Genomic DNA, 56,249 nt, shown 5'->3' on the forward strand with positions numbered 1-56,249 from the left:
AAGGAATGGGCGGCCATTCTGGCCTTCACTGAGGATGGCGAACTGATCGTCATTCGCGAATACCGCCATGGCTGCCAGTCCATCACGTTGGGCCTGCCTGCTGGCAGCGCCGAAGAAGGCGAGACGGATTACCTCTCAGTCGCGCAGCGTGAACTGCTGGAAGAAACCGGCTACGAAGCCGCTGAATGGGTAAAAACCGGACAGGCTTACTCCAACTGGGCGACCCAGAACAATCAGGTGCACTTCTTCCTCGCATTCGGCGCGAAAAAGGTCGCCGAGCAAAACCTTGATGCGACCGAAGAGATCGAAGTCCTCACTATGAAATACGAGGATTATCTGAATTTTGAGGGCATTACGCCTAACCAGTGCCACCACGCAGCGGCGCTTCATTATGCAGAACGTTATTTTGCGAAATATCCTGAGAAAAGGCCCGTGAGCGCATGAATCGCACCTGGTATTTCGTTCGCCATGGCGAGACAGACTGGAACGCTGAAAAGCGTATGCAGGGCCAGTGGGAGTCCAATCTCAACGAGAATGGCAAAGGCCATGCAGACGTAAACGGCAGCTGGCTCGCCACGCTGCCTATCGAGCATATCTGGGCGTCCCCCCAGGTGCGTGTGCGCCAGACTGCGGAGATCATCTCAAAGCATGTACCACTCGCGGCCAACCCAAATTTCGATGACCGGCTGAAAGAGTGGAGCTCCGGCGACTGGTCCGGAATGCTCTATGCGGACATCGCCAAAGAACGCCCTGACGAATGGGCCAAATGGGTTGAAGACCGGTATAATTACCGCCCACCAAACGGTGAGAACTTCGTCGATCTTGAAGTCCGCGCGGATAGCTTCTTCGAGGACGCATCAAAGGTGACCGCCGAGACCGTCGCTGTGCTTGCACACGGCTTCATCATTCGCGTCATGGTCAGCCGCCTTGCAGGCCTGTCTCAGGCGGATGTTCTGGCCGTGAAGCAGACCAATGATACAGTTATTCGCGTGCGTCAGTCGGGCGGCGAAACGGTCATAGATCATTTCGTAGGCGGCATTGGCCCGAAGGCTGGTTTGCCTCTTGGCGAACAGGGCGTAGCCTGAACCAAAGAAAAAGCCCGGCTCAATCGCCGGGCTTTACTTTATCCGTTACGCAACCAGCTCTTCTTCGAAAATCCGATCGACCGGTTTATCGCCGGATTGCAGTTCGAACAGCGTGTTCTTTGCCTCGGGACGCTCGACCGCAGCCTGTAGCACATGGGCGACGTCGGCGCGCGGAATCTCACCGCCATTGTGGTTGATGTCCTCAACCTTAACCTTGCCGGTCGGAGATTCATTCGTGAGGGCTACCGGACGCACAATGGCATAGTCCAGCCCTGACTTTTTGAGATACGCATCTGCCTCACCCTTTGCCCGCAGATAGTCCTGCAGATATTCGGGGCCAGCTTCCGGTGTGTCAGCGAGCATGGAGCTCAGCATCACAAAACGGTCGACACCTGTCGTTTTGGCTGCATCGGTGAGGCTGATCGCGCCGTCACGGTCCACCGCTTCTACGGCTTTACCGCCGGAGCCTGCCGCAAAGACGACGACATCTATGCCTTCCAGATTTTGAGGGAAAGTTTCTGGCTGTGTCAGGTCCATCATCACCGGCTCCGCGCCCATATCTCTGATCGTGCTGACCTGTTCGGGTTTGCGTACTGCGCCTTTCACAGCGTGACCATGTTGCACGAGGCGTTCTGTCAGCAGCTGGCCAGTTGTTCCGTGTGCGCCTGCGATCAGAATATTCATGAGTCTGTCCTTTCTTTCTTGTTCTGCCAGACCAACGGGTGCGGTCTCTGCATGTTCCTGAAAACTGCAGGACTGAGACAAACTGCCTATTCCCATCCACTCGTATTTCGTATTATTAGAATGTATGAATATTCCTGCGCTTCTTGATCAGATCCCGATCGGCTTCGTTGCCCTTACCTGCCTGACGCTTGGGCTCGCGCCCTTTGTGCCTGAGCCTCACCTTTGGGAAAAACTAAAAATGCTGGGCGCGGGTACGCTCACCAAACCCATCGATATTTTCGATCTGTTCTGGCACGCCTGGCCATGGCTTCTGCTGGTGGCGAAACTCGCGCGGATCGCGCTGAGCCGTCAGGCCTGATTAACCGGCGCAACCAGCAGGTCTTCGAGAAAAAACGCAGACAGTTCGGCGCGACCGGATACGCTGGCCTTGCGATAGATCGCCCGTGCCTGATCACGCGCGGTACGCTCGCTCGTGCCACGCACTTTCGCGACCTCATCCATGCTGAGCCCTTTCAGGAGCAAATAACCGATCTCCTGCTCCGCCGGTGATAAACCCCACTGGACGAACTGCTTTCCAATCGCCTCGGAAAGGCCCCGCAGCAGCTCGCGGTTTTCGCTCTGCCAGCGGTCGGCCTCAGCGCGCGCGAGGGTTAGCTGGCTCGTCGTCCGGCGAAGTGTGCGCAGAGTGAGAATGGCACCTATAAGAGCTGCAATCAGCGCAGCGCCTTCAATGGCGAGGTGAACAAGCCCTGCCCCTTCTCCCTGATCGGTGGCAAGGTCCAGCGCGATCAGAAGAGCGATCCCAACGAAGACAATCACTGTGAAAACGCTCAGACGATTACGCATGTTAAATCCACATATCACACTGTAAAAAAGGCATTTTTATAGCTTACGTCATTTGACGAATAGCTATTTGAGCCCGCATTGCCATTCTGTTCGGGTAAATACTGGAGACAGACATGACAGAACACAATGAGCCAAAAAGCCTCAAAGTCTGGGACCCGATTGTACGCATAGGCCATTGGGCCATCGTGATCGGCGTTCTCACCGCATACTTCTCGGGCGATGAATCCCGAAGCGTCCACACGACAGCCGGATATGTGGTTGCCGGTGTTGTTCTCTTTCGTTTGCTCTGGGGCGTAATTGGAACCAGACATGCACGCTTTTCAGATTTTGTGCGCGGCCCCGGCGCAGTGATCGGCTATCTGAAAGATATCGCCTCCGGCAAAGGAAAACGCTTCATCGGCCACAATCCTGCTGGCGGCGCGATGATCCTCGCGCTCCTGTTCTCCATGCTGGTGACCACCGGTTCCGGCATGGCCCTGTACGCCATGGATGAAGGTAAAGGTCCGCTCGCACCCGTCATCGCCATGCAGGTTGACGCCAATGGCACAGCAGCGCCTGCCACCACGTCAGGCTATGAGAGCCACGAAGAAGATGATGACGATCACGAAAGCGAAGAGCATGAAGGCCACGCGTCCGGTCCTCTCGGCACGCTCTACAATATCCATAAGATTTTCACCTATCTCACGCTCGGCCTTGCCGGTCTCCACGTGATCGGCGTGATTGTTTCCAGCCGCGCGCATGGTGAGAATCTCGCGAAAGCCATGGTTACAGGTCGCAAGCGAGAGCAGCTGTAACTCTGGCCGCAGGCTGGTCGTTGCATGGTCGACCAGCCTGCCCCTTCTTCGCTCATCAAAGGCTATCTACGATCCTTGTCGGTATAGTGAACACCGTATAATCTCCTCCCCGATGGATGAGCCGCACGACAGAGGCGCTCACCACAAGGGAGGACATTTTGAAGAGATCATTTTCCGCGGCGCTCGCGGCACTTTCCATTTTCGCCTTTGCGCCCGCCGTCATGGCACAAGCCACTGCAACCCAATCAGAAAGCTACACCGCGCCTGAAGGCGCGATCGAAGTTTTCACACCCATGCGCGACGAGACCGTACTGGCGGGCAACCTTTATCTGCCGGAAGGTGAAGGCCCGTGGCCATGCATCGTCACGCGCACGCCCTATCTGAAAGATGCTCGCTATGGCCAGCCTGGCGCAGGTGATCGCTACACTGATGCAGGCTTTGCCTTCCTCGTTCAGGATGTGCGCGGCAAGGGCCGCTCTGAAGGCTTTTACCGCGCTTTTATCGATGACGGTCCGGACGGTTATGACACGATTGAATGGATGGCCGAGCAGGACTGGTGTAATGGGCGCGTCGGCATTACCGGCGGCTCTGCCATGGGCATCACCTCCAACCTCGCGGCGACCTATGATCCGCCCCACCTTGATGCAGCTTATGTGATTGTTGCGCCGTCCACCCGACTTACCGGCTCGTACATTGGCGGCGCATTCAAAGAGCAGGACTCCGGCGGCTGGTCCCGCCGTCAGGGCATTTCCGAAGAGGTGATTGCAAACACCGCCCGCAACTATCCGGACAGCGCCTACTGGTCGAACACAGAGATTGGCGACAACCGACGCTTCATCGATATTCCGATGTATAATTATGGCGGCTGGTACGACATCTTCAACGAAGGCAATGTCCGCAATTTCCAATATCTGCAGAATGAAGGCCGCGACGGCGCGCGCGGCAATCAACGCCTCACCATGGGCCCGTTCGGGCATGGCCCGCTCTCGGGCGACCTCGCCTATCCGAATGGCGGCGGCCTTGGCGTTCTGACGATTGACGGCGTCGATCAGGAAATCCGCTGGTTCGATTACTGGCTCAAAGACATCAACAATGGCATCATGGATGAAGCACCTGTGCAGGCCTATATGATGGCGTCGGCGCGGACGGATGAACTCTCTGACAAGAACCGCTGGATGAGCTTTGGCAACTGGCCGCCAGCGCCGAACTATAGCGAGTTCTATCTCCACCCGAATGGCAGCCTCTCTACGCGTGCTCCAACAGGCGACGAAATGGTGAGCTATGAGTTTGATCCGGAAAATCCGGTGCCAACTTTTGGCGGTGCGAACCTGACCTTCGAGCGTGGCCCTATGGACCAGCGCCAGATTGGTGAGCGCGGTGACTATCTGCGCTTCGAGACAGACGTTCTGACAGAAGACGTTATGGTGGCTGGCCCTGTGACCATGCAGCTATATGCAGCGACCGACGGGCCGGATACCGACTTCATGGTCAAGCTCATCGACGTTTATCCTGACGGTTATGAAGCCATCATCCTCGATAGCGCCATCCGTACGCGTTACCGGAACGGCCGCGAGCCTGACCAGATAGAGATGATGACGCCAAACGCACCGGTCGAACTCACCATCGACCTCTGGGACACGGCAATCACCTTTGAAGAAGGTCACCGCATCGCGGTTCACGTCACATCGTCGAACTATCCGCGCTTTGATGTGAACCCGAATACAGGTGAGCACCCGTCGGACGCAGAGACAACGCGTGTTGCAGAGAATACGATTTATATGACGGAAAACCGCCCGAGCGCGATCATCCTTCCGATCATTTACGATCCGAACTAAGCTCGATGAAACGCGCCGGGCATCAGTCTGGCGCGCCTTTCTACCGATACGAGATCTGCCATGCCCGCCTTCCAGCCGACCGCCGACCAGTTCCGTGCCTTTCGCGACTTCGACCATGATGGCCCTGTCGCGCAGGTAAACCTTCTGAAATTCAAGGATAAGGCTATTTACCAGCCAGAAGACCCGGAATTTGAAGACGGTTCAACCGGAGAAGAAGCGTATATGCGATATGCAGATGCGTTTGAGGTCATGGCGGAAGATGCTGGCGGCAAATGCGTCTTCAAAGGCAAGGCAGAACGCTTCTTCATTGGAGACGGCGATTGGGACATGGTCTGGATCAACCAGTTCCCGAACCGGAAAGCCTTCATCGCAACGCTCAACCATGCCGGCTATAAAGATGCTGCACGGCACCGTGAAGCAGGCCTTTTGCATCAGGATCTGGTCGTGACTCACCCCGTTCTTGCGGAAAAGTGATCAAGTCAAACGCCGTTACGCAGCAAGCATTGCTGCAATGCAGCATGATGTAAAACTATAATACAAACAGTCAAACAGGCTGTTTCTTTACAGTTTCTTGCCGCGTTACAGCATTATCACTATCCGGAATTACTGTAATATCGCTTTACGGAGCATGCTCCATCGTGCATAAGGCGCTCAGGACTTCGCACACGCGAAAGCAGTGAGACCCTTACCTAGCGTCAACCTCGTCCTTATATATAAGAAACGGGGAAGCTAATCCCCTGATATCAGTGGTGTTCTGGAGACTCGAATATGCTTCTGACGATGATGAAAGCGAAACTTCACAGCGCGGCAGTCACTCAATGTGACCTGCACTATGAGGGTTCTGTTTCCATTGACCAGGATCTTCTCGACGAGGCTGGCATTCTTCCGCACGAGCAGGTGTATATCTGGAACGTGACGGCAGGTTCCCGCATCATGACCTATGCTATCGAAGCCCCACGTGGCTCGAAAACCATTGGCGTTAACGGCGCAGCCGCACGTCATTTTCAGGTGGGTGATCGCGTCATTATCTGCACATTCGGTCAGGTCGAATCGGAAAAAGCACGCAATTATTCTCCGAATGTTGTCCTGCTGAACGAAAAGAACGACGTCGTTCGCCCGAACTAGGCGTTAAGCCTTTTCTTCAAGTTCCCGCAATAGCGCAGCCTTGTCCTCTCCGGTCAGGGCGCGCCAATCCATGCCCCGCAGTCCGGCCTCTAATGCCCAGAGCAAATTGAGGCTCGCATAGCGCGGAAACTGAAACTTCACACGTCTATATGCTTCAACGGCGCCGAGCTCTCTCAGCGCCGTTTGCGTTTCTATACCGACTTCTCGCAGAACCCAGGCAGATTTCGGGCCGAGATTTCGAACGTCTTCCAGTCTGTCCGACACCCCGGCCCCCATCTTCCTAGTCTTCCAGTTCGAAGACGACATTCACTGTCGCAGAAAAGCTGAGCTCACCACCTGAAATCTGGGTGGGTGCAGCCTCCATCGCCGCGGCACGCATCATGACCGGTTGCGGCGATGGTGCTGATTGTGTGTTCTCCGAGATCGTCACGATACGCGCGACGCTGAGACCGGACACATCGGCAAACAGGTTAGCGCGTGACATGGCATCACGCATAGCATCGCGGCGTGCTTCATCCAGAAGCTCGCTCGGGTCTTCCACGCCGAATTGCACGCCGGAGAATGTGTTGCCGCCCTGCGCAACCATGGCATCAATCACGCCGCCAACTTTATCCATATCGCGCACGGTCACGCGCAGCTGGTTAGAGGCCGTGTAACCAACAAGAACACGCTCTGAATTTTGCGGATAGTTATAGCGCGGGTTTAGCGAGAAGTTTGACGTTTGAATGTTCGCTTCCTCAAGGCCAGCACGCTCAAGAGCAGCGTAAACGCCTGCCATGTCGGCTGCGTTCTGACGGATCGCCTCTGCAGCGGTACGCGCCTCTGTTGTCACGCCGCCGGAAAGATAGGCGATGTCTGGCGCCGCGCTGACGGATGATGTCGCAGAGATATTCAGCGTTGTTTCGGGCTGAATGGAATTGTGGTTCATGTGTTGCATGCTCTGAGCCGTTGCAGGGATAGCGGTAAAGGCCAGCGCGATGGCGGCAACGCTGGCGAGCGGTTTGACGATAGTCATATTGAGTCTCCTTTTCTGTCCCTTTGACTAGATACTAATCCGGGCAGGAGAATGACGGTTCCATTCATTCTCGGCTCATCTGAAAATTGCGGGCTTTACCTCTCGACGGATGAAAAAAAACAGGTAAGTTCCCCGTCTCACTGCGTCGGGCCTGTAGCTCAGTTGGTTAGAGCGGACCGCTCATAACGGTCTGGTCGGGGGTTCAAGTCCCTCCGGGCCCACCAGTGTCGCTATCTATCGCCGAGCACATCAAAGATCTTAGCCGTTCACGCATCGGATGCCATCGCATCGCAACATGGCTGCGACATTTGTGTCCGCATTTCACGACGAAATTACTGGAATTATTTACGAAAACCACATGACTTTCAGGCATGTTCGTACGCAAAGGAAACACAATGCGTACTTACATACTGTTTTCTATACTTTTTTCGTTACTGCCGGTTTTGGCGCTAAATCTCAGCCCGAAAGCGGGAGAGGACATACTCGCCATTTTTGGCGAGGATGATGCGCTTGAAAACGTGGAGGCTGAGGCGCGCCGTCTTGGTCTTGAGGTCGTTTCGTTCAATCCGGACTTCCGGCACCTGATCGTCAACGACCCAACGGGCAACACGTCCAGAGCACTCTATGCCCTCGGTGCGGATTACGTATTAGACGCCAGCTACGCGCAAATGTGTCAGCCATAAAAACGGGTAATACTGGGTGAACAATTATGAGCGGTACTAAAGACATTTCCAAACTTAGCAGCGACGATTTCAAAATCGACGCGGTTCGACGCCCTGTGGCGCAGGGGATCCTCGTTCTAACCTGGCTGACTGCTGCCGTGATTAGCGCAATTGCGATGTTTAACGGTCAGGGTCACGCGACATTTGTAACACTGGTCTCTATTGGTCTTGCAGCATTGCCAACAATAGCGTTCTTCTCAAAGCCGCTTTACGGCGCAATGCCGGTCAGCACTGGTGTCAGCGTTGCGGGCATCCTTGCCCTGCTCGTCTATAACTTCCAATGGAATGGCGAAGGCATCGCATATCAAATCGACATGCACATGACCTTTTTTGCGGGCCTAGCGATCCTGACAGGTCTGATGGACTGGAAAGCACTTGTCGCGTACACGCTCGCGGTTGCCGCACACCACCTTGGTGCGTCGCTGTTCGTTCCGACGCTTGCATTCCCGGATGGCGCGCCTCTCGTTCGGGTTCTGCTTCACGGCGGCATTCTGATCATTGAGTGCGGCGCACTGATCTTCCTGTCCACGAAAATCACCAGCCTTCTGTCTGCTGTTCGCGGCGCACTTGAAACGGCTGAAAGCGCAGTTCACACAGCCGAAGAAGCTGAGGCCGAAGCGAACCGCCTGAAGACTGACGCCGAAGCGAAAGCCGTCAGCGAGCGTCTGCGTTACAATGCACTTCAGGAATCTGCCACCGAGTTCGAATCCGAAGTCAAAGGTCTGCTGGATGCACTCGCAACCGATATGGACTCTCTGAACAACACAGCAACAACGCTTGAGCGTTCAGCTGATGGGTCCCGGTCTCAAGCTCAAAGCATGGACACAGCGACGTCCAGCGCGTTTGAAAGCGTAGGTTCTGCGGCAAGCGCTGCGCAGGAACTCGCGTCCAGCATCAATGAGATCGTCAACCAGATTAACCACTCTACCGAGCTGGTTGAGAAGGCGACGGGCTCCACACACGCCTCCCGTCAGAAAGTCACCGAACTTGCGACAAGCGCTCAGGCGATAGGCGACGTTGTAAACCTTATCAGCGATATTGCGGCTCAGACAAACCTCCTCGCCCTCAACGCAACGATTGAAGCGGCGCGTGCAGGCGAAAGCGGCAAAGGCTTTGCGGTTGTTGCCTCTGAAGTGAAGGGCCTCGCCGATCAGACGGCAAATGCGATCCAGACGATTTCTGATCAGGTTCAGCAAATTCAGTCTGTCACGAAAGAAACAACGGATATGATTGCTGCGATCACAGAGCAAATGGACGGGATCAGCTCGTTCACTCTGCAAGTCTCAGCCGCAATCGACCAGCAAGGCGTTGCAACGGACGAGATTGCCCGCAACGTCGCAACAGCGTCTGACAGCACACGCCGTGCGGCAGACGAGGTCAGCACGGCTGCACGCACAGCGAAAGAAACATCCGACGCCGCAAAAACCATTCTCGGCGTCTCTGATGAAGTTCGCGAAGCAGGCAAGCGCATCACGGCACGTGTCGAAGACTTCCTCAAAAAGGCTGTTGCCTGATCCGCAATCGCCCTTGTTACCCAGACAGAAAGCCCGGCACATGCCGGGCTTTTTTGTTGATAGACTGATGATTTTCAATGCGTTGTCACACGGCGGAAGTAGAGTGCGCGCCATGATACGCATCCTGTCCTCTCTCGCATGTTCGGCAGCCCTGCTGCTTTCAGCCTGCGAAACCACTTCGCCGCAAGTCTCCGACGCTGCGCCCAGCGCAACCGAAAGCCAACTGACTATCCTCATTTCCATTGACGGCTTTCGCCCGGATTATCTCGAAAGCGGCGTCACGCCGGTTCTGAACGGATTGGCTGAAACGGGTGCGACTGGCCGCATGCAGCCCTCCTTCCCCTCTAAGACCTTCCCTAATCACTACACGCTGATCACAGGTCTGCGTCCTGACCATAACGGAATGGTCAATAACACGATGGAAGACCCGGCCATTCCTGGTGACACCTTCATGCTCTCCGATCCGAACGTCACTTCGAATGCGGCATGGTGGGAACAAGGCACACCGCTCTGGGTAAGCGCCGAACAACAAGGTATTCGCACAGCAACCCTGTTCTGGCCGGGCAGCGATTTTGAAATCCATGGCGAGCGTCCGTCGGACTTCATGCCGTTCGATCAGCGCCTTCCGGATTTTGCACGTGTCGATCAACTGCTGCGCTGGCTGGACGTAGCGGAAAGCGAACGTCCTGAGTTTGCGACCCTCTATTTTGATATCGTGGATACAGCAGGCCACATCTACGGACCGGATGATCCGCGCACGGTTTCTGCCACGGCTCAGGTCGATGCCAGCATTGGCCGTCTCATCGAGGGCCTTGAAGCACTCGGCATTCGGGACACGACAAACCTCATCGTGGTGTCAGACCATGGCATGGCGCCCGTTTCAGACGAGCAGATTTTCTCGATGGACACGCTGATTGATCCATCGCTCGTTCATTATGTCTGGAATGGAGAATTTGTCGGTCTTTCACCTCTGGAAGGACATGAGGCTGAAGTCGAAGCGGCGCTGATCGGTCGTCACGATCATGGCGAGTGCTGGCTGAAGGAAAACCTTCCTGCCCGCTTCGAATATGGTTCCAATCCGCGCGTGCCTGCGATCGTGTGCCTGTCGGACATCGGATGGCGCTGGGAAACGGCGGACATGCAGGTCTGGCGCAATAGCGGCGGCAGCCATGGCTACGATCCTGAACACCCGCTTATGCACGCACTCTTCATTGCTAACGGCCCGGCTATCGCGAACGGCGTCACAGTGGATCTGTTCGACAATGTTTCAGTCTACCCGCTGCTTGCACAGCTGACCGGCATTGAACCGGTCGCCAATGATGGCGACCTGACCCAGCTGGAAGACGTACTCAACTGACCGGCGACACGGCGTAGCCGGCAACGGACCGGCTATGCCGACGCCATGGACACGCGTGTCGGCTTCACACCATTAGGGCCGTACAGATTGACCTTTAGGCTGGAAATCGCGTGGACCAGCGCATTTGGCGCGATCTTCTGTTTGCCCGTCCAGTGAATGTTCGGGAAACGGTCGAATATCTGCTCATAGGCGATGCGCAGCTGCATCTGCGCCACGCGGAAGCCCATACATTTATGGACGCCATGGCCGAAGGCGAGGTGCTTATCGACATTCTCACGCGTCATATCCATCCGGTCAGGATCAGGGAAGACGCTCGGGTCACGATTGGCTGCGCCATACCAGAGGACAACTTTCTCATCCTTGGCGATCTTCTGTCCATTAAGCTCGGTGTCTTCAAGCGCCGTACGGCGCATATGCACCACGGGCGACACGAGACGCAGCGCTTCCTGAGACATGGCCGGTATCATTGAACGGTCTGATAGCACCATCTCGCGCTGGTCCGGAAACTGCGTCAGAAGCCGCAGCGTGCCCGAAACAGAATTTCGCGTCGTGTCATTGCCTGCGAAGATGATGAGCAGCCATGAGCCGTCCAGAAACTCCTGTGGCAGCTCTTCTCCGTCCAGCCTGGCGTTCGCAATCGCAGAGAGCAGATCATTGCGCGGGTTCGCGCGGCGGTCTGCCATGACCTGCTTCCCGTAAGCGAACATCTCATCGACATTCTTGAAGAATTTCATCGGGAAGAGCGGCTCGCTCATAATGACTTTCCACGGGTTCGCCGTGTACTGAGCCGCAAGCTCCAGATAGTGCATCCATTTGATGATCTTCGGGCGATCAGCCTCATCCACGCCCAGCATCTCGCACAGAGTAAAGAGCGGCAGCTCCTGAGAGAACAGCTTCACAAAGTCGACTTCCGGCCCATTCGCTTCGACATTATCCAGAAGTTCGGAGACCTTTTTCTCAACCTTCTCCTTCAGCTCGGCGACATAGCGCGGAATGAAAAAATCCAGCTGCTGCATACGCATTTCCATATGGCGCGGCGCATCCAGATTGATCAGCGAGTTCATCGCCGCTTCCATCAGAATGGCTGGTTTCCAGTTCTCGCGCGGCTGGATGGCCATATTGATGCTGCCACGTTCGGAAGAAAATACGGCAGGGTTCAGCTCAACCGATTTGAGATCTTCATAGCGCGTCACAGACCAGAATCCTGAACCACGCTTGCCCATTTCAGACCACATGACAGGCGCTTCCTCGCGCATGCGTGCGTAAAACTGATGAGGGTGACCATTCGTCCAGGATGACGGATCCCAGAGCTTATACCCCTCAAGCCTTGGATAAACCGCCTCAAACTTCGGGTCCGGTTTGAAGCTGTCTGTCAGAATTTTCTCGCTGACGAGCTGCATGTCTTTCCTCCCGTTCGCGCCATCTGTCGGGCGCGATTTCCGTCGATATAAACATGATCAAGCATGGTGTACGTAAGGGCAGTCAAGCGCCTCGGGAAACGAATACGGTCAGGGGACTTGTCGTTACGGTAGTTACAGTCATATCTGAAAGATAGCGATTGCTGGCAGCCCTGCTTCCAGTACAGGATAACTGAACCGGAGGTGCGTGTGTCGGAATTTGATACCGAAGCTATTGTCGTTGGAGCTGGCGCTATCGGGCTGGCGATTGGCTACGCGCTCGCACAGCGCGGCATTGCGCCAATCGTTATCGAACGCGCCAACCTGATCGGCAGCGGTGTCTCCTCACGTAATTCCGAAGTTGTTCACGCAGGCCTCTACTATCCGACAGGCTCTCTTAAAGCCCGCCTCTGCGTCGAAGGTGCAGATGCCATCTACGCGTTCTGTGACGCCCACAAGGTCGATTACGACCGCTGCGGTAAGCTCGTCGTCGCCTGTGAGGAAGACGAGCTGGAGCGGATGGACGCGATTCTGGAACAGGCCAACATTAATGGCGTGCCTGGCATGGAAGTGCTGAGCGCCGCCCAAGCCAAAGCGCTGGAGCCTGAGCTTCGCACCGTTGGCGCCCTGCTCTCTCCGAATAGCGGCACGTTTGACAGCCACGGCTATATGACGGCTCTGGAAGGCCGTATCGAAGATGTTGGCGGCAGTGTTGTCCTCTCAACGCCGTTCGAACATGCAGAGCCTCTGCCCGGTGGCGGCTTCCTTGTCCGCACGGGCGGCGCTGACCCGATGGAGCTTACCACAGAACGCCTGTTTCTTGCTGCGGGCCTTAGCTGTGCAGACGTGGCTAAGCGCGTTGAAGGCTTCCCCAAGGAACTCATCCCGACAATCCATTTCGGCAAGGGCAATTACTTCTCGCTTCAGGGCAAAGCCCCGTTCCGCAAGCTGATCTACCCGATGCCAATCAAAGGCGCGCTCGGCACGCACTATCGCCGCGACCTTGGCGGTCAGGCGCGTTTCGGACCGGACCTGCACTTCGTCGAAACCGAGAATTATGACGTCGAGCTCGACCGTGAACCGCTCTTCTATCAGACGATCCGCCGCTTCTGGCCGGGCCTGAAGGATGGCACTCTCATGCCAGATTACACAGGCATCAGGCCAAAGCTTCACGGCCCGAACGAAAAACAACCGGACTTCCGCATTGAAGGGCCATCCGTGCACGGCATTGAAGGGCTCGTCGCGCTGTTCGGTATTGAAAGCCCGGGCCTGACCTCATCTCTGGCGGTTGGCGCAGAAGCAGTTGCACGCCAGTAAAGTTCGTCGCCCGCATATCGACAAATCAGGCAATCTGCGCCCTAATCCCCTGAAACGACACAGATCGTCTCGGGAGGACATCCAATGAAACGCGCACTACTCGGCCTTATCGCCGGGCTTTTACTCATTCTTGGCGGCAGTTTCTTCGCTTCGCATGTTCAGACCTCTGATGGCGTCACCGTAGAGGATGTCCGTATCCCTCTTCAGGATGGCAGCGAGCTATCTGCCTATCTCTACACGCCAGAAAACGCCACTGCAGCTAACCCTGCTCCGGGCATTCTGGCGGTGCATGGCTATATCAACTCGCGTGAAACGCAGAGTTCGTTCGCTATCGAGTTTGCGCGGCGCGGATTCGTCGTGCTTGCGCTCGATCAGAGCGGTCATGGCTACTCCACGAACACCGCCTTTGCAGCAGGTTTTGGCGGCCCTGCGGGCCTTGCCTACCTGCGAGGCCTTCCGAACGTAGACACGAGCCGTATAGGCCTTGAAGGGCACTCCATGGGCGGCTGGACAAGCCTCGCTGCGGCTATGGCCATGCCGGACGCCTATAACAGCGTCGCGCTAGTCGGCTCCTCTACAGGCGCCCCGTTTGCCGCGCCGGGCACGGCAGACTGGCCGCGCAATCTGGCCGTTATCTTCAGCCGCTTTGACGAGTTCTCCACCCTGATGTGGGAAGTTGAGCAGGCTGCTGATGTAGCAGACAGCGCCAAGCTCCAGAGCGTGTTCGGTACAGACGACACAATCGTTCCTCGCCAGCTCTATGGCGATATTGAAGCCGGTACAGCGCGCTGGCTGACACAGCCGAACACCACCCACCCGGGCGACCATCTCTCGTTTGAGGCCACTGCCGACGCGGTGACATGGATGGATATGACGCTCGGCGCACCAATCATGCTCGCAGTAGATAATCAGGTCTGGCATCTGAAGGAGGCTGGCACGCTGATCGCCCTGATCGGTGCAGCGATGTTCGCAATCTCGCTTTTCTCAGCTCTCAATCGGGTTATCGCCTTTGCGCCATCGGGCTCTGTTGAGCAGAGCGGTAACGGCCTTGTTGTTCTGGTTGCTGTACTGGTAGGCGCGGCTCTGCCTGCAGTGCTCTTCTTCCCGCTGACCTCACTTGGCGAGCATATCCCGAACCTTGGCATTTTCCGTCAGAACATCACCACGCAGATCATGGCGTGGGCGCTGGGCAATGGCCTTATCGCGGGTCTCGGCCTGCTGATTTCCCGCCAGTTCGGTTTCAGGCTTTCTCCGGGTGGGCTGATCTCGGCCCTGATCACGTTCGGCGTTCTGTTCGGCATTTCAGCGGCGATCAGTAATCACCTGCTGGTCGACTTCCGCTTCTTCGTTGTCGCGCTGAAACCGATGGGCAGCCATCACTGGCCGATCTTTGCAGCCTATCTCCTGCCCTTCTTCATGTTCTTCTATCTGTCGAATGCAGCCGCAACGAACCTGTTCAAAGGGTATAAGAGCTTCCTCACCCAGTTCTCCGTGGCGTGGCTCCTCTCCGCTGCGGGCATAACCGTGCTGATGGCGGGCATTTACGGCTATCTGTTCGCGAATGGAAAGCTGCCCGCGTTCGCTGATCCCCTGTTCAGCATTGTCGGCATGCAGTTTGTTCCGGTTCTGACTTTCACCGCGCTTGTTACTGTCGCGTCGTGGCGGTCAGCCAGAGCGGTGCTGCCGGGTGCGCTACTTTCGGCCCTGATCATCACCTGGTACATCGTGGCGGGACAGGCCACACACATTTAGGCAATAAAAAAGCGGGCCGACTGGCCCGCTTTTTCAATTCAGCTTATCACTGACAGCTTAAAGAATTTCACTCTGGCTCGTGACGATCTTGCTTACGAGGCCATAAGCGACAGCTTCTTCAGCCGTCATCCAGTGGTCACGCTCAGTGTCTTTCTTGATCTGCTCAAGAGACTTACCAGTCGCATTCGCGAAGATCTTGTTCAGACGCTCACGCATTTTGATGATTTCACGCGCCTGAATTTCAACGTCAGACGCCTGACCACCAACACCGCCTCGTGGTTCATGAAGCAGGAAGCGGGTGTTCGGCAGGCAGAAACGGTTCTCAGGTTTCGCAGATGCGTAGATCAGCGCGCCAGCAGAGGCGACCCAACCTGTACCAAGGATTTTCACCGGCGCAGGCACGAACTTCACCATGTCGTGGATCATGTCACCGGATTCTACGTGGCCACCCGGAGATGACACAACCAGCAGGATCGGGTCCTGGCTTTCAGCAGACAGGGCAAGAAGGCGTTCGCACACACGGCGCGCCAGCTTGTCGTCAACACCACCTGTCAGCAGGATCGTACGAGCTTTAAAAAGCGCCTGCTCAAGAAAGCTGTTCGGTTCGGCAATCGGTGTGGATTCTTCTTCTTCGTCGAGGCGATACATGCAAACTCCAGATTTTTTTTATAGGTGTGACGTTGAACCCTCTACGTCAATGCCCTTCAAAAGCCATTAACGCCTGAACTTCACAATTCAGGGCACGAATCCGGTCCGCACCACCCAGTTCAGGCAAATCAATTACAAAAGCAGCCGCTACAATTTCAGCTCCGGCACGACGAAGCAGCTTGATCGCCGCCTCTGCAGTACCGCCCGTCGCGATGAGGTCATCAACCAGAAGCACACGCTCGCCGGGCTGGATGGCATCTTCATGGATTTCCATTTCATCCACGCCGTATTCCAGCTCATAGCTCTCTGTCATGGTTTTCCATGGCAGCTTGCCCTTCTTACGGAGCGGAACGAAGCCCGCTGACAACTGGTGAGCCGCTGCACCGCCCAGAATAAAGCCGCGCGCCTCAATACCCGCAACCTTGTCGATGCGCGTACCAGCATAAGGCTGAACCATCTCGTCCACAGCACGGCGGAATGCGCGCGGCTGGCCAAGCAGGGTCGTCACGTCACGAAACATGATGCCCGGTTTCGGATAGTCCGGAATGGTGCGGATAGTGTCTTTCAGGTTCATTAGCGTGGTTTCACCAGTTTAGAATTTCGGGTCAGTATATCGGCCCTGCCTAGCATTGAAAGTGGACAGAGTCCCCCATTCAGGGGAAGTCACAAATTTCCATTTGTGGCAGACCTTCGGTCAATGGAGGGCTTAATGTCGAAATGTCTGAAATCAGGCGCTATCATTGCATTCATGATCGCGGCAGCCGCTGTATCCGCGCAGGGACAGGAGCAAGAAACGCCTGCGCCTCTGGACTATTTCTCTGAATATCCTGGCGTCTATTCGGGCAGTTATATCTGCGCCAGTGGCGAGAACGGCATGACGATATCCTTCGATACGATTGAAGATATTCATGCGGCAAACATGCCGCCATCTGCAGGTGTTGAAGCAAGGCTGTGGTTTTATGATCTTGCCAGCAATCCCGGTCATCCATCAGGCGCGTTCACATTGAGCGGAATCTACAGGTATGACCGACTCGAAGCCGAACCGACCGGCTGGCTACAAGAGCCTGAAACGAGCTGGGGGTCTGCAGGTATTGAGGGCGAATTCAAACGCGATCGAACAGGGCGTATGACCTTTTCCGGGCGACCAACAGGCCGCGGCACATCTGCTTGCGAAACCTTCACGCTCTATCGTCTGGAAGGCTTATAGCGCAAATCACAGCTACAAAGAATCTTAATCCTACTGCATTCCTCCACAAGAGTATCTGCTGAAAATCTTGCTTTTGTTCTTTATTTGTTCTTTTTTGTTTCCGCGATTAGCGGAGCCTTGCCATGCAAGAGATCGGGCTGCGCCAACCTGAACAAGTTGAGCGCCTTTATATTGATTTTGACAGCTTTTTTGCGAGCGTTGAGCAACAACTACGTCCAGAATTGCGCGGTCGGCCCGTAGGCGTCCTTCCGCTTAATTCCAGACATACCTGTGTGATTGCTGCGAGCTATGAAGCCAAAAATCTTGGCATAAAGACAGGCACGTCCGTCACCGAAGCTAAAGAGCGCTGCCCTGATATCGCCTTCCCTATTGCCCGACATGATGAATATGTCCGTCAACATCAGAAGATTTTGGAAGTCGTTGGCGATCACCTTCCTATCCTGAAAGTCTGGTCGATTGATGAAGTCGAGTGCGAACTTATCGGCCGCGAGCGGGTCAACTGCCTACAGATTGCCAGAGATATCCGGACTGACCTCGCTGAAAGAGTCGGTCGCTACATCACGCCTTCTATCGGCATTGCTTCCAACCAGTTTCTCGCCAAAGTCGCCGCCGAAATGGAAAAACCCCAAGGGCTCGTCATACTTACCCCAGACGATTTGCCCGGGCGGCTGTTTGATCTGGCGCTGGATGATTTACCCGGCATTGCGCAAAATATGCTCGCACGGTTAGAACGCTCTGGTATCTCCAGCGTGGAAGCACTCTGGAATCTCTCTCCCAAACAGGCCCGCGCTATCTGGCATAGCGTAGAGGGCGAACGGCTATGGGCACAATTGCATGGATTTGCCGTCTCTCGTGAAGAGACAGTCCGGCGCATGTTCGGGCATGGGCGTATGCTGTCCTCAGACTGGCGTACAGCAGACAAGGCTTTGAGTTGCGCACGGCTTCTTACTGTGAAAGCAGCCCGCCGCATGCGCAAAGAAGGTTATGCAGCATCCATATTTTCTCTCTCACTCATGACGACGCAAGGCAATAGATGGCATAGCAATTGCGCTCTGCCCCCGAGCATAGATGATCAGACATTTATTGAAGCGCTAAACCGAATGTTTGCGTTGGGCCTAAACCAAACTGATCGTAAACCATTCAAAAGGGTTGCCATCACGCTACATGGGCTGGTGCCTCAGACGGCACGGATCAACGATCTGTTTGAGAGCGCCTCCGCACGCCTTAAGCGCGAACGCCGGGAGATTCTTATGGCGGCGATGGACAAGCTCAATGCACGCTATCAATCCCATGTCTTGGGCATTGGTATTCGTCAGGAGCCTCCCGGCGGTTATGCTGGCGCTAAAATTGCCTTTGGCCGCATCCCCGATCTGGAGGATTTTTAAACTTAATCAATATCTTGGGGCATCCAATCTTCAACTTCGATAGTTCGCTGTAAATATCCGCGAAACCTGCAAGCATCAGCACCTGTCTGCGAAGAACAGTATCAGCCGGACAGAGCTACAGAACAGGGCATATGACGTTTTCCGGGCGCCCGACAGGCCGTGGCACATCCGCGTGCGAAACCTTTACGCTCTATCGTCTCGAAGGCCTCTGATCAGGCCTCGTCCGGCGGAAGATAGTCCTCAATCACCCAGTCTTCATCCGCTGCCATGACTTCCCATTTCAGAAATTCCGGCTGGGCGAGCAGAAGATCGCAATAGTCCTGAAATTCCGGCTCAAGCTCGATCGCAAATGTACGGAACCGGCTGGCAACCGGCGTATAGAACGCGTCCGCAATGGACCAGTCGCCAAAAAGGAATGGCCCGCCGGACCGGTGAAGCGCCATGCCCCACCCAATCTTCATGCGGGCAATCTCTGCATACACCTCATCAGAGAGCGCTTTGCGAGGCTTGTGATCACGGCCGAGATCCATTGGAAGTTCGCGCCGGATCGGCTGGAAGCCTGCATGCATCTGACCGGCCAGCATACGCGCCATACCGCGCGCGACCTCATCCTTTGGCCAGAGCGATGGCACTTGTTCTGCGGCCCATTCGCTGATCGCCAGACTGTCTGAAATAGACTCGTCGCCCAGCATAAGCGCAGGCACGAGGCCAAACGGAGAGACTTTCCTCACCTCTTCGCGGAATTTGTCCGTCCGCAGCGGATGGAACTCCGCTGTGTACTCGATACCAGCACGTTCCAGCACCAGATAAGGGCGCATAGACCAGCTGGAGTAACGGGCATTACCGAGAATCAGGTGAGGCTTCGTCATCTTAGAGCACCCGCCCGGCAACAGCATCCAGCTTCGCCATAAGCTCAGGGTTACGAACGTCAGCAGGCGTCATGATCGCAAAGTCGAGGCAGCTCTCAATGCCCTGCGTACCGTTCGTACGCGGTGTACCCTGAAGGCCAGCGCAGAGCGTCTTTATCAGCTCTTTCGCGTTGGACGAGTTCGCCGCCATAATTTTGAGAACGTTCTCTACAGAAACATCGTCTTCTTCTTCGTGCCAACAGTCATAGTCGGTCACCATGGCGACAGTCGCGTACGGGATTTCTGCTTCGCGTGCGAGCTTGGCTTCCGGCATGTTGGTCATACCGATCACATCACAACCCCAGCTGCGATAGAGCTGGCTTTCGGCGTAGGTCGAAAACTGCGGGCCTTCCATGACGATATATGTGCCGCCTTTATGGCAGGTCGCGCCCACAGCCTGACCTGCCTCGTAAGCAAGCTGCGACAGGCGTTCGCAAATCGGGTGCGCCATGGAGACGTGCGCCACACAGCCGTCACCGAAGAAGCTCTTCTCACGCGCAAAGGTGCGATCAATGAATTGATCGATGAAGACGAAATGGCCCGGCGCATATTGCTGCTGAAGCGAGCCAACCGCCGAAATAGACAGGATGTCTGTCACACCTGCGCGCTTCAGAACATCAATATTGGCCTGATAGTTCACATGGGTTGGCGACAGGCGGTGGCCTTTGCCATGACGTGGCATGAAGACGAGTTCGACATCGCCCATATTGCCGCGCATCACGCTGCCGGACGGTTCGCCCCACGGGCTGGAAATCTGCTCTTCGCGCGCATTCTCAAGGCCGTCAATTTCATAAAGGCCGGAACCACCCAGAACGCCCAGAACCCATTTCGACATATCGTCATCCCACGCTTTTATTGCTTTAAGTCCGTCCTATTCCCTGCACCGGAATGAATGGAAGGTCCAGACACCTCACAGAGAGATTGATAATTTTGCGACGTCGGTCAGAGCGTTGCGGCGTGACGGGCCAGCCCTTTGGCGACGGCGCTGAAACGGTCATTGTCCAGCATGGTCGCGTGCGCGAACTGGCTCACAAAATGACGCTCTACAGCCGGAATAAGCGTCGAGCCGCCGACCATCAGAATGTCCGTCACCTGATGATGCGTGACGCCAGCGCTTTTGAGGCACTCCTGCGCGGCAACATCCATGGCTTCGATCGTCTCGGCGATCAGCGCATTGAATGCTAGCTGCGCGACAGTATGGCTGAGATCAGCCCTTGCAGCCCTGTACTTGAACTCAGCCGTATCTGCGGAGCTGAGGTCAATCTTCATCTGCTCGACCTTGCTGGCATAGAGCCCGCCTTCAAAATTGCGGATGAGATTATCAAAGGCGCGAAGGCCCGGGCTTTGCGGACTATGCTTGACCAGCCAGTCAATCTCGCGGCGCATATTCGGCAGATAGAGCATGTTATGGCTCTTCCAGTCCGACAGGGTCACGTAAGGTGCGACAGGGACTGGCAGCCCATTTTCCGAGAGCGTTTCCAAGCGCCCGAATAGCGGTGTCAGCTCGAAATAACTGAGGATGCGGTCAAAGTCGTTGCCGCCCAGATAGACGCCGGAACTCGCCAACACATCAAAGCCTTCATTGTCGTCGCTGACGCGCACAACGGAGAAATCCGACGTACCGCCACCGATATCTACGACAAAAGCGAGGTTTTCACGCCCGAGCGGAAAATCGACCGAATGCGCAGCAGCAACCGGCTCCGGCATGAACGAAACATCTTTCACGCCGATTTCCTTCAGGCAGGTTTCGAGCACATCCTGTGCGCGTTTATCCCTCGCGGGGTCTGTATCGTTGAAGGAAACAGGACGTCCCTGCACGACCAGATCAATGCTGTCTTGCGCAGTCTTCTCAATCTGATGAATCGAGCGAGCAAGGAAGTCGGAGATAACCTTCTGGAACGGGATGCGACGGCCATCCAGCTGTGTCGTGTCTTCAATCAGCTCAGTGCCGAGGATTGACTTGATAGACCGCATCAGGCGGCCCTCTTCTCCCTCGGAGTAAATCTCAAGCGCTGCGTTACCGATGGTGAAGCTGCGCGTTCCGGCTTCGTAGAAAATAGCTGTCGGGATAGAGGTTTCGCCCGGCTCAATCTCGGTCAGACGAATATCTTTACCATGCACGGCAGCGATCGCTGTGTTGGATGTTCCAAAGTCAATGCCTGCGCGCATATCCGCCTCCCTGAACAACCAGCCTAGCCGTAAAAAACCGCCCGTAAACAAAGAAGGCTGCGATCACTCGCAGCCTTCTGAGATTTCTTATTGCTGGAGCAGCCTAGTGCTCAACATTCCGCCAGATTGCCTTGTAGGAGAAGTATACAAGGATCGCGAGGAAGAAGAGATAAATCATCACGACGAGGCCGAGAGACTTACGGTTTTCCATTTTCGGCTCTGACGCCCAAGCGAGGAACTGAGAAATGTCGTAAGCGATCTGCTCCTGAGTAGCTTCTGTGCCGTCCATATAGTCAACGCGGCCGTCTGAAAGTTGCGGAGGCATAGCGAGGTAGCCACCAGCCGGTGCGTGGCGAGGGTCACCATCCCAGTTACCAGACGTGTCGCCCGGGAAGTATGGGTTGTAGTACAGGCCAGCAGGCTGCGTCAGAACACCGTGAGAGTGGTCGTCATTGAAGTGTAGCTCATCGCCATACTCACCCTGGAACTCTTCATAAGAAGGGTAACCTGTCATGAGACGGTAGATATAGTCTGCGCCACCTGGACGCGCTTTCACGATAACCGAGAAATCCGGAGGGATCGCGCCGCCGTTAGCTGCAGCAGCAGCCTGAACGTTCGGATACGGGCTCGGGAAACGGTCAGCCGGACGACGCGGGCGAGCAACTTCATCACCGTAATCGTCGATTTCAGTGATTTCGTACTGGCGCGCGAATTCAGCTACAGCAGCTTCAGTCGCTTCCGGGTCGTCAGCATTGTAGAACGGACCGCCTGGCTCACCGAGGTTACGGTAAGACAGAAGTTCCATTGAGTGACACGCCGCACAGACTTCGGTGTAAACCTGGAAGCCACGCTGGACAGATGCCTGGTCGAATTTGCCGAACACACCTTCAAACGGCCAGTCCGGCAGCGGAGCATCGCCTTCAGACAGTGGCATGGTGCCGCCGGCGGCCATAGCGGCTGGAGAAAGCCCGAGAAGGGCAAGACCAGCGAGGCAGGCTTTAAACGCTTTCATAAAGGCCTCTCCTTATTCAGCTGCTACGGCGTCAGCAGAGCCGTTAGATTTGTGGATAGAGTCTGCGATGGACTCTGGTTCATCCTTCGGACGCTCAATCAGACCAAGCAGCGGAATGATGATCAGGAAGTATGCGAAGTAGAGGAATGTCAGAAGCTGAGCGACTGGCAGCCAAGTCAGACCGTGGTGCTTCACAGTTGCCTCAGCCGTTGTGCCGGACGCTTCTGCAAATTCCACTGCATCTTCATAGTGTGCGAAGTCGACAATCACACGCTCTGAATTGCTGGACACGATCTTACCGTGGTGAGCTTCTGCAACAGCAAGTGCTTCAGGAGCTTCTTCCAGAGACACTTCATAACGGAGTGTGTCTTCGCCAGTCTTGATCACGATGTCGTCCGGGTTAGACGCACCAGCAACACCCAGAAGCAGGCAGACAGCTACGAAGCCAAGGAAGAACTGACGAGCCAGCGGACGGTAACGCAGAGAGCGTACCTTGGACGTGTCGAGCCATGGCAGAACGAAGAGAACTGCAATCGCACCAAACATCGCGATAACACCACCGAGTTTCGCAGGGATCGGACCGATGTCGAACGTGATCGCACGCAGGATCGCGTAGAATGGAAGCAGGTACCACTCCGGAACGATATGCGCAGGTGTCTTCAGCGGGTTGCCTTCAATGTAGTTGTCAGCATGGCCAAGAACGTTCGGCGCATAGAAGACGAAGCCAGCGAAGATCATCAGGAAGACGATGATCGCGAAGCCGTCTTTCACCGTGTAGTACGGGTGGAACGGAACTGTGTCTTTCTTCTCGTCTTTGACGTCTACGCCAGTCGGGTTGTTGTTGCCCGTTGTGTGGAACGCCCAGATGTGAAGGATCACAACACCTGCGATCATGAATGGAAGCAGGTAGTGGAGAGAGAAGAAGCGGTTCAGCGTAGCGTTACCGATAGATGGTGCACCCTGCAGCCAGATTTTGATCTGCTCACCGACCAGTGGAATAGCACCGATCAGGTTTGTGATAACGGACGCGCCGTGCAGAGACATCTGACCCCATGGGAGAACGTAGCCCATGAAGGCTGTACCCATCATGAGAAGGTAGATGATAACACCGAGGATCCAGCTGATCTCGCGCGGAGCTTTGTAAGATCCGTAATAGAGGCCGCGGAACATGTGGATGTACACCGCAAGGAAGAACATGGAAGCGCCGTTCGCGTGGATGTAACGGATCAGCCAGCCATATTCGACGTCACGCATAATGCGCTCAACGCTCGCAAACGCCATGTCGACGTGTGGAACGTAGTGCATTGCGAGAACGATACCGGTGATGATCTGTGTGACGAGGCAGACCGCGAGGATCGCACCAAACGTCCACCAGTAGTTCAGGTTTTTCGCTACCGGAAAACCTACAAAAGAATCATGGACCAGACGCACGATCGGAAGACGCGCATCGATCCATTTCTCAATGCCGGTACCCGGCTTGTATGTGGATTCATGTCCGCTCATAGGAGCTCCCCATTCGTGCGGTTAGAGTGAGATCGTGACGGCAGAGCCGTCCGCATTGTACTCGTACGTCGGAACCGGAAGGTTCGTCGGCGCAGGACCTTTGCGAATACGACCTGATGTATCGTAGTGTGAACCGTGGCACGGGCAATACCAGCCACCGAACTCACCAGTGTTGGAGCCTGGGCCAACCGGTACGCAGCCAAGGTGTGTACAAGAACCGGAAACGACCAGAATGGCCGGGTTCAGTGTACCGTCAGCGCGCGCAACCAGACGTTCTTCGTCAGTTTGCGGGTCAGGCAGGTCGCCAGCTTCTACGGATTCTGCGGCTGCAATTTCTGCCGCTGTACGGTGGCGGATGAAGAATGGCTTACCACCAATCAGCACACGAATCTCGCCGCCCTCAGGGATATCCGTAATCGGAACCTCAAGGCTTGAAGCTGCGCGTGTGTCCAGCGCCGGAAGCATTTGAGCGATGAATGGCCACGCCAGTGCGCCCGCTCCCCCGGCTACTGCTGCACCAGCAGCGATGTGGATGAAATCGCGGCGGTCTTCATCAACCGTCTCTGTATATGTCTCGTCAGTCACGTTGCCATGCCCTCACAAATCGGCTTTCTGGTGGATGCCATAGCATAACCATTTTCCGTTAAAAGACTTTGCGGCGCAAAGTCGCGCAGAAATTCCATGGAATCCCAGCCCAAGATGAGAGAAGCCGATACATTGCGCCTGACTTTCTATCAACCTGATATTCCGCAGAATCTTGGAACAACTATAAGATTGTCCGCATGTTTTGGTATAAAAATGGATATAATTGAACCCTGTGGGTTCCCTTTAACGGCAAAAGCCTTAAAGCGCGCCACCCTGGACTACGGCAATTTGGCGCAGGTGAATCGCATCGATTCTGCCGAAATTTTCTTCGACGACGCAAAAAAGGCCGGTGATCGGGTGGTTCTTTTCACGACAAAGGGCGCCGTTCCCCTACAGGATTTCAAATTCCATCCCGGCGACCGGCTTTTATTCGGCAGAGAGAGCGCAGGCGTTCCCGATGACGTGCACGAACGCTGCGATGCCCGCGTTTATATTCCGCTTCAGGAGGGTACGCGGTCTATAAATGTCGCGACGGCAGCCGCAATTGGTACTTTTGAGGCTTTGAAACAGCTCGGCTCTCTGCCAGAACCTCTTCCGAACACATAATTTGCCCCGCGCAGGACATTTGAATGACTGACCAAACGCTCGAAACCCGCAAAGACCTTGCTCGCACATGGTTCTCCGCTCTGCAGAAAGATATCATTGCGGAACTGGAATCGCTTGAGGATGAGGTCATGCCTCCTCTCTTTCACGGTGAGCCTGGCCGGTTCGAAATGACGCCATGGGCGCGGGCTAAAGGCCCTAACGGCGAAGATCAGGGTGGCGGCGTGATGGGCCTCCTCAAAGGCCGCCTGTTCGAGAAAGCCGGTGTCCACTTCTCTGAAGTCTACGGAAAATTCTCTGAAGCCTTCGCGGCGCAGATTCCGGGCGCGGACAAATCAGACGGCATGTTTTGGGCGAGCGGCATCTCACTGATTGTTCACCCGCGCAGCCCGAAAGTGCCTGCCGTTCACATGAACACCCGCATGCTGGTCACATCAGACAGCTGGTTTGGCGGCGGCGCCGACCTGACACCGGTGCTGGAAATACAGCGTGATCAGGATCACCCGCTTGCACAGCAGTTCCACGTAGGGATGAAAGACGCGTGCGACAAGCACAATCCGGACTATTATCCGAAATTCAAGCAATGGTGCGACGAGTATTTCCATCTCCCACACCGCGACGAGCCGCGCGGTATTGGCGGCATTTTCTATGACCGTCACAATTCCGGAAACTGGGAAGCCGATTTCGCCTTCACCAAAGATGTCGGCCTGTCCTTCAAGAAAACGTATGCCGAAATTGTGCGCCAGACCTACGAACAAAGCTGGGCTGAAGCAGAGCGCGAAGAGCAACTCGTGCGCCGCGGTCGCTATGTGGAATTCAATCTTCTTTATGACCGTGGAACGACGTTTGGCCTGAAAACCGGCGGCAATGTGAATTCAATTCTGTCGTCTATGCCGCCTGTCGCGAAATGGGTTTAGTGCCTGCTCTCTTTCCACGGCAAAAAATCGTCTTTCCACTCGCGAAATAAGGGAAATTACTTGTTTGGTAATGGAACCATGCGACATTCCGCACATATTATTTCGAAGTTTCAATAATGTGAGCGGCAGACGTGACCACACAGGCTGTAAAACCACGCAATAATAAACACGGTTGGCTGAGCGATTTCGTTATCGTTCTCGCGGTTGTGATCATTGCGGGTGCTGGTGCGCTGGTCAGCGGCGGCGAAGCAGACCCGTGGTATCAGGCGCTGAACAAGCCTCCGTTTAACCCGCCGGGTTATCTGTTCGGCATTGTCTGGCCTGTGCTTTATTTTCTGATGGCCGTTTCCGCGATCATCGTTCGCCGTCAGGTGAGCTATATTGAATACGCGCCGACGACCTTCGGAATTTTCTATCTCCAGCTCTGCTTTAATGGCGCGTGGAGCTTCCTGTTCTTCTTCTTCCATCGTCCGCTCTGGGCACTGATTGACCTGACCGGGCTCTGGTTCATCATCATCGCCATGATGTTCCACTTCGGAAAATATTCGAAGTTCGCAGCGTTCCTTCTGCTGCCATATCTCGGCTGGGTGACGTTCGCCGCTTACCTGAACGGCATGATCGTCTGGCTGAACTAGTCAGACAAACCGTCCATTGAAAATCCGTTTGCGATCCAGCGCGCTTCAAGCTCGCGCAGGCGTTCACCCATGGCTGGTCCGGGCTGCACACCCTGCTTGATGAGATCGCCGCCCGTTACGGGAAAAACAGGTCGCTCCCAGCTCTCTGCCGTTTCAAGGATGGATGCCCAGCGGCCGTCCTGATCACCCGACCAGCGCCAGATGATCTCATCACGCGCTGTCATCCGTCCCATAGTGTAGAGCACGGCTTTAAGGTCATGGCCTGTGAGGTCCGCGGAAAGCTTTCCGGCGTTTTTGGCGAATTCGACAATACGGTCTTGCTCCAACCGCGACATGCGCAGGCGCGATGCTACCGCTTTCACAGTGTCCCGATCAGGCTGCAGAAAACAGAGGAAGCGTTCAAACCCTGAGAGCTTAAGCCCTGCCCCCGCTTCAATGCGAGCCGCACCGCTCAAACGCTCAATGCCCTCGGTCTCTGGCAAAATCTGCGCGAGCACCCCTGCCCCATCCATCGCTTCTACGGCGGCGTAAGGCGATGGCGCCTCCATCAAGCGCAAAAACTCTTTCCAGATTCGCTCTGCCGCGATTTGCTGAAGACCGTCTTTCAGGCGCGCACAGGCTGCTAACCCGTCTGGATCAATTCCGCCCGCATACCAGGCCGAAAACCGAAAGAACCGCAGATTGCGAAGATGGTCCTCACGCAGGCGCATATCCGGTTCGCCAATGAATATGATTTTCCGCGCCTCAAGGTCTTCCAGACCACCACCCGTCGGGTCATGCACATCGCCCTGCATATCGGCGTAAAGCGCATTCATCCGGAAATCGCGGCGCGCGGCGTCTTCTGCCCAGTCCTTCGTAAAAGCGACCACCGCACGGCGCCCGTCTGTTTCCACATCCCGGCGAAGCGTGGTGATTTCGAAGGGTTCGGAATTGGCGATAGCGGTAATCGTGCCATGCTCATAGCCGGTCGGGATGGCGCGAATACCCGCAGCTTCCAGCGCGGCTATGGTTTCGTCAGGCTCCAGCTGTGTCGCGATATCAATATCTGTGACGGGTTCGCCAAGCAGCGTGTTACGAACACATCCGCCGACAAAGCGCGCACCAGAGGGGCATGCCGCCTCAAGCGCCGCCATCACACGCCGCGTGGCCGTCTCAGAAAACCATGGCGCACGACGAATACTGGTCGTCATTCGCCAACGCCGGTGTCGCGCGGCTCATACGTGACATTCTCGTCGATTTCACCGGCACGGCGTTCTACCTCATGACGCCGGCTATCAATGCTTGCGTTCTCACACGGGATCGTACGGCTCGGCACAAGTTCGCCATTCTCAAAGCGCGGCGCTGTCGTACAGGTGCGCTCGTCGCGCGGCTCTTTGAAAAACAGGAAGAGATAAAGCGCCATCGACATCGCAAAACCGGTGATCACCAGCGCGATGATCGGCCATGGCTCACCCGGCTCGCGTCGGTTAGCCGTCGATAAGCGGTAAACCGCAAACAGGGCCAGCGGCAGAAAGATCAGTACAAGCTGAACAATAATTCTGATCATATCGTCTCTTCCTCGCAATACAGGCGCTCATAAAGGGCACGAATCACGCCCGCCGTCACACCCCATATATAGTGTCCGTTATGCGGCATTTCGAAATATCTGTGCCGGCGACCTTTCCATTCGACTGACTTTTCCTCGTGATTGGCGGGGTTCATCAGAAATGAGAGCGGCGTTTCAAACACATCATCGACTTCATGCGGGTCCGGTTTTGCAACGAAGTCCGGAGGCAGAAGCCCTATGACGGGCGTAATGCGAAAGCCGGTGCGCGTCAGATAAAGCCCCGACCGGCCCATCAAAGTGACCTCTTCCGGCTCCACGCCGACTTCCTCATTAGCTTCACGCAGCGCCGCGTCGACCGGGCATTCATCATGCGGATCGACCTTGCCACCCGGAAAGGCCACCTGCCCAGGATGTTTGGCCATGGTTTTGGGACGCTCTGTCAGCACGACATTCAGTTCTCCGCCGCGATCCACAATGCCGATCAGCACGCCCGCATCGCGCAGATTGTCCATGTCATCATCATCAAGGTGAATAACATCGCCGCCTTCCGGCAGGTCGAAATCGCCATAAGCAGGGATAAGGCGCGTCTCTAACCGCGCCATGAAATCCTCCCGTCCGGACCAGCTCATTCAGCGTCCATCCGACCAAGAGAGAAACGCTCTCCGTGCGAGCGCACGACCAGTTCGCCGTCCACTTCTTCTGCCATCTCAACCAGCTCGTAAAACGCCGGGCGCGTCAGCTTGGCTTCAAGACGACCACGAACAAGAACATAGGGCGAAGGCTCACCCGTTTCCGGATCGGTCTCTACACGCAGCGGATTATTGCTACCAATTTCCACGAAGTCGCCCAGATTAGTGGTCACAACAATAACATGCTCGCCGTCAGCTTCGGCCGCATCAACACGAACCGCCAGAAAGGGAGCATCCTCTACGTGAACTATGACCTTTTCGTAAGGTGTCACTAAATAAGTGGACCCGTCGGCATCCTTGCGCAAAATCGTAGAAAAGAGCCGGACGAGCTTTTCACGGGAGAACTTTGTGCCTTCATGCCACCACGAGCCATCAGCACGTATTTCCATGCCAATGTCTGCACAATGTTCCGGATTCCACGTTTCAACGGGCGGAAGTTTACGCTTGCCATTTGCAATCGGAATGATCGCCTGCAATGTTCTGTTTAACTGGTCGAGATCTGTTGTCGGTTGGCTTGCCACACGCGGCTCCTTATCTCCGTCTTAAGAGTGATTTAGGTGTAAAATCTGCATGAGTGAAGAACTTAGCGCCCCGGAAACTGCAGCCCAGCCTGCCGAGACCTTCGATCCGACGACTGCGGAGGTCGAAACCATTATGGCAGACCTGTCGCTGGTGAAAGAAGAGATCGGTAAGGTCGTCTTCGGTCAGGAGCGTACAATCGAGCTTGTGCTCTGTGCTATCCTCTCTGGTGGTCACGCCCTGTTGATCGGTGCTCCGGGCCTTGCCAAGACACGACTGATCGATGCGCTTGGCACTGTGCTTGGCCTCGGTGCAGGACGGGTCCAATTTACGCCAGACCTCATGCCATCCGACATTCTGGGCTCTGAAATTCTTGAGCAGACCGAAGACGGCAAACGCTCTTTCCGCTTCGTCCCAGGCCCTGTTTTCACTAGCCTTCTTCTCGCAGACGAGATCAACCGCGCCAGCCCGCGTACCCAGTCTGCGCTGCTGCAGGCGATGGCGGAACACCATGTGACTGTTGCCGGTCACCGTCATGACCTGCCTGAACCGTTCCACGTTCTGGCGACCCAGAACCCGATCGAGCAACAAGGCACCTACCCTCTACCGGAGGCCCAACTCGACCGTTTCCTTCTGAAAGTTGATGTTGATTATCCGGATGAAGAAACCGAGCGCCGCATTCTCGTTGAAACAACCAGCGGCAGCGATACTGAGCTTCAGAAGATTCTATCGGCTGAGAAGCTGATAGAAATTCAGGGTCTCGTCCGCCGCCTGCCGGTCGGAACACAAATTGTTGATCGCATTCTCAAGCTGATCCGCGATGCCCGTCCCGAGCAAAGCGAAAACGAATCTGTACGCAAACAGGTCTTGTGGGGCCCATCTCCGCGTGCTGGTCAGGCGCTTATGCTGGCCTGCCGTGCGCGCGCTCTGCTTCGCGGACGCCTCGCGCCAAGCGTAGAGGACATTGAAGCTCTGGCAGAACCGGCCCTCGGCCACCGTATGGCGCTGCGCTTCGACCCGACAGGTGAAGCCCCGACGCTGCCAAAACTCATCGAGACACTGGCGACCCGGAAACGCTGATTTATGCGTGATCTGAACCGTCTTCGCGCCGAAGCTGAAACTCTGGCCTCTGAACTGCCGGAGTTTTCAGTGCTGACACGTCAGCAGGCGACCGCTCATCCGGGCGGTGCGCCGCGGCAGCGTGCGGGGCATGGTGAGGATTTCTGGCAGTATCGCGGACGCACGCCCGAAGACAGTGCCAACGCCATTGACTGGCGCCGCTCCGCCACGGGCGATGAGCTATTTATCCGCGAACACGAACTGCAGACCGCACGCCAGATGGAAATCTGGGTAGACCCGTCATCCGGCTTCGACTGGACAAGCATTAAGGGCGGGCTCACCAAGGCCGAAGAGGCGCGCATTATTCTGACCGCACTTGCCTATCAGTTTTGCGCAGAAGGCGATCGCGCCCGCGTGCTTGGCAGCGGCAAAGGCGCATTCAATGCAGGTCAGTTGATCCAGAAGTCTCTTGAAGCGTTTGATCATCCGAACCACTCTGACGTGCCGAGCATACCTGAGCGCGACAGTTCAATTGTGGTCATCGCCAGTGATTTTTACAGCAATATGGACGACATGGCCCGCGCCATCTCATCGGCTGCGTCTGACGGCGCATCTGGCATGCTCTTGCAGATTTGCGACCCGATGGAAGTCGAGTTCCCGTTCTCTGGACGGGTCAAATTTCGTCGTCCGGGCAGTACGCTGTCCCGTATTTTCGGTCGGACGGAAGACCTGAAAGACACTTACGAAGCACGCTTCAAAAAGCGGCAGGATGCTGTGCGCGCTCTGGCTGCCCGTATTGGCTGGGGGTTTGAAACGCATATTCTCGGCAACACGCGCCGCCCGCTGGCATTCCGTGTAATGCAGGATCTTGCTGGTGCAGGAGCGCCGCGATGAGCTTTGCGCTTGGTCCGCTTCTTTTCCTGACGCCATTAGCGCTTCTGGCCCTGCTCGGTCTGCCGCTCTTATGGTTCGTCCTGCGCGCGACACCGCCTCAGCCAAAAGACCAGACGCTTCCGTCTTTTGCCTTGTTCGAAGACATGGAGCCCGTTGAGGAAACGCCTGATAAAACGCCATGGTGGATCATTGCATTGCGCATGCTGGTGATCACGCTTGCAATTATCGGCTTGTCGACCCCGGTCTGGTCGCCCCGCCAGAACGCCGAAGACGCTGTATTTGATCGCGATGTGCTCCTCATCGTCGATGATGGCTGGACGGCAGCGCCGAACTGGTCAGCCATTCAGAACGCGGCGCTCGGCACGCTTGGCTCGATTGATCGCGACCTCGGCGTTTATGTGATTGGCTCTACCCAGACCGACCTGACGGATGCGCTGGCGGACAGGCTCAGCCCGCAAAATGCTCGCGGCGTCGTTCAGGCTATGCGCCCGAATGGCTGGCGCCCGGATTATGACACGCTCGCCGAAAACCTTTCAGACCTTGAAACGAACAGCTTTGATATCGTCTGGGTGAGCGATAATCAGCTCGGTGAGGGCTTTGCGGCCTTAAGCTCGCAATTGACGCGGATTGGGAACGTCGATGCCATTCCCGTCACCGGCAACGATCTCGTCGGAATCACCGGCGTAGCCACCAGCGCCAATGGTCCAATCCTGTCACTGGCGCGATCGCAGGACGACACACAGCTCCAGCTTTCGATTACTGCATATGACGACACCGGTGCGTCGCTGGCGACGGCACGCGGCGCGTTTGAGGCAGGCACATCAACGACGGAACTCCGCTTCGACGTACCTGAAAGCATTCAGACAGGCATGTCTTGGTTCCGCCTGAACGGTCAGAACTCTGCTGGTGCCGTCTGGCAGTGGGATGGCGCAGGCCGTATGCGCCGTGTTGGCCTCGTTGGCGAAGGCCAGACCCTGCAACCGCTGCTCTCGGACGCTTATTACGTTCGCAACGCGCTCTCACCTTTTGCCACCATTGTTGAGGGCACGCTGGATGAACTCATGAATGAAGAACTGAACGTTCTCATTCTGACTGACGTTGGCGAGTTGTCAGATACTGCCGAAGAACGCCTCAGTGCGTGGGTTGAAGACGGCGGCGTGCTGATCCGTTTTGCAGGCCCCCGCATGGCCGCACAATCTGACGATCTTCTTCCCGTGCGTCTACGCCGCGCATCCCGTGCACTGGACAGCGCTTTGTCATGGGACACACCACAGGAGCTGACCAGCTTTAGCGAGACGGGCCCGTTTGCCCGCCTGACCACAACGCGCGATCAGGTGATGATCCGCCGTCAGGTGCTTGCCCAGCCAGACCCACAGCTTGCTTCGCGCACATGGGCACGCCTCGCCGATGGCACGCCGCTCGTAACGTCTGAAACGCTTGGCCGTGGCCGCGTCACCCTGTTCCACGTCACAGCTGGCCCAGAATGGTCAGACCTGCCGCTAGCCGGTGTGTTCGTCGAAATGATGCGTTACGCTACCCTGCCCGCGCGCGAACTTGCAGCGGCAGGTGCAACAACGGAAACGAGCCTTGCCCCACGTCGCTGGCTGTCCGGTTTCGGCGATTTCGTCACGCCAGCGGCGAATGCCCGCCCGCTACAGATCGAGCCCGGCGTCATACCACGCGCCGATGCAGCGCACCCTGCCGGGCTTTATCAGGGCGGTACGCTGACCCTCACCCTGAACGCTGGCGCAGGCTGGATACCAGAAGCCGTGACAGACTGGCCAAATGGCGTCACCGTCCGCTCGACTGGCGAATTATCTACCACACGCCTTGGCGGCTTCTTCCTGACGTTGGCTCTGCTTCTTCTGCTCATTGATCTGATTGTGTCGCTGCTAATTGCAGGCCGACTACGTTTTGGCCGCGAAGCGGGTGTCGCCATCATGCTGCTTTGCGCTGGTACAGTTCTCCCCGATCACGCAGACGCGCAGAACCGCACGGCCCGCGAACAATCCGAACCGCGTGACGAGGTCATGCAGGCGGCGCTTACCTTGCGTTTTGCCTATGTCATTACAGACGATGCGACGGCGAACACAAAAGCCGAGGCAGGCCTGCGCGGCCTCTCCATGATGCTCTACCGCCGGACGACCGTGGAACCGGATGAACCTATCGGGCTGAACCTCGCTGAAGACCCGCTCAATCTCTTCCCGTTCATCATGCTGGTTATGCCAGAAAGCGGCATGGCGCTGACAGAGGAAGAGAGCACGGCTCTTGGCCAGTATCTGCGCAATGGTGGCGCTCTGCTGATCGACACGACATCAGGTTCCGGCATTGGTACGCAAACGGATGAGCGTCTGACAAACCTTCTGAACGGTCTTGATGTCCCGCCGCTCATGCAGGCGAGCGAAGACCATGTGCTCTCCCGCGCCTTCTATCTGCTGGATGGCTTTTACGGCCGCTATCCGGGCCGTCCGCTCTGGATTGAAAGCGGCGCAGGTACCCAGCGCGATGAACGTCGCGGCGATGGTGTCTCTACCCTCTTCATCACCGACGCGGATATGGCGTCAGCCTGGGCTGTCGACGAAGTAGGGCGACCGCTTTATTCGGTAGACGGTGGAAACCGGAATCGCGAGCTTGCCTTCCGGACCGGCATTAACATCGTGATGTATATTCTGACCGGAAATTACAAAGAAGATCAGGTCCACTTGCCAGCCCTTCTGGAACGTCTGGGCGAGTCCGATGACGATCTGCCGGGCCGCGGGCGTGATCAAAATCGCAACCCGCGCGACCTCACGCCGGGAGGTGACAGATGACGGCTGCACATCTGAGCTTTGATCCGCATCTTGGCTGGCCGGTGCTCATCGCACTGGGCATTGCCGCGCTGATCGTCTGGGGACTTTACCTTGTCCGGCGCGGACGTGCCTGGCTGACACGGGCTCTCGCGCTGACACTTATCGCTGCTGCTATTTCCAACCCGCTCTGGGTACGTGAAAACCGCGAAGCGCTGCCGAGCACAGTTGCGATTGTCTTCGACCAGTCTTCCAGCATGGGTGTCGCAGACCGGCGCGCTATTGCAAACGACGTCTCTGCTGCGTTGCTGAGCCAGCTCGCCGCGCTGGAAAACGTAAATGTGCAATTGGTTGAAACCCGCCCCGGCGCGCCAGAAACACAGCTTGCTGCTGCTATGACGTCTGCGCTGGCGGACACGCCACGCGATCAGATTGCTGGCACAATCCTCATCACAGACGGCCAGGCGCACGATATCCCGGAAGCGACCGAAGACCTTGAAGAATTTGGTCCCGTCCACGGACTGATTATCGGTTCGGAAGACGAAACCGACCGCCGCGTCGAGATCGTTTCCGCACCAAGCTACGGAATTGTCGGCGACGAAGCTGTTATGCAGATTCTCGTGACCGCCAGCGATACCATCACGACGACAGTAGACGTGTCCGTGAACGGCGAACCTTCCCGGCGTATTCTGGTGGAGACCGGCCAGCCGACAGAGGTGCCCGTTACCATCGACCGTCGCGGCCCGAACACGGTCACAGTTGAAATTGCAGCAGCCCAGAACGAACTGACCGCGGCGAATAACATCACCGCGATGACGCTCACCGGTATTCGCGACTCTTTACGCGTGCTGCTGATAACCGGTGAACCACACCGCGGTGGCCGCGCATGGCGTGATATTCTGAAGTCTGACCCGATGGTGGACCTCGTTCATTTCACCATTCTGCGCCCGCCTCACAAACAGGATGCGACGCCTACAGACGAACTGGCGCTCATTCCATTCCCGACCAACGAGCTGTTCGAAGACAAGCTGCGTGAATTCGATCTGATCATCTTCGACCGGTATCGCCGCCGCGGCGTGCTTCATCTGCGGTATCTGGATAATATTGCCCGCTATGTCGATCAGGGCGGCGCGCTGATTATATCTGCAGGCGAACCGTTTGCAGGGCCTGCCAGCCTCCACCGCACGCCGCTCGCTTCGGTGCTGCCTCTCAGCCCGACAGGCGTCGTTGAGACACAGCGCTTCGTCCCGCAGATCTCCGGTCTGGGAGAGCGCCACTCCATAACCAGTACGCTGGAGCAAGACGCGCTCGGCCCTTGGTATCGATACATCGGAGCGCGCGAAGTCACGGGTGATGTTCTGATGACGACAGAAGACGGCCAGCCGCTGCTTGCCGTCGACCGTGTCGGCGAAGGCCGCGTCGCTGAACTCATGTCAGACCAACTCTGGCTTTGGGCGCGCGGACATGAAGGCGGCGGACCGTTTGCCGAACTCGTGCGCCGTATTGTTCACTGGACGATGCGGGAACCGGAGCTGGAAGAAGAGCGGCTGACAATGCGCAGTGAAGGCGAAGACATTATCGCCAATCTGACATCACTTTCCTCGACGCCAGACAGTCTCAACATCATCTTTCCGGACGGAAGCGAAACTACTTATAGCTGGGCTGAAAACGAATATGGCGTTCAGGAAGTACGCCTGCCATCAGAACAGCTCGGCCTTTACCGCGCAGCCGTCGGTGATCTGGAGACAATATTCCTGAACGGTCCGGCACAACCTCGCGAATTTGCCGACCTTCTTTCCACTACCGAACGTGTTCTCCCACTTACCGACGCGACAAACGGCGTCGTCACACGCCTGACAGATGCGGGCGACACACCGGAACTTCGCATGACGTCACGCGGCGGCGGTGATGGAAACTGGATCGGAATACGAGACCGTCAGGCCTATGCGGTGCGCGATGCCAGCAGCCAGCCTATTCTTCCAACCTGGCTCGTCGCAGGTATGCTCTTTGGGTTGCTCTTGCTCGCATGGCGTCGCGAGGGTAGGTAACCGCCCCTGTCGGGAAAGGTTCATCCTCGGGCGCACGCAGGCGTTTCAGCATGATACGAGACTGGTTCTGCGGCCCCGGAAACTGAACGCTCCCGTGCGGCGGCACTTCAAATCCGACACGTCCGAAATATGGCGGGGCACCGATAAGGCATGCCCATTGATGGCCTGAGGCACGCCCCGCTTCAAGCGACGCTTCAGTAACAGAGCGCCCCACTTTGCCGCCCTGATACTCAGGCGCAACCGCAATCGGCCCGTAAAACAGGGCTGGCGTGCCGCCGATAAAGATCGGCCAGACACGGCAAACAGCGATCAAGCGTCCATTCAGAAGACCAACACGCGTGATTTCCGGCAGAGAGTAGGAATACTCCCTCACCCGCTCTGCCGTCTTGGCAAAGTGTCCCGCACCGAAGGTCGCATCGAACAGACGTTCGATTGCGCGGCCATCACGGTCTGGAATCTCGCGGTCGTAAATGATCATCCGGCGCGTCTACTGGGGATAGTGGTGTCAGACAAGAGGAGTTTCGTCTTTCCAAGCCGGAACGGGCTGATTAACGTATCTCCCAACAAGAGAAACAGGGAGAGCTTCATGGGTATTCTGGACGGTAAAACCATCCTCATTACGGGTGGCGGTAATGGCATTGGTAAAGCCACTGCGTTAATGGCCGGCGAGCTGGGTGCCAACGTCATCGTCAACGATCTGGGTGGCAGCCTGTCTGGTGCCGACGAAGGCAGCGCAGGCCCGGCAGAAGAGGTCGCAGCGGAGATCCGTGCAAAAGGTGGCTCGGCCATTTCCAACTCCGATAGCGTCACAGATTTTGAAGCCGTCAAAGAGATGGTGGAAGGCGCAAAAAAAGAGTTTGGCGGGCTGGATTCCATCATTAATCCGGCAGGCATCTTGCGCGATAAAATGTTCCACAAAATGAGCGAAGAAGACTGGGATGCCGTCATCGCTGTACACCTTCGCGGCTCTTACAATGTAGCACGCGCGGCGGTGGAATATTTCCGCGACCGCGAGAATGGCAACTATGTCTTCTTCACCTCTACATCCGGCCTGATCGGTAATATCGGACAGGCAAACTATGCGGCTGCCAAGCTCGGCATTGTGGGCTTATCACGCATTATCGCAATGGAAGGTGTGCGTAAGAATATCCGCTCCAACGTCATCGCGCCATTCGCCTGGACACGCATGATTGCCTCCATTCCGGTGACTGACGAAGCCAGCCGCGAACGTGTCGAGCGCATGAAAAACGCCATGCGTCCGGAGCAGGTCTCAAATCTGGCGCTCGCCCTGTGTTCTGATAAATGCGACACGACTGGCCAGATTTTTGCGGTTCGCGGCAACGAGCTCGTTCTCTTCAGCCAGCCACGTCCGGTACGCAGCATGGCCAATCTGGAAGGCTGGTCACCGGAAAGCATTCTGGATACCGCACTTCCTGCGATGAAGAACGACATGGAAGACCTTGGCGCATCGGCCTCCGTCTTCCCTTACGACCCGGTATAAACGGGCCTGACACTCAGAAGGGATGCCAATGTTTGAGATCATCGACAGAGACCTAATCCTCTGGCCTGTCGCCGGTCATCTTGGCATCCTTTTCATTTTATACTGCTGGCTGTCTGTTGCGCGATTTCAAAAGCGCGCAGGACAGCCGGTCGAGGCGCTGGAGGCTCGCATCAGCGCCAATCTCAAGAACCAGTTTGAAGCCCCAATTCTCTTCTATGCCTTGGTCGCCATGCTATGGGCCGAGGACCTCGTAAACTGGACCTATCTGACGCTCGCCTTCGTCTTTCTGGCAGGACGTATCTGGCATTTACTCGCAGCAACGCTGTCCACGAAAATTATCCGTCGTGGACTGATCTTCACCGTCAACTGGCTGGCGATTTACGCGATGTGGGCGTTGTTTCTGCTGCCGCGGCTATTTTAGCGCGGCGCACGCTTCGCCAGAATACGCTGCAGCGTGCGGCGGTGCATGTTCAGGCGACGCGCTGTCTCTGACACATTGTGATTGCAGAGCTCGTAAACACGCTGGATGTGTTCCCAACGCACACGGTCAGCAGACATCGGATTTTCCGGCGGCTCAGGCGCTTCATCGCGCTGGGCAACCAGAGCCTTGATGATATCTTCAACATCAGCCGGCTTGGAGAGGTAATCGATCGCACCCGCTTTCACGGCAGCAACCGCCGTCGCCAGCGCGCCATAGCCTGTCAGCATGATTGCGCGAACGTCTTCACGGTGCTGCTGGAGTGTTTCAACAACCTCAAGGCCAGAACCGTCTTCCAGGCGTAGATCGATCACTGCGAATGCCGGTGGGTTCAGACGTGCAACGTCTTTTGCTTCGGCGACTGTGCCGACTGCTGAAACTGTAAAACCACGACGTGTGAGTGCTTGTGCCAGGCGCGTCCGAAACGGCGCATCGTCATCCAGTACCATCAGTGTTCGGTCAGTCAGCTCTTCCAGAGCTTTGTGGATGTCGATCTCAGCACTCATAATATCTGTCCAGCTTCTATTCACTCGAAGGGCTTAAATCATCTAAGCCTGTTTCGTGCGCAGACCAAGTCGTTTCGGCCTCAAGCGCAGCTCTTTCCCATCGCAGCCGGACAACCGCCCCTTTTTCAGGTTCGGGACGGTTAAAGGTCGCCACCTCACCGCCGCTCTGTTCAATGAGCGTTTTTGCAATGAAGAAACCAAGCCCCATATCGCCGCCCCCGGCATGTTTCTGGCTGCGCTCGGAAATATAAGGTTCGCCTAATTTAGGCAAGACTGTTGGCGAAAAACCCGGTCCATCATCTGTTACAGAGATGGTGATGATCCGGTCACTCCATACCGCATCGAGGGACACATAGCTGTCTGCAAAGGAGACCGCATTCTCTACAAACGCGCCGAGTGCGTGGAGAATTTCAGGGGACCGGTCGAGCTTCGGCTCGGTGAGGTCCGTCGCCGTCGAATGGGCGAAGGTGCGAACTTCCACCAGCTTGTCGCGCCCCTTATGAGGACGCGCCGCCTCCTCTACCAGAGTAGAGAGCTGGATACGCGCGTGAACGATGTCACCGGTCTCGCGTTCTTGCGCGAGCCGTCGCAGAATGGACCGGCACCGGTCTGCCTGTTCAGAGAGAAGGCGCGCATCTTCCTTATGCGGATCATCATCCTCAAGGTCTGCCGCCATTTCTTTGGCAACCAGATGGATCGTCGCCAGCGGCGTGCCAAGCTCGTGCGCTGTGGCAGCGGCTAGCGCGCCGAGCGCAGATAGCTTTTGCTCGCGCGCCATAACGACCTGAGCGGCATCAAGCGCCCGCACCAGACGCGCTTCATCACGCGACACACGTATGGAAGACAGCGCGAAGAAGGCCAGACCAATCGCGACCGCGCAGAACTGTCCGATTTCCAGCAGGGCAGGAACTTCCAGCTCTTCGCCGGGCGGCGATGGCAGCGGCAGATGGAAGAATGCCATGGCAGCTGTGCAGGCAAGCGCAAGCAAAGCGAGCCCCATGGAATAGCGTGTTTCCAGACTAACAGACGCAATTGTCACAGGCGCCATGATCATCAGCACAAAGGGGTTTTCCAGACCGCCCGTGATCGCAATCAGAAACGTGACCTGAAGAATATCAAAGGCAAACTGGGCGACCGCTTCCGGCGTTGTCGCGAGCCGCTGGCTCGGAAACGCAATCATCACGAAAACGTTCAGCCAGGCAGACACAGCAATCGCAGCCAGGCACAACCCAAGCGACAAAGAAAAGCCGAGACCGAAGTAAACAAACAGAACAGCAATCGCCTGACCGAGAATTGCCAGCCAGCGAGTCGCGACAAAGGTGCGCACCCTGAGGCGCCCGAAAGCAGATCCAACCCCACCAAGCCCTTCTTTTGGAAGGGAAAAAATCGTACTCTGATCGTCCAGTGTGTCAGCCACGGTCCCGCCCGGTATTTTATTCTGTCCCGAACTGTCCTATCTGAACCCGTGTTAAAGGACCAGTCTCATGATTTCTACTTCTACGCTTTTTCGTACTTGCGCTCTAGCTACAGCCCTCACGATTGCGGCCTGTGGAAATGACGGTTCCACCAATGTCGCACAATCATCAGGTGCGCAGAACACATGCATGTCGCGCGGCGACTATGGCTGGGGTGGTCCCTTCAGCCTGATCGACCAGACGGGCACACCGGTTACGCAGGAAGATTATATGGGCCGCCCGACGCTCATGTATTTCGGCTATACGGTCTGCCCTGATGCCTGCCCTGTCATCATGGAAAAGATCACATATGCGCTGGATGAGCTGCCAGAAGACATGGTCCATCCGCGCGTCATGCTTATCAGCTTTGACCCGGAGCGCGACACACCGGAAGTCCTGAGCGCCTATGTCTCCAACCCCTATTATCCTGAAGACATGGTCGGCCTGACCGGCAGCGACGAGCAAATCCGCGAAGCGGCTGACGCGTTTCAGGCCATTTATTCCGTCAGCGAACAGGAAGACAGCGCCATCGGCTACGTGTTCGACCACTCAGCCGCCATCTATCTGATGGATGAAAACTGGGAAATGGACACTTTCTTCATCGCAACAGAAAACCCGCGCGATATGGCAGACTGTATGACCAACTTCCTGCCTCAGGTAGAAGGCTGATCCGGCGCAGCGCAGGGATTCTTTTCTGCCTCGCGCCTGCGCTCTTCCTGCCAGGCTTTGCGTAGAGAGCTGATACGTTCGGGTATGCGCTCTTCCATGACGAGGGCTGACTGTACGCGGTCGGTCCGGAAGTGGCGAAAGCCATGACGCAGTTCGCACCAGGCGCAGATCATCCGGTAGTCTTCCGAATAAGCGAGCAGGAACGGCCAGATCACCCGTTCGCTAGCTTGTGCTTTCTCATCGGAATACGTCACCAGAACCTTGTGGCGGTCACGGATCGCGCCGCGAATAAGCGACACATCGACAGTGTCGATCAGGCGCGAGCGAAAACTGATCGGCGTCAGGCCGCTGTCCACAATGACCGGCTGGAGCGTTTTAGGGACCGCCGTTGTCAGTTTGGCGATCAGATCTTTTGCGCCGCGCTGTAAATGCGTATCGCCGCGCGCTTCTACCCATTTCGCGCCAAGAACCGCGGCCTCCAACTCGTCTGCGGTCAGCATGAGAGGTGGCATGTCATAGCCGTCATCCAGAATGTAACCCATGCCCGCCTCACCGCGGATCGGCACGCGTTGTGCAATTAACTCCGCTGTATCACGATAGACAGTCCGCAGCGATGTTTCGAGTTCTTCGGAAAGCTCATGCGCAGTCACGGGGCGATCATGCCGCCGCAGGATCTGAATGATTTTAAACAGGCGTTCGGTTCGTCTCATGTCATCATCCTAGTCCCACCATACTGACAGCATGTTGGCAGTAGCCCTGCGTTAGCAAGGGATATCTTTCAACACGGAGAAAACAGGATGATTACACTTTATGGATGGGGCCCGATGTTCGATTGCCCGTCACCGAGCGCGTTTGTCATGAAGTCCCTCATACAGCTGCAAATGCTGGGCGTGGAGTTCGAACTGGCAGTTGCCGATCTTGAGGCCGTTCCAAAAACGAAAGCCCCGTATCTGATCGACAATGGTACGCTTGTCGAAGACAGCAATTTCATTCGTTGGCATCTGGAACGCAAACTGGGCAAATCACTTGATAACGGACTGTCAGCAGCAGAGGCCGCTACCGGTTGGGCACTTGAGCGCATGGCGGAAGATAATATCGTCAACAATATCCTCACCCAGCGCTGGCTGAAGGATGAGAATTTCCAAAAAGGTCCCGCCCTGTTCTTCAGGAGTATCCCGGAAGCCCAGCGTAAGGCAGTTACGGACGAAGTCCGCGGCAGTATTAATGCCTACATGCATGGTCAGGGCTTTGGTCGACATTCCGAAGCCGAACAGCTTGCGCTTGCAGATCGCGATATCACTGCGATTGCGAATTTCCTTGGCGATAAGGATTACCTGTTCGGAAACACACCCGCCGCCGCAGATGCTAGCGTTGCCGCCGTCCTGATTTCTGCTGCATCCGAATTCTTTGATACACCGCTTTCCGGTCTCGTGCGGCGCCATGAAAACCTGGTTGAGTATATCACCCGAATGGAAGCGCGTTATCTGACTGGCCATAACTGGCCCATGCCTGAAATGGCGTAACCATAGTTGGGGGCACGCCTCACACGCGAGACGGTGCCCCCAATTCCCCATTTGGCGTAGACCAGTTGTTAAAACCGCTTGATTATCGTATGCTGCAGCGCAACATAACAATAATTGCTGTTATCGACTGAAAGGGCCCAAATGCTCTACTCCATGATTGAGATGCACCGCGCGGCTGCCGCTCCTATGCGTATGTTTGCTCGCGCCAACCGGATTATGTTTGAATCCGACTATAACGTGCTCTCGCGTACAGAATTCGGAAAGTCGATTGCCGCCACCTCTTCCCTTTTTGAGTCTCTGACGCGATCCTATGGTAAGCCTGTCTGGGGTCTGGAACACACAGAGATCAACGGTAAGGAAGTCTCTGTAGACGTTGAGACGGTCTGGTCTGATGCATGGTGCAATCTGGTCCACTTTCAGCGCGATCCGGAAGAACTCGCTGATGCACTGGGTGACGCCTCACCTCAACCGCGCCTTCTGATCGTAGCGCCTCTGTCAGGCCACTATGCGACCCTGCTGCGCGGCACAGTCGAGGCCTTCCTTCCGCATTTTGAAGTCTACATCACGGACTGGACAGACGCCCGCATGGTGCCGCTCTTCCAGGGTCGGTTTAGCCTGGACGACTATATCGACTATGTCCGCCGCATGATTGGCGAAGTCGGTCCGGGGTCAAACGTGCTTGCAGTTTGCCAGCCAGGCCCGCCTACTCTCGCCGCTATCGCACTTATGTCGGAAGACAATGATCCCAATGTGCCAGCCAGCATGACTTTTATGGGCTCGCCGATTGATTGTCGCAAAAGCCCGACTGTTCCAAACCTTCTTGCGGAAGAACGCCCGTTTGAGTGGTTCGAAGAGAACATGATCTACACAGTGCCAATGCCTTATCCGGGCGCGATGCGCCGCGTGTATCCGGGCTTTGTGCAGCTTTCCAGCTTCATGAATATGAACTGGGAACGCCATGTGGATGCCCACTGGTCATTCTTCGAACATCTGGTCGGTGATGATGGCGACAGCGCCTCCAAACACCGCGAGTTCTATGACGAATATCTGTCAGTGCTGGACCTCTCTGCCGAGTTCTACCTCGATACGATCAAACGCATCTTCCAGAATCATGAGTTGCCGCTCGGCACATTCATGCACCGCGGGCGCCTCGTGAAACCGTCGACGATCACGAAAACCGCGCTGATGACGGTTGAAGGCGAGAAAGACGATATCTCAGGCATCGGCCAGACGCAGGCAGCGCATGACCTCTGCTCGAACCTGCCAGAAGATATGCAGCTTGATTATGTCCAGCCGGGCGTCGGCCATTATGGCGTGTTCAACGGTTCGCGTTTCCGCAAGGAAATCGTGCCGCGCGTGGTGAACTTCATCCATAAATTCCACGATACAAAGCTGGAATCAGAATGGAACAACGCCTTCCTGATTGCGGCTGAATAAGCGCATCGCTAATTCGTAGATTCAAAAACGCCCTCAGCATCGGCCGAGGGCGTTTTCTTTCGTTTCAGACTTTCGACAATTAGTTCGCCGTAGCCGTAAAGCCGAGACGTTCCTGTGTCAGCAGCGTCGGGTCGGCCATCAGATCGCCGAGCGCAAAGGATGTTTCAGGGTCGAACGAGATTGTCAGCTCGTCCTGCTCACCACTGAGGAAGACGCGCAAAGCGGTCGCCAGATCGCTCGCGATCGCTTGATCAACGCCCATGCCGCTTGTCATAGCTGGCAGCATTGCCGTCATGCCAACTGCCATGCCGCGCATATCCTCGGCAGTCATACCCTGTTGCGGACCCATAACGGCGAAGACTTTGTCCAGAAGCCCCACATCACGGATGGTGAAGCTGAGCTGGTGAATGTCCAGTTGGGAATAAACCTCCATCATCATAGCTTGCGGGTCCTGCTCACCATTGACGAAGGCGTCAGGGTCCATGCCCTCCAGCGCAGTTGCCATAGCGCTGATACCGCCAATTTCGCTGACAGACGACATAGTGAAGACGTCTTCAATCGCGAAGCTGCTGCTCTCAGTCGTGGAAATGTCCGTTTCCGGATCATACGTGCTGTTGCTTGAGCCCGAGAGCACAATGCGCTCAAGGCCAACCATGGCCAGCATTGGCGCAAACTGCGCACCGGCTTCACCACCTTCTGCGTCCGCATCAACTGTCAGCGTAAATTCCGGCATGACAAAACGTGTCGGCACGCCATCTGAGTTGCGGGACACATCATAAGAGAGATCATCCAGCGCCACAGCCAGGCCAACACCGTTGAAGTTCATGTTTTCCAGAGAGAACTCGTCAAAGCCAGGGTCCATCGGATTGCCGTAGATCGCGCTCATCAGATCAGCGCTTGCTTCTTCGTCCTCAGCATTCATCAGAGCGTTCAGGAGAGCCGAATTCACACCGCCAACAGAGATTTTGCCGAGTGTGAATGTGCCGGACTCGTCACCATCGTCGAAGGCGAAGCTGACACCATCCACCTCGAACGAACCAATGGTTTCAGGGCCATAGTCTTCCGCTTCGATAGACGCGACCGACAGGTTGATCATGCCAGAGTCATCATCTTCACCTGCAACAAGCAGGTTCGTCAGCGACAGGCCGTCAAAGCTCATATTCTCTGTGTCTGGCAGGTCAGCCGCTTCGGAATGGCCGAACACGCCGCCAAGCCATGCCGCCAGTTGCGCGGAAGGACCGTCGAGCGCGATCTGGCCGATAGTGAAGCTTGCATTCTCTGCCTCAACTTCATCGGTCGGAACCACTTCAATTGCGTTCATGACCATGCGAGAGAAGTTGGCCATGCCTGCATCATCGACGTTGAGACCGGTGAAGATCATTTCCTCAGCTTTGAGGTCAGCAGAGCCGTCAACGTCGACCTCCACTATGCCGTCCTCATCTTCTTCGTCGGCGTCGGCTTCAAAATCGCTGGTGCGGATCATGACATTGCGGAACACAACGTCATTGCCGCTTTCAGAGCGGTCTTCAAACTCTACGCGGCCTGAGCCAGAATCGCGCAGTGACAGCTGTGTCAGCGCTGCGTTAATGTCTTCCGGGCTGGCAGCCGGACCGTCACCACCGCAAGCGGCAAGCGTCAGCGCAGCAGCACTCGCGAGCAAAATTTTCTTCATCTGAAATTCCCTTCTTCCTGAACCCTGAGGTTAGCAGTTTTTCCCCTTCGAAACTGCGTATAACAATACAAATATGAACACACGTCGAATCGACATCGCAGCACCGTCCGGCTCAGAACTTTCCGTTCTGTTCCGCGTCAATCCAAGGGCTAAACGCCTGATTTTACGTGTAGATCCAAAAACGCAGTCCCCTGTTGTTACGGCTCCATCACCCCGCCATTACAAAGCAGCAGAAAAATTTGTTCAATCCAAGGCGGGCTGGATTGAAAATCAGATCTGCCGACAACCTGACGTTATCACGCTGGAACCAGGGATCGAAATCCCCGTTTCGGGGGAAATGCACCTTCTTACCCAGTCCGGGGCGCGTGGTCGGACACGTCAGATTGAGGGCACACCGCCACAACTCGATAGTCCGGGCGCCGACATCACCTATTCAGACCGCGTTCTGCGCTATCTGAAAATGAAGGCACGAGAGGCAATCAACGAACGTGTCGATGTTCACGCCGAAAGACTGGCTGTCGATCCGGTGAAGATCACCATCCGTGACACGCGGTCTCGCTGGGGCTCATGCTCGTCGAAGGGGCATCTGAATTTTTCATGGCGGCTCATTCTCGCGCCGCCCCAAATTCTGGATTACGTCGCAGCCCATGAAGTGGCCCATCTCATAGAGATGAACCATTCAGCCGACTTCTGGGCGCTGGTAGAGAAGAGTTATGGCCCACATAAAAACGCCCGCAACTGGCTGAAGCAGAACGGGCGCCTTTTACATGCTTATGGAAGTTCCGGGTCCGCCGGAGGCTGACCGTCCGTTACCTCGATTGGAGTCTTTTTCTCAGCAACGTCCGGACCGAAGCTGATAATACGCGAACCGATTTCACCGCGTGCCGGACGATCCGGGCCAATCATGGCAATTGTACCATCGGCGCGGATTTCAGCGATGAGGTCTGCATCAGGACGTTCTTTCTTGAACGTCTCGAAGTCATACTTCTCAGTGAGGTCCGTCTTATGGAAGATCCACTTCTTGTAGTGATCGCGGATCAGGCCGTCATAGTTACGACCTGAACGGATCAGAGTACGCCCACGTGAGGCACGCGGCACACCGAGGAAATCTTCCTCATTGTCAGAGGTAGAAAGCTGGAAAGTCCGGTCACGACCAAGCTCAGGGCCGAAATGACGGCAAACCAGAGCGTTGTAATAGTCGTTCGCGCTCACCGCCGCACAGAAGGCAAACAGTGAGTGATCCATACGGTGCTCCGCGGATTCAGACAGCACTTCACCGGTATAAACAGAGATGCCCGCCTCGCGCGCCGGACGCAGACGACGCAGGTCTGTATCCGCCATCATCACATTCACACCGGCCTCTTTGAGGATTTTCGCCAGCCCGACGCTCCAAATGTTGGCACCAACCAGCAGGACACCCTGCGGGCCTGAATGGGCGAGCTTCAGCTTGCGAGAGAGCGGCCCCATGGTGAAGCCGTGCGCGATAACGGTTGTGAAGACGATGGCAAAAGCCAGCGGCACAATCTGTTCGGCACCCCGTAGAAGATCAGAACTGCCATCACCAAGCGTGGCCAGACGGCTCGCAAAGAAGCCGGAAACGGCGACCGCAACAATACCGCGCGGCGCGATCCAGCCTGTCAGGAACATTTCCTTCGGCTTTAATTCACCCCATGTGGAGATCGCCACAGAAAGAGGGCGCACGACAAACAGCATACCGATCAGGAAGAGCGCGGTTTGCAGGTTGAGCGCGCTTACAATTGTCTCGATGGTGAGGTTTGCAGTCAGGATTACGAACACGCCCGATACCAGAATGACCGCAATATTCTCTTTGAAACGTCGCAGGTCCTGAAGGCTGGCGAACTTGGAATTACCAAGCGTCATACCGAATGCGGTGACAGCAACCAGACCGATCTCGTGCTCGATCGCCTCGGCACCCGCATAACAGGCCAGAACGCTGATCAGAATGACAGGGGCTTTGAGGTATTCCGGAAGCCAGGCATTTCGGAACGCGGCAGACAGGAATTTGCCAAGCGCGATGCCGATAACGACACCTGAAACGGCAGCAAACAGGATCCAGCCGATGATAGACAGAGCGCTTTGTTCGGCCGAGAGAACACGCAGAACCTCATAAGCGGCAACCGCGAACAGCGCGCCCACAGGGTCGTTGACGATGCCTTCCCATTTCAGCGCTTTACCTACACGTCCGCCAAGTTTGGACTGGCGCAGCAGAGGCATAATCACTGTCGGACCGGTCACGACCAGAATGCCCGCGAACAGGATAGATGTACCGAGGCCAAGACCTGCCAGATAGTAACATACAAGCGTGCCTAGCAACCATGTTACGGGTCCACCGATGAAAACGAGACGCCTCACCGTCGAACCTGCTTCCCGCAGATCATGCACTTTCAGAACGAGACCGCCCTCAAACAGGATGATCGCAACTGCAAGCGACACAATCGGACGCAACAAATCGCCGAACGTTTTGTCAGGCGACAGCACTGGAATGCCAAATAGCAAAGCAGAGAGCGGACCAAATATCAGGCCGGCCGCACTCATCATAACGATCGCCGGCCATTGCATTCGCCAGGCGAGCCATTGGGCGCCAATGCCCAGAACGCCAATCAGCGCAACCGCCTCTACCGGCGACAGAAGCGCCGCCGTATCACCGTTTACAGCCATATATGAGTATTCCCCTTAGTGCTTCGGAACGCCTCTCACGCAAGAATGCTACACCAGTCGTCGCCGGAGTACCAACCGTGCAAAGCGTCAAAGCCAGATATTCAAACTGTTATTACTGATCCCAGCCAAATTGCCCGTATCAGGCCGTTTCATTCGGATCGCTAAAATCGAAACCGATAGAACGCGCATCGGTTCCACGATCATAGCGCTCAATTGCCTCGGTAAACTGGGATGTGATGTGACGATAAAGAAGATCGTAGAATTCTGACGGATCATTCTCCGACAATGGGAGCTTGAACGTGTAGTTCGGACCGTGATCAATCGCGATCATGAACCGCTCGCCCTGTTTGTGACAATGCATCACAACGCGGATCCAGTCCGTGCCCTCTGAAACGCGCACGGCAAGACCGAACAGCACTGGCCCGAGCGGACGGAAACCACGTGGCGGAATGGAGAAGGCAGTATCGAGATCAGTCTTCGGCTGAAACTGACCTACCGGCGGCACAAGATGCACACATACGCCATGACCGGTTCCCAGATACTGGCAAAACCCGTCTTTCAGTTCGCTGGCCAGCTTGCGGATGCGGTCATAGTTCTCCGCGGCGCGATTCTGATACTTTTTTGCCGTTTCTACGAGGTCATCAAAACGCGACATGTCAGCATCCTTGTTCTGTCCCAACGGGTTCGTGCCCCGTTCTCTGTTTAATATCCACCGCGAAGCTCAGATTTCAAATTCAATCGTGAGCGGACAGTGATCCGAGGCTTTTGGCGCCGTCCAGCCAATGCCGGGAAGTCGCATTCCGGTATATCGCTCGGCCCGCCATGGCAGACCGCTGCGTGTTATGCGCATATCGGGGCGCGGGTTCTTACGGGCAAGAGCTGGCGAAAGAAGAAAATGGTCCAGCGCGGCATAGCTGTCTTCGTCAGGATAATGATGCGTCCATCGCTCCAGGGCCGGTTTGTCGGACATCATCAAGGCGTCCAACGCAAAACCGCCGTCGATCAGCGGGCCGAGACCGTGCCCGGCATCCACCACGCCGTCTTTTTCGAGAAAGTCATTGAGATCACCGCAGACAATCCAGTTAGCCTCTGCCGGGTCATCAAAGCGCCGTTCGATCAATCGCCGCACACCGAGCGCCTCTTGCGCCCGAATGGTACGCGTCTCCCATCGTCCGCCATGCATTGATTTGAAATGACAGACAAAAATAGTCAGCGGCGTATCGCTGAATGTGAATTCCAACTGCAGGCAATCCCGGCGGAATACAGGTGCATGTGCGGACTGCTCTGGCAAAGGAACGATACCCAGATCAGTCAGAGTGAGATCCGCATGGCTAATGATGTCATCAGGCCGTTTACGGCTCAGAGCGGCAACATCGATACCCCTGCCGTCATTCCCCTCTCTCAGTATGCGAGACTGATAGCCGTTTCGCGACCAGCGCCGTAGATAACGGTTATGAAAAGCTGTAAGGGTGACGAGGTTTTCCACCTCCTGCAGTGCGCAAATATCCGACCCCGTAGCGGCCAACGCCTGCGCGGTCAGCGTTCTGTCATCTTCCGAAAGCACATTGAATGCGCCGTCTACCGCATCCGCAGCATCCTGATCAGACACCATGGTCAGCTTACGTCGTATTTGCGGGATGCCCACCTTCTCAAAGGCAAAGCGCATCATCAGGTTTTCGCAATTAAAACTTGTCAGTCGGATGACTGGCATACACTTTCCGCCCCTAAAAATCAGGCGTGCTGTGTTGACCGCCGTGACCGTACTGTTGAGCGAACATAAAAAATGAATCCGACAGATGCGGCAACCCCTGCGAAGCTAGCCATCAAATCCGGTAGATCTCCCGTTCGAGTCGGCACCAAAAATGCCTGAACCAGTTCCAGGCCGATTGCACAACTGCTGGCGATACACGCCGCGTACATCCAGTTCTTCGGACCGAGAAACGCCGAAAGCCACAGCATCAAAGCGCCAAAGGCCGCAAAATGCTCAAGCTTGTCCTGCTGAGAGAACAGTTTGGGGATTGGCGGGATATCTGCGGTCGCGCCCCACAGAATGAGTCCCCCAATAAAAAGCGACACTGCACCAAGAAACAGTCGTTTAGGTGTCATGAGATCGGTCACGCAGGTGTCCTCTTAACGGGCAAATCAGTCTGGTAATATTTTATCAGTCAATCTTAAGATTTGTTTACCGTGAGTACTTCCATCACAAGTGCTGCATACAAAAAATGGCGTCCTTCGATCTGGAAGAACGCCATCTAATCCACAATAGAAACAGATACTTGAGGCGCCTAAACGTCAACCTCCGCTTCCAGCGCATTCGCCTGAATGAATTCACGGCGCGGCTCAACTACATCACCCATGAGTTTGGAGAACATATCATCGGCTTCGTCGCCATGCTCCACTTTCACACGCAGCAGCGTGCGCGCATTAGAGTCGAGCGTTGTTTCCCAGAGCTGGTCAGGGTTCATCTCGCCCAGACCTTTGTATCGCTGAATTGTCAGCCCTTTTGCGCCGGAGAAGAGCACCGCATCTACCAGAGAGACGGGCCCAAATACGTCAACTTCGCCGCCTTTTTCGTGACGTAGTACAGATCGTTCCGAGAAGAGTTCTAATAGAGGGTCAACACGGTCTGAAAGTTTTCTTGCATCCGCCGACTGAAGAAGCTGCTTGTCGAGGACCAGCTTTTCTTCAACGTCGCGAACGACACGCTCAAGCACGAGCTCACCGTCGACAAAGCTTGCCTGCCAGGTATCTTCGCCCTCTTCAGCAATGCGGTTCATACGCATAGCTGTCTTCTCGGCTTCCGCCTGTCCAGCCGTTGAATGTAGCGCACCGGCGAGAGCCGCTTGCTCCACCAGAACACCCGGCGCTTTCAAAGCGAGACGCTTTACGAGGCTCTTACATGCGACGGAGTCATAAACGAGCTGACGCAGGTCTTCCCCACCCATTTGCTCGCCGTCCTGAAGCACCAGAACTTCGCCAGTCGTGCCTTCACCGATCAGGTAGGTTTCCTGTTCGGCATCATCTTTCAGATAACGCTCTGACCGACCTTTAGAGACCTTATAAAGCGGCGGCTGAGCAATATAGAGATACCCGTTTTCAATGATCTCCGGCATCTGACGATAGAAAAATGTCAGCAACAGCGTACGAATGTGCGCACCGTCGACGTCCGCATCGGTCATGATGATGATCTTGTGGTAGCGCAGCTTCTCTATCTGGAAGCCCTCATTCGGGTTTGTCTCAGACCGACGCCCGATCCCTGCACCAAGTGCCGTAATCAGCGTACCAACCTGATCTGACGACAGCATCTTATCGAAACGCGCACGCTCTACGTTCAGAATTTTACCACGCAGAGGCAGAATAGCCTGGTTTTCGCGGTTACGGCCCTGCTTCGCAGAACCACCCGCTGAATCACCCTCCACGATGAAGATTTCAGACTTGGCAGGGTCTTTTTCCTGACAGTCCGCCAGCTTGCCCGGCAGAGAGGTAATATCGAGCGCTGTTTTACGGCGTGTCAGCTCGCGCGCTTTGCGCGCTGCTTCGCGTGCCGCCGCAGCCTCGACAATCTTCTGCATGACCATTTTAGCAGGGCCCGGGTTTTCTTCAAACCACATAGAAAGCTGCTCGGCCATCAGGCTTTCCACCACGGGACGTACCTCAGAAGAGACAAGCTTGTCTTTGGTCTGAGAAGAGAATTTTGGGTCAGGCACTTTCACAGAGAGAACGCAAGTGAGGCCTTCACGCGCGTCATCGCCGGAAATGTTGACCTTGCCCTTCATGGCCGCACCGGTTTCATCAGCATATTTGTTGATGACACGCGTCAGCGCAGCACGGAAACCGGCAAGGTGAGTACCGCCATCGCGCTGCGGGATGTTGTTTGTGAAGCAGAGAACATTCTCGTGATAGCTGTCATTCCACTGGAGCGCGGCTTCAACGGTGATGCCATCTTTCTCACCGATTGCAAAAATTGCTTCGGGAATAGCTGAGGCACGTTGACGGTCGAGGTGCTCTACGAAGGCTTTCACACCGCCATCATACTCGAACACCGTCTCATAAGGTTCCGCGCCGCGCAGATCTTTGAAAACAATGCGAACGCCAGAGTTCAGGAAGGCCAGCTCGCGCAGGCGATGTTCCAGTGTACCGCGATTGTACTCTGTCATCGTGAAGGTTGAGGGCGCCGCGAGAAAGCGCACGCTTGTTCCGGTATAGTCACGCCCGTCTTCACGCTTCGGGCTGTCACCGACTTCTTTCAGAGGCGCTTCAGTTGTGCCGCCATCGATGAAACGAACAAAGTGTTCTTTGCCTTTGCGGTGAATACGCAGCTCAAGCCAGTCAGACAGTGCGTTCACAACAGAGATACCCACGCCGTGCAGACCACCGGATACCTTGTAGGAGTTCTGGTCAAACTTACCACCGGCGTGGAGCTGGGTCATGATCACTTCTGCAGCGGAAATACCCTCACTCGGGTGCATCTCTACAGGCATGCCACGGCCGTTGTCTGTGATTTCAGCAGATCCGTCAGCATGCAGAATGACAGATGCTTCTGTCGCGTGACCTGCAAGCGCTTCGTCAATCGCGTTGTCGACAGCCTCGTAAATCATGTGGTGCAGACCCGAACCATCGTCCGTGTCACCAATGTACATGCCAGGGCGTTTCCGGACGGCCTCAAGCCCTTTCAGGACCTTGATTGAGTCAGCGCCATACTCAGGTGTGTTTGGTGTTTCGTCGGACATTGCTGCCTTCGTTCTTCCCGTAATGAATTGTTCGAATCAAGTATAGGCAGGTTTGCCGAAAAAGGGAAATTTCCACCCCGTTTTCACGCCCCTCATATGCAGCGCAAGCATTTGAAATAATGGAACTTTATTGCCCCGAGAAAGAAACCTTAACTTTCTACAGATTTGCTCCGGACTTTTGGGAGCTGAACGGGCCGGATTTCGTCCGCAAACGCCGGTTCAAACGGCTTCGACTTTACCAGCGGCGACCTCGAAAAACTGCGCTCTTTCATCAAAGCCATCGAAGAGGGAGCGCTCAGTTCCCGTCAGCCACGCCTGCCCCTTCAGCGCAGACAGTTCATCAAACAACGCAGCGCGCCGGTCAGGATCAAGATGCGCCACGGCCTCATCCAGAAGGACCAGAGGGTTGCGCAAATGCTCCTCTGCTTCGAGCGCGCGCGCATTGGAAAGAATAAGCCCGATCAGAAGCGCTTTTTGCTGGCCTGTGGAGCACAGAGACGCAGGAACCCCAGTCGGCCGGTGGATCACCACCAGATCCGAACGATGAGGCCCTGTAAGCGTTCGCCCTGCACGGGCATCCCGTCTGCGCCCGTCCTTCAGCGCCGCTTTCAACATGTCCTGAACGTCGGCCAGAGTTTGCCCCGCGTTGAACGCCACTTCCGCCGCACCCTCCAGAGAGAGGTCCGCCTTCGGGAATGCGCCATCAGGACGGATATCCACCGCCTTCTGCAAACGGGCAACCGTCTGCGTCCGATGGAAGGCTATATGAGCGCCATGGTCGGCAAGGCGCTCCTCAAGTCCGTCCAGCCATACCGGATCAGCAAAATCGCGCTCCAGCAGCAGGTTGCGCTCACGCATCGCCTTCTCATATGCTGTTGAATGACGAGCATGGATCGGAAAATGGGCGAGCGTCTGGCGGTCCAGAAACTTTCGACGCTCTGTTGCGCCACCCGCGAATACGCGGTCCATCGCAGGCGTGAGCCAGATGATGCGCACAAGCTCGCTCATGGAGTTTGCGGTCGCCGTCGAGCCATCCACCTGCATAGCTCGCTTGCCGCGCCCGCCGCCTTCTATGCTGGCATCAATGCGGATGAGACGGTCCATATCCCCGTCAAACAGCGTTGCGCCCAGCGCCCACGCATTGCCAGCAGCCCCGTGCTCAACACGCGCCATATCCGGCAGGCCCGCTGAGCGGAGCCCCCGCCCCGGAGAGAGCTGCGAAATAGCCTCGATGAGATTGGTCTTGCCAGCGCCATTCGCCCCGAACAGGCAGACATGTCGCCCGTCGAGGTCGATTGAAAGCGCGCCATAATTCCGGAATGTGGAAAGCGCGAGACGTTTCAGATAAATGCGGCCTTGGCCGTCCATACCATCAGACGCGTAGCGGCATCAGAACGTAGCGGGATGCCGGATCTGTCGGGTCACGCACCAGTGCAGGCGATGCTGGATCATTGAAATCAAAGAGAATTTCATCACCATCAACTTGCTGGAATACATCAAGCAGGTAACGCGCATTGAAGCCGATTTCCATCGGTTCACCAGCATACTCGCCTTCGACTTCTTCCACACCGTGGCCGGTCTCAGCATGGTTCACCGTAAGGACAACCTTGTCCGCTTCCAGTGACATTTTCACAGAGCGCGAACGTTCGGCAGAAACGGTTGCGACACGGTCGACAGCTTTTTCGAGCGCGACATTGCCGACCTTGAGCGTCTGGTCGTTATTCTGCGGAATAACACGCGCATAGTCAGGGAAAGACCCGTCAATGAGCTTGGTGGTCAAAACCGCACGACCTGCAGTGAAGACGATTTTCGCTTCAGATGCAGACACTTCGATCACGCCATCATAGCCGTCGATCAGGCGGCGGATTTCTGACACGGCTTTGCGTGGAATAATAACGCCCGGCAGACCTTCACAGCCTTGCGGCGCATCAATCTCGGAGAGCGCCAGACGGTGACCGTCCGTCGCAACAGCGCGCAGTTTTGCGCCATCTTCACCTTCAGCGACGTGCAGATAGACACCGTTCAGGTAATAACGTGTCTCTTCGGTAGAGATCGCAAAGCGAGTTTTGTCGATGAGACGCTTCAGGTCAGCGACATCGATAGAGAAGGACACCGTGCCTTCGTCTTTGTTCATGGTCTGAAAGTCAGCCGCAGGCAGCGTTGGCAGCGCGAAACGCGAACGCCCGGCCTGGATGGACAGACGCTGATTATCTGGCAGGAATTCCAGCTGAACTTCTGCTGTTTCCGGCAATTTACGCACAACGTCGAAAAGCGTTTGTGCAGGTGCAGTCAGACCACCTTCCTGATCAACCTGCGCATCGGCCGCATCAACAGCCTCAATATCGAGGTCGGTCGCAGTCAGCTGCAGAGAGCCCGAGCTTGCGGACAGCAATACGTTCGACAGGATCGGAATAGTGTTACGTCGCTCTACAACGCTCTGCACGTGGCTAAGGGCACGCAGGAGGTCGGACCGGTCAATCGTAAGCTTCATCGTCTGCCTTTCAGGAGCTTTCCCGCTCCCGTTTCGTCGAACAAAAATTCAGCCCGCTTCAGATTCGAAACGGGCTGAAAGTTATCCATAAATATGAGTTTCGCAAAAGGTATTTAGCCCAGGATGCACGCGAAACCCGAAAAATCTGTGGTTTGTTGCGAAAAATCCCTCATCTGAGACCAAATGAGGGACAGTTTCGCAGCAATCGCTATTTCGCAGCGTTTGCCTGAATGTCTTCCAGCGCGCGCTCGACCTTCTCAATGTCACGGCGCAGTGTTTCATCACTTGCGACCGCTTCTTCAAGTTTACGCACTGCATAAAGAACTGTCGTATGGTCACGATTACCGAAAAACTTACCGATCTGTGGCAGAGAGCGTGTTGTCATCTTGCGGCAAAGATACATCGCAATCTGGCGCGGATAAGCAATCGATCGACTACGACGGGCAGACTCAATGTCTGTCTTCGTAATATCGAATGCAGTCATCGTTGCACGCTTTACCTGATCAATGGTTGGCGGACGCATTTCACCGATCTGACGGCGAACAGCTGCACT

At 55.9% G+C, this 56,249-nt stretch carries 57 protein-coding genes and 1 tRNA gene (2 of these 58 running past the window's edge); 28 read left to right on the forward strand and 30 right to left on the reverse strand.

Annotated features, from left to right (window positions below):
- Both G523_RS17285 and G523_RS19950 read left to right on the forward strand, forming a co-directional pair.
- Positions 1-444, forward strand: the 3' portion of a protein-coding gene (locus tag G523_RS17285) for an NUDIX hydrolase (RefSeq protein ID WP_022693072.1). 153 nt of this gene lie to the left of the window's left edge; the window shows 444 of its 597 coding nt (coding positions 154-597); its start codon lies beyond the left edge, outside the window; its stop codon occupies positions 442-444.
- Positions 441-1,085, forward strand: coding sequence for a histidine phosphatase family protein (locus G523_RS19950; protein ID WP_022693073.1), 645 nt, complete (start codon positions 441-443; stop codon positions 1,083-1,085). Before G523_RS17285 ends, G523_RS19950 begins: the two co-directional genes overlap by 4 nt.
- Positions 1,086-1,130: 45 nt before the next feature.
- On the opposite strand, the gene G523_RS0100620 is transcribed toward G523_RS19950, so the two are convergent.
- Complete coding sequence (locus tag G523_RS0100620) at positions 1,131-1,769, reverse strand: SDR family oxidoreductase (RefSeq protein WP_022693074.1); 639 nt, start codon at positions 1,767-1,769, stop codon at positions 1,131-1,133.
- Between the two features lie 124 nt (positions 1,770-1,893).
- Here G523_RS0100620 and G523_RS0100625 point away from each other — a divergent pair, with 124 nt between their 5' ends.
- On the forward strand, positions 1,894-2,127 hold the full coding sequence (locus G523_RS0100625) for a hypothetical protein (RefSeq protein WP_022693075.1): 234 nt from the start codon (positions 1,894-1,896) through the stop codon (positions 2,125-2,127).
- Here G523_RS0100625 and G523_RS0100630 read toward each other — a convergent pair.
- Complete coding sequence (locus G523_RS0100630; RefSeq protein WP_022693076.1) at positions 2,118-2,615, reverse strand: helix-turn-helix transcriptional regulator; 498 nt, start codon at positions 2,613-2,615, stop codon at positions 2,118-2,120. The two genes, G523_RS0100625 and G523_RS0100630, sit on opposite strands and share 10 nt — an antisense overlap.
- Positions 2,616-2,728: 113 nt before the next feature.
- On the opposite strand from G523_RS0100630, the gene G523_RS0100635 reads away from it, so the two are divergent.
- The 4 genes from G523_RS0100635 to panD all read left to right on the forward strand — a co-directional run bounded on the left by G523_RS0100635 (position 2,729) and on the right by panD (position 6,369).
- On the forward strand, positions 2,729-3,409 hold the full coding sequence (locus tag G523_RS0100635; protein WP_022693077.1) for a cytochrome b/b6 domain-containing protein: 681 nt from the start codon (positions 2,729-2,731) through the stop codon (positions 3,407-3,409).
- 158 nt (positions 3,410-3,567) lie between these two features.
- Positions 3,568-5,244 carry a CocE/NonD family hydrolase gene (locus G523_RS0100640; RefSeq protein ID WP_162141009.1) on the forward strand — a complete coding sequence of 559 codons (1,677 nt, stop codon included), beginning with the start codon at positions 3,568-3,570 and terminating at the stop codon, positions 5,242-5,244.
- A 60-nt stretch (positions 5,245-5,304) separates the two neighbouring features.
- The gene (locus G523_RS0100645) at positions 5,305-5,718 is read left to right on the forward strand and encodes a DUF1330 domain-containing protein (protein ID WP_022693079.1); all 414 of its coding nucleotides are present in this window, start codon (positions 5,305-5,307) and stop codon (positions 5,716-5,718) included.
- A 294-nt stretch (positions 5,719-6,012) separates the two neighbouring features.
- Entirely contained in the window at positions 6,013-6,369 is a 357-nt protein-coding gene (panD, locus tag G523_RS0100650) for an aspartate 1-decarboxylase (RefSeq protein WP_022693080.1), read from the forward strand.
- Between the two features lie 3 nt (positions 6,370-6,372).
- On the opposite strand, the gene G523_RS0100655 is transcribed toward panD, so the two are convergent.
- A complete protein-coding gene (locus tag G523_RS0100655; RefSeq protein WP_027441331.1) occupies positions 6,373-6,633 on the reverse strand; it encodes a TfoX/Sxy family protein in 261 nt (86 codons plus the stop codon).
- A 16-nt stretch (positions 6,634-6,649) separates the two neighbouring features.
- A complete protein-coding gene (locus G523_RS0100660) occupies positions 6,650-7,384 on the reverse strand; it encodes an SIMPL domain-containing protein (protein WP_022693082.1) in 735 nt (244 codons plus the stop codon).
- 147 nt (positions 7,385-7,531) lie between these two features.
- Here G523_RS0100660 and G523_RS0100665 point away from each other — a divergent pair.
- The 4 genes from G523_RS0100665 (at position 7,532) to G523_RS0100680 (ending at position 10,977) form a co-directional block, all read left to right on the forward strand.
- A tRNA-Ile gene (locus tag G523_RS0100665) sits at positions 7,532-7,608 on the forward strand.
- Positions 7,609-7,779: 171 nt separating this feature from the next.
- Entirely contained in the window at positions 7,780-8,067 is a 288-nt protein-coding gene (locus G523_RS0100670) for a hypothetical protein (RefSeq protein WP_155802549.1), read from the forward strand.
- A 26-nt stretch (positions 8,068-8,093) separates the two neighbouring features.
- Positions 8,094-9,620 carry a methyl-accepting chemotaxis protein gene (locus G523_RS0100675; RefSeq protein WP_022693084.1) on the forward strand — a complete coding sequence of 509 codons (1,527 nt, stop codon included), beginning with the start codon at positions 8,094-8,096 and terminating at the stop codon, positions 9,618-9,620.
- A gap of 112 nt (positions 9,621-9,732) precedes the next feature.
- Positions 9,733-10,977 carry an alkaline phosphatase family protein gene (locus G523_RS0100680; RefSeq protein ID WP_027441334.1) on the forward strand — a complete coding sequence of 415 codons (1,245 nt, stop codon included), beginning with the start codon at positions 9,733-9,735 and terminating at the stop codon, positions 10,975-10,977.
- Positions 10,978-11,009: 32 nt separating this feature from the next.
- On the opposite strand, the gene G523_RS0100685 is transcribed toward G523_RS0100680, so the two are convergent.
- Positions 11,010-12,377, reverse strand: coding sequence for a cytochrome P450 (locus tag G523_RS0100685; protein WP_022693086.1), 1,368 nt, complete (start codon positions 12,375-12,377; stop codon positions 11,010-11,012).
- Between the two features lie 207 nt (positions 12,378-12,584).
- On the opposite strand from G523_RS0100685, the gene G523_RS0100690 reads away from it, so the two are divergent.
- A complete protein-coding gene (locus tag G523_RS0100690; RefSeq protein WP_027441335.1) occupies positions 12,585-13,691 on the forward strand; it encodes an NAD(P)/FAD-dependent oxidoreductase in 1,107 nt (368 codons plus the stop codon).
- A gap of 84 nt (positions 13,692-13,775) precedes the next feature.
- Positions 13,776-15,443 (forward strand): alpha/beta hydrolase, encoded by a 1,668-nt coding sequence (locus G523_RS0100695; protein ID WP_022693088.1) that lies wholly within the window; start codon positions 13,776-13,778, stop codon positions 15,441-15,443.
- 57 nt (positions 15,444-15,500) lie between these two features.
- On the opposite strand, the gene G523_RS0100700 is transcribed toward G523_RS0100695, so the two are convergent.
- Positions 15,501-16,091 carry an ATP-dependent Clp protease proteolytic subunit gene (locus G523_RS0100700; RefSeq protein WP_022693089.1) on the reverse strand — a complete coding sequence of 197 codons (591 nt, stop codon included), beginning with the start codon at positions 16,089-16,091 and terminating at the stop codon, positions 15,501-15,503.
- A 46-nt stretch (positions 16,092-16,137) separates the two neighbouring features.
- Entirely contained in the window at positions 16,138-16,665 is a 528-nt protein-coding gene (locus tag G523_RS0100705) for an adenine phosphoribosyltransferase (RefSeq protein ID WP_022693090.1), read from the reverse strand.
- A gap of 135 nt (positions 16,666-16,800) precedes the next feature.
- Between G523_RS0100705 and G523_RS0100710 the strand changes: the two genes are divergently transcribed.
- Positions 16,801-17,298 carry a hypothetical protein gene (locus G523_RS0100710; protein ID WP_027441336.1) on the forward strand — a complete coding sequence of 166 codons (498 nt, stop codon included), beginning with the start codon at positions 16,801-16,803 and terminating at the stop codon, positions 17,296-17,298.
- Positions 17,299-17,420: 122 nt separating this feature from the next.
- Positions 17,421-18,683 (forward strand): Y-family DNA polymerase, encoded by a 1,263-nt coding sequence (locus G523_RS0100715; protein WP_022693092.1) that lies wholly within the window; start codon positions 17,421-17,423, stop codon positions 18,681-18,683.
- A gap of 212 nt (positions 18,684-18,895) precedes the next feature.
- On the opposite strand, the gene G523_RS0100725 is transcribed toward G523_RS0100715, so the two are convergent.
- The 6 genes from G523_RS0100725 to petA all read right to left on the reverse strand — a co-directional run bounded on the left by G523_RS0100725 (position 18,896) and on the right by petA (position 24,860).
- Positions 18,896-19,552 (reverse strand): glutathione S-transferase, encoded by a 657-nt coding sequence (locus G523_RS0100725; protein WP_022693093.1) that lies wholly within the window; start codon positions 19,550-19,552, stop codon positions 18,896-18,898.
- Position 19,553: 1 nt separating this feature from the next.
- Entirely contained in the window at positions 19,554-20,426 is an 873-nt protein-coding gene (locus G523_RS0100730; RefSeq protein ID WP_022693094.1) for an S-methyl-5'-thioadenosine phosphorylase, read from the reverse strand.
- A gap of 107 nt (positions 20,427-20,533) precedes the next feature.
- Positions 20,534-21,760: an Hsp70 family protein gene (locus G523_RS0100735; RefSeq protein ID WP_022693095.1), complete on the reverse strand. Its 1,227-nt coding sequence runs from the start codon at positions 21,758-21,760 to the stop codon at positions 20,534-20,536.
- Between the two features lie 103 nt (positions 21,761-21,863).
- Positions 21,864-22,772 (reverse strand): cytochrome c1, encoded by a 909-nt coding sequence (locus G523_RS0100740; RefSeq protein ID WP_022693096.1) that lies wholly within the window; start codon positions 22,770-22,772, stop codon positions 21,864-21,866.
- A 12-nt stretch (positions 22,773-22,784) separates the two neighbouring features.
- Positions 22,785-24,275 (reverse strand): cytochrome b, encoded by a 1,491-nt coding sequence (locus G523_RS0100745; protein WP_022693097.1) that lies wholly within the window; start codon positions 24,273-24,275, stop codon positions 22,785-22,787.
- Between the two features lie 21 nt (positions 24,276-24,296).
- The gene (petA, locus tag G523_RS0100750) at positions 24,297-24,860 is read right to left on the reverse strand and encodes a ubiquinol-cytochrome c reductase iron-sulfur subunit (RefSeq protein ID WP_022693098.1); all 564 of its coding nucleotides are present in this window, start codon (positions 24,858-24,860) and stop codon (positions 24,297-24,299) included.
- Positions 24,861-24,956: 96 nt separating this feature from the next.
- Between petA and G523_RS0100760 the strand changes: the two genes are divergently transcribed.
- The 3 genes from G523_RS0100760 (at position 24,957) to G523_RS0100770 (ending at position 27,015) form a co-directional block, all read left to right on the forward strand.
- Positions 24,957-25,466: a tRNA (cytidine(34)-2'-O)-methyltransferase gene (locus G523_RS0100760; RefSeq protein ID WP_022693100.1), complete on the forward strand. Its 510-nt coding sequence runs from the start codon at positions 24,957-24,959 to the stop codon at positions 25,464-25,466.
- A gap of 23 nt (positions 25,467-25,489) precedes the next feature.
- Positions 25,490-26,380 carry an oxygen-dependent coproporphyrinogen oxidase gene (gene hemF, locus G523_RS0100765; RefSeq protein ID WP_022693101.1) on the forward strand — a complete coding sequence of 297 codons (891 nt, stop codon included), beginning with the start codon at positions 25,490-25,492 and terminating at the stop codon, positions 26,378-26,380.
- A 131-nt stretch (positions 26,381-26,511) separates the two neighbouring features.
- Positions 26,512-27,015: a TspO/MBR family protein gene (locus G523_RS0100770; RefSeq protein WP_022693102.1), complete on the forward strand. Its 504-nt coding sequence runs from the start codon at positions 26,512-26,514 to the stop codon at positions 27,013-27,015.
- Here G523_RS0100770 and G523_RS17295 read toward each other — a convergent pair.
- From G523_RS17295 to G523_RS17300, 4 genes are read right to left on the reverse strand one after another with little or no spacing between them, the layout of a single operon-like run.
- Positions 27,012-28,205 (reverse strand): CCA tRNA nucleotidyltransferase, encoded by a 1,194-nt coding sequence (locus tag G523_RS17295; protein ID WP_022693103.1) that lies wholly within the window; start codon positions 28,203-28,205, stop codon positions 27,012-27,014. The genes G523_RS0100770 and G523_RS17295 overlap by 4 nt on opposite strands.
- The gene (locus G523_RS0100780) at positions 28,202-28,561 is read right to left on the reverse strand and encodes a hypothetical protein (RefSeq protein WP_022693104.1); all 360 of its coding nucleotides are present in this window, start codon (positions 28,559-28,561) and stop codon (positions 28,202-28,204) included. The genes G523_RS17295 and G523_RS0100780 overlap by 4 nt, the downstream gene beginning before the upstream one ends.
- Positions 28,558-29,163, reverse strand: coding sequence for a CoA pyrophosphatase (locus G523_RS0100785; RefSeq protein ID WP_022693105.1), 606 nt, complete (start codon positions 29,161-29,163; stop codon positions 28,558-28,560). The genes G523_RS0100780 and G523_RS0100785 overlap by 4 nt, the downstream gene beginning before the upstream one ends.
- 23 nt (positions 29,164-29,186) lie before the next feature.
- Positions 29,187-29,771: a DUF1285 domain-containing protein gene (locus G523_RS17300; RefSeq protein WP_022693106.1), complete on the reverse strand. Its 585-nt coding sequence runs from the start codon at positions 29,769-29,771 to the stop codon at positions 29,187-29,189.
- A gap of 49 nt (positions 29,772-29,820) precedes the next feature.
- On the opposite strand from G523_RS17300, the gene G523_RS17305 reads away from it, so the two are divergent.
- The 4 genes from G523_RS17305 to G523_RS0100810 are packed head-to-tail and all read left to right on the forward strand — an operon-like array spanning position 29,821 to position 36,556.
- Complete coding sequence (locus tag G523_RS17305; protein WP_022693107.1) at positions 29,821-30,849, forward strand: AAA family ATPase; 1,029 nt, start codon at positions 29,821-29,823, stop codon at positions 30,847-30,849.
- 3 nt (positions 30,850-30,852) lie between these two features.
- Positions 30,853-31,722 carry a DUF58 domain-containing protein gene (locus G523_RS17310; protein WP_022693108.1) on the forward strand — a complete coding sequence of 290 codons (870 nt, stop codon included), beginning with the start codon at positions 30,853-30,855 and terminating at the stop codon, positions 31,720-31,722.
- The gene (locus tag G523_RS17315; protein WP_022693109.1) at positions 31,719-34,532 is read left to right on the forward strand and encodes a DUF4159 domain-containing protein; all 2,814 of its coding nucleotides are present in this window, start codon (positions 31,719-31,721) and stop codon (positions 34,530-34,532) included. The genes G523_RS17310 and G523_RS17315 overlap by 4 nt, the downstream gene beginning before the upstream one ends.
- Complete coding sequence (locus G523_RS0100810) at positions 34,529-36,556, forward strand: DUF7408 domain-containing protein (RefSeq protein WP_022693110.1); 2,028 nt, start codon at positions 34,529-34,531, stop codon at positions 36,554-36,556. Before G523_RS17315 ends, G523_RS0100810 begins: the two co-directional genes overlap by 4 nt.
- Here G523_RS0100810 and G523_RS20575 read toward each other — a convergent pair.
- Positions 36,480-37,034 carry a GNAT family N-acetyltransferase gene (locus G523_RS20575; RefSeq protein WP_199285716.1) on the reverse strand — a complete coding sequence of 185 codons (555 nt, stop codon included), beginning with the start codon at positions 37,032-37,034 and terminating at the stop codon, positions 36,480-36,482. The two genes, G523_RS0100810 and G523_RS20575, sit on opposite strands and share 77 nt — an antisense overlap.
- Before the next feature lie 108 nt (positions 37,035-37,142).
- Between G523_RS20575 and G523_RS0100815 the strand changes: the two genes are divergently transcribed.
- Together G523_RS0100815 and G523_RS17320 are read left to right on the forward strand one after the other, a co-directional pair.
- Positions 37,143-38,057 carry an SDR family NAD(P)-dependent oxidoreductase gene (locus G523_RS0100815; RefSeq protein ID WP_022693111.1) on the forward strand — a complete coding sequence of 305 codons (915 nt, stop codon included), beginning with the start codon at positions 37,143-37,145 and terminating at the stop codon, positions 38,055-38,057.
- A 28-nt stretch (positions 38,058-38,085) separates the two neighbouring features.
- Positions 38,086-38,478: an MAPEG family protein gene (locus tag G523_RS17320; protein WP_022693112.1), complete on the forward strand. Its 393-nt coding sequence runs from the start codon at positions 38,086-38,088 to the stop codon at positions 38,476-38,478.
- Here G523_RS17320 and G523_RS0100825 read toward each other — a convergent pair.
- Together G523_RS0100825 and G523_RS17325 are read right to left on the reverse strand one after the other, a co-directional pair.
- On the reverse strand, positions 38,475-39,041 hold the full coding sequence (locus tag G523_RS0100825) for an ActR/PrrA/RegA family redox response regulator transcription factor (RefSeq protein WP_022693113.1): 567 nt from the start codon (positions 39,039-39,041) through the stop codon (positions 38,475-38,477). The two genes, G523_RS17320 and G523_RS0100825, sit on opposite strands and share 4 nt — an antisense overlap.
- 16 nt (positions 39,042-39,057) lie before the next feature.
- Positions 39,058-40,458 (reverse strand): ActS/PrrB/RegB family redox-sensitive histidine kinase, encoded by a 1,401-nt coding sequence (locus G523_RS17325; protein ID WP_022693114.1) that lies wholly within the window; start codon positions 40,456-40,458, stop codon positions 39,058-39,060.
- A 67-nt stretch (positions 40,459-40,525) separates the two neighbouring features.
- Here G523_RS17325 and G523_RS17330 point away from each other — a divergent pair, with 67 nt between their 5' ends.
- Complete coding sequence (locus G523_RS17330; RefSeq protein ID WP_022693115.1) at positions 40,526-41,164, forward strand: SCO family protein; 639 nt, start codon at positions 40,526-40,528, stop codon at positions 41,162-41,164.
- Here G523_RS17330 and G523_RS0100840 read toward each other — a convergent pair.
- Positions 41,149-41,874: a helix-turn-helix transcriptional regulator gene (locus G523_RS0100840; RefSeq protein WP_022693116.1), complete on the reverse strand. Its 726-nt coding sequence runs from the start codon at positions 41,872-41,874 to the stop codon at positions 41,149-41,151. The genes G523_RS17330 and G523_RS0100840 overlap by 16 nt on opposite strands.
- An 87-nt stretch (positions 41,875-41,961) precedes the next feature.
- Between G523_RS0100840 and G523_RS0100845 the strand changes: the two genes are divergently transcribed.
- Both G523_RS0100845 and G523_RS0100850 read left to right on the forward strand, forming a co-directional pair.
- Positions 41,962-42,687 (forward strand): glutathione S-transferase family protein, encoded by a 726-nt coding sequence (locus G523_RS0100845; RefSeq protein ID WP_022693117.1) that lies wholly within the window; start codon positions 41,962-41,964, stop codon positions 42,685-42,687.
- Positions 42,688-42,828: 141 nt separating this feature from the next.
- Complete coding sequence (locus G523_RS0100850; RefSeq protein ID WP_022693118.1) at positions 42,829-44,124, forward strand: polyhydroxyalkanoate depolymerase; 1,296 nt, start codon at positions 42,829-42,831, stop codon at positions 44,122-44,124.
- A gap of 79 nt (positions 44,125-44,203) precedes the next feature.
- Here G523_RS0100850 and G523_RS0100855 read toward each other — a convergent pair whose 3' ends face one another.
- Positions 44,204-45,796 (reverse strand): hypothetical protein, encoded by a 1,593-nt coding sequence (locus tag G523_RS0100855; protein ID WP_022693119.1) that lies wholly within the window; start codon positions 45,794-45,796, stop codon positions 44,204-44,206.
- Positions 45,797-45,869: 73 nt separating this feature from the next.
- Here G523_RS0100855 and G523_RS0100860 point away from each other — a divergent pair, with 73 nt between their 5' ends.
- Positions 45,870-46,598, forward strand: a complete 729-nt coding sequence (locus G523_RS0100860) for a M48 family metallopeptidase (protein ID WP_022693120.1) — start codon at positions 45,870-45,872, stop codon at positions 46,596-46,598.
- Here G523_RS0100860 and G523_RS17335 read toward each other — a convergent pair.
- From G523_RS17335 to dnaA, 8 genes are all read right to left on the reverse strand, one after another.
- On the reverse strand, positions 46,568-48,475 hold the full coding sequence (locus G523_RS17335; RefSeq protein ID WP_022693121.1) for a cation:proton antiporter: 1,908 nt from the start codon (positions 48,473-48,475) through the stop codon (positions 46,568-46,570). The two genes, G523_RS0100860 and G523_RS17335, sit on opposite strands and share 31 nt — an antisense overlap.
- 139 nt (positions 48,476-48,614) lie before the next feature.
- Positions 48,615-49,130 (reverse strand): hypothetical protein, encoded by a 516-nt coding sequence (locus tag G523_RS0100870; protein ID WP_027441340.1) that lies wholly within the window; start codon positions 49,128-49,130, stop codon positions 48,615-48,617.
- 66 nt (positions 49,131-49,196) lie between these two features.
- On the reverse strand, positions 49,197-50,186 hold the full coding sequence (locus G523_RS0100875) for an endonuclease/exonuclease/phosphatase family protein (RefSeq protein WP_022693123.1): 990 nt from the start codon (positions 50,184-50,186) through the stop codon (positions 49,197-49,199).
- 20 nt (positions 50,187-50,206) lie between these two features.
- Entirely contained in the window at positions 50,207-50,593 is a 387-nt protein-coding gene (locus G523_RS17340) for a VanZ family protein (RefSeq protein ID WP_033232241.1), read from the reverse strand.
- A 167-nt stretch (positions 50,594-50,760) separates the two neighbouring features.
- Positions 50,761-53,205: a DNA topoisomerase (ATP-hydrolyzing) subunit B gene (gene gyrB, locus G523_RS0100885; RefSeq protein ID WP_022693125.1), complete on the reverse strand. Its 2,445-nt coding sequence runs from the start codon at positions 53,203-53,205 to the stop codon at positions 50,761-50,763.
- Positions 53,206-53,424: 219 nt separating this feature from the next.
- Positions 53,425-54,573: a DNA replication/repair protein RecF gene (gene recF / locus G523_RS0100890; protein WP_022693126.1), complete on the reverse strand. Its 1,149-nt coding sequence runs from the start codon at positions 54,571-54,573 to the stop codon at positions 53,425-53,427.
- Positions 54,574-54,577: 4 nt separating this feature from the next.
- A complete protein-coding gene (gene dnaN, locus G523_RS0100895; protein WP_022693127.1) occupies positions 54,578-55,696 on the reverse strand; it encodes a DNA polymerase III subunit beta in 1,119 nt (372 codons plus the stop codon).
- A 208-nt stretch (positions 55,697-55,904) separates the two neighbouring features.
- Positions 55,905-56,249, reverse strand: the 3' portion of a protein-coding gene (gene dnaA / locus G523_RS17345; RefSeq protein WP_022693128.1) for a chromosomal replication initiator protein DnaA. Its footprint extends 1,095 nt past the window's final position; the window shows 345 of its 1,440 coding nt (coding positions 1,096-1,440); its start codon lies off the right edge, out of view — the gene reads right to left on this strand; the stop codon is at positions 55,905-55,907.

The organism is Ponticaulis koreensis DSM 19734 (assembly GCF_000420665.1).
Taxonomy (GTDB): Bacteria; Pseudomonadota; Alphaproteobacteria; order Caulobacterales; family Hyphomonadaceae; genus Ponticaulis; species Ponticaulis koreensis.

Excerpts from the sequence above, each read along its gene's own strand:
- G523_RS19950 (WP_022693073.1), top strand. The coding sequence starts at position 441 with ATGAATCGCACCTGGTATTTCGTTCGCCATGGCGAGACAGACTGGAAC.
- G523_RS0100620 (WP_022693074.1), bottom strand. The coding sequence starts at position 1,769 with ATGAATATTCTGATCGCAGGCGCACACGGAACAACTGGCCAGCTGCTG.
- G523_RS0100625 (WP_022693075.1), top strand. The coding sequence starts at position 1,894 with ATGAATATTCCTGCGCTTCTTGATCAGATCCCGATCGGCTTCGTTGCC.
- G523_RS0100630 (WP_022693076.1), bottom strand. The coding sequence starts at position 2,615 with ATGCGTAATCGTCTGAGCGTTTTCACAGTGATTGTCTTCGTTGGGATC.
- G523_RS0100635 (WP_022693077.1), top strand. The coding sequence starts at position 2,729 with ATGACAGAACACAATGAGCCAAAAAGCCTCAAAGTCTGGGACCCGATT.
- G523_RS0100645 (WP_022693079.1), top strand. The coding sequence starts at position 5,305 with ATGCCCGCCTTCCAGCCGACCGCCGACCAGTTCCGTGCCTTTCGCGAC.
- panD (WP_022693080.1), top strand. The coding sequence starts at position 6,013 with ATGCTTCTGACGATGATGAAAGCGAAACTTCACAGCGCGGCAGTCACT.
- G523_RS0100660 (WP_022693082.1), bottom strand. The coding sequence starts at position 7,384 with ATGACTATCGTCAAACCGCTCGCCAGCGTTGCCGCCATCGCGCTGGCC.
- G523_RS0100670 (WP_155802549.1), top strand. The coding sequence starts at position 7,780 with ATGCGTACTTACATACTGTTTTCTATACTTTTTTCGTTACTGCCGGTT.
- G523_RS0100675 (WP_022693084.1), top strand. The coding sequence starts at position 8,094 with ATGAGCGGTACTAAAGACATTTCCAAACTTAGCAGCGACGATTTCAAA.
- G523_RS0100680 (WP_027441334.1), top strand. The coding sequence starts at position 9,733 with ATGATACGCATCCTGTCCTCTCTCGCATGTTCGGCAGCCCTGCTGCTT.
- G523_RS0100685 (WP_022693086.1), bottom strand. The coding sequence starts at position 12,377 with ATGCAGCTCGTCAGCGAGAAAATTCTGACAGACAGCTTCAAACCGGAC.
- G523_RS0100695 (WP_022693088.1), top strand. The coding sequence starts at position 13,776 with ATGAAACGCGCACTACTCGGCCTTATCGCCGGGCTTTTACTCATTCTT.
- G523_RS0100700 (WP_022693089.1), bottom strand. The coding sequence starts at position 16,091 with ATGTATCGCCTCGACGAAGAAGAAGAATCCACACCGATTGCCGAACCG.
- G523_RS0100705 (WP_022693090.1), bottom strand. The coding sequence starts at position 16,665 with ATGAACCTGAAAGACACTATCCGCACCATTCCGGACTATCCGAAACCG.
- G523_RS0100710 (WP_027441336.1), top strand. The coding sequence starts at position 16,801 with ATGTCGAAATGTCTGAAATCAGGCGCTATCATTGCATTCATGATCGCG.
- G523_RS0100715 (WP_022693092.1), top strand. The coding sequence starts at position 17,421 with ATGCAAGAGATCGGGCTGCGCCAACCTGAACAAGTTGAGCGCCTTTAT.
- G523_RS0100725 (WP_022693093.1), bottom strand. The coding sequence starts at position 19,552 with ATGACGAAGCCTCACCTGATTCTCGGTAATGCCCGTTACTCCAGCTGG.
- G523_RS0100730 (WP_022693094.1), bottom strand. The coding sequence starts at position 20,426 with ATGTCGAAATGGGTTCTGGGCGTTCTGGGTGGTTCCGGCCTTTATGAA.
- G523_RS0100735 (WP_022693095.1), bottom strand. The coding sequence starts at position 21,760 with ATGCGCGCAGGCATTGACTTTGGAACATCCAACACAGCGATCGCTGCC.
- G523_RS0100740 (WP_022693096.1), bottom strand. The coding sequence starts at position 22,772 with ATGAAAGCGTTTAAAGCCTGCCTCGCTGGTCTTGCCCTTCTCGGGCTT.
- G523_RS0100745 (WP_022693097.1), bottom strand. The coding sequence starts at position 24,275 with ATGAGCGGACATGAATCCACATACAAGCCGGGTACCGGCATTGAGAAA.
- G523_RS0100760 (WP_022693100.1), top strand. The coding sequence starts at position 24,957 with ATGGAATCCCAGCCCAAGATGAGAGAAGCCGATACATTGCGCCTGACT.
- hemF (WP_022693101.1), top strand. The coding sequence starts at position 25,490 with ATGACTGACCAAACGCTCGAAACCCGCAAAGACCTTGCTCGCACATGG.
- G523_RS17295 (WP_022693103.1), bottom strand. The coding sequence starts at position 28,205 with ATGACGACCAGTATTCGTCGTGCGCCATGGTTTTCTGAGACGGCCACG.
- G523_RS0100780 (WP_022693104.1), bottom strand. The coding sequence starts at position 28,561 with ATGATCAGAATTATTGTTCAGCTTGTACTGATCTTTCTGCCGCTGGCC.
- G523_RS0100785 (WP_022693105.1), bottom strand. The coding sequence starts at position 29,163 with ATGGCGCGGTTAGAGACGCGCCTTATCCCTGCTTATGGCGATTTCGAC.
- G523_RS17305 (WP_022693107.1), top strand. The coding sequence starts at position 29,821 with ATGAGTGAAGAACTTAGCGCCCCGGAAACTGCAGCCCAGCCTGCCGAG.
- G523_RS17310 (WP_022693108.1), top strand. The coding sequence starts at position 30,853 with ATGCGTGATCTGAACCGTCTTCGCGCCGAAGCTGAAACTCTGGCCTCT.
- G523_RS17315 (WP_022693109.1), top strand. The coding sequence starts at position 31,719 with ATGAGCTTTGCGCTTGGTCCGCTTCTTTTCCTGACGCCATTAGCGCTT.
- G523_RS0100810 (WP_022693110.1), top strand. The coding sequence starts at position 34,529 with ATGACGGCTGCACATCTGAGCTTTGATCCGCATCTTGGCTGGCCGGTG.
- G523_RS20575 (WP_199285716.1), bottom strand. The coding sequence starts at position 37,034 with ATGATCATTTACGACCGCGAGATTCCAGACCGTGATGGCCGCGCAATC.
- G523_RS0100815 (WP_022693111.1), top strand. The coding sequence starts at position 37,143 with ATGGGTATTCTGGACGGTAAAACCATCCTCATTACGGGTGGCGGTAAT.
- G523_RS17320 (WP_022693112.1), top strand. The coding sequence starts at position 38,086 with ATGTTTGAGATCATCGACAGAGACCTAATCCTCTGGCCTGTCGCCGGT.
- G523_RS0100825 (WP_022693113.1), bottom strand. The coding sequence starts at position 39,041 with ATGAGTGCTGAGATCGACATCCACAAAGCTCTGGAAGAGCTGACTGAC.
- G523_RS17330 (WP_022693115.1), top strand. The coding sequence starts at position 40,526 with ATGATTTCTACTTCTACGCTTTTTCGTACTTGCGCTCTAGCTACAGCC.
- G523_RS0100840 (WP_022693116.1), bottom strand. The coding sequence starts at position 41,874 with ATGAGACGAACCGAACGCCTGTTTAAAATCATTCAGATCCTGCGGCGG.
- G523_RS0100845 (WP_022693117.1), top strand. The coding sequence starts at position 41,962 with ATGATTACACTTTATGGATGGGGCCCGATGTTCGATTGCCCGTCACCG.
- G523_RS0100850 (WP_022693118.1), top strand. The coding sequence starts at position 42,829 with ATGCTCTACTCCATGATTGAGATGCACCGCGCGGCTGCCGCTCCTATG.
- G523_RS0100855 (WP_022693119.1), bottom strand. The coding sequence starts at position 45,796 with ATGAAGAAAATTTTGCTCGCGAGTGCTGCTGCGCTGACGCTTGCCGCT.
- G523_RS0100860 (WP_022693120.1), top strand. The coding sequence starts at position 45,870 with ATGAACACACGTCGAATCGACATCGCAGCACCGTCCGGCTCAGAACTT.
- G523_RS17335 (WP_022693121.1), bottom strand. The coding sequence starts at position 48,475 with ATGGCTGTAAACGGTGATACGGCGGCGCTTCTGTCGCCGGTAGAGGCG.
- G523_RS0100870 (WP_027441340.1), bottom strand. The coding sequence starts at position 49,130 with ATGTCGCGTTTTGATGACCTCGTAGAAACGGCAAAAAAGTATCAGAAT.
- G523_RS0100875 (WP_022693123.1), bottom strand. The coding sequence starts at position 50,186 with ATGCCAGTCATCCGACTGACAAGTTTTAATTGCGAAAACCTGATGATG.
- gyrB (WP_022693125.1), bottom strand. The coding sequence starts at position 53,205 with ATGTCCGACGAAACACCAAACACACCTGAGTATGGCGCTGACTCAATC.
- recF (WP_022693126.1), bottom strand. The coding sequence starts at position 54,573 with ATGGACGGCCAAGGCCGCATTTATCTGAAACGTCTCGCGCTTTCCACA.
- dnaN (WP_022693127.1), bottom strand. The coding sequence starts at position 55,696 with ATGAAGCTTACGATTGACCGGTCCGACCTCCTGCGTGCCCTTAGCCAC.